Genomic DNA, 54,456 nt, shown 5'->3' with positions numbered 1-54,456 from the left:
CTGTGCCGCTGCATGGGCCGGTTCCGTAGCGGATCAGGTCGAGGTCGAGGACCCCTATGTACGGGGGGTGCCACCAGGCCAGCCCAACTCTGCCAGCTTTTTGCGTCTCACAAACCATGGCAGTGTAGACAGCGCTTTGGTTGGGGCGAGGAGTCCGGTGGCCAAGGTGGTTGAGCTGCATACTCACACCATGGAGGGCGGCATGATGCGGATGCGGCCGGTGGAGAAGATTGATCTGCCGGCGGGCAAGCAGGTTGCGCTGCAGCCGGGTGGTCTGCATGTGATGTTGATCGGTCTGAAGCAGAAGCTGGTTCCTGGTGAGCGGATTCCGCTGACCTTGCTGTTCGCCGACGGTTCAGAGAAAGCTCTGGAGGCGCCGGTGCGCAAGCTGCAGATGCGTATGATGCAGAATAAAAAGATGTCGCACTGATCCGACGCTGGCGCTGATCGAGTGAGCGTGCACCTGATTGGGGAAATCGGGTTACACTCCCCGGTCAGCGTTTCAAGCCGTCGGAGCAAGCATGCCAGAATCCCCTTTTTCCTCTTTCGATCACTTCTCCGGAGCGTTTGTCGAAGGGCTGCGCGGCGTGCTGCAGCAGCCTGGTCTGGGCGCCTATATTCTGGTCCACGCCAATGCAGTCTTCGATGAGGCGATCTTAACTACCCTGGAGGCGCCGCTACGGCAGCGCTTTGAGATCCTGGCTGCGGAGTGCCGGGAGGCGCTGGGTAATGGCCGGGAGATCAATGGAGCGGCGGACGACCTGTTGGTCTTCCTCAAGCTGATGGCGATCGGTTTCGATGGGGTGCAGCTCAACCGCTTCCGTCGTGAAGGCCCTTGGGCGCTGCAGTTCAACCATCTGCGTTCGTTCCGTCCGGCACGGATGGCGACTGCGCAGGTCAGTGGCATCCACAAGTCGTTCAATCCCGCGGGGTTTCACTTCAATAAACCTTTCCTGCGGCGCGAGGTGTTTTGGGCTGGGTCTCTGCATGGCCTGGAAGTGGAGCTGCTCTACAATAAGTTTCCGTTTGTGCCGATGCACGGTCTGCTGGTGCCTGAGCGGCTTGATCGTGAACCGCAATTTCTCTCCCACCCTTATCATATCTACATCTGGCGACTGACCGAGGCGCTGGCCGAGACGCTATCCGGCGTCGGCTTTGGTTACAATAGCTATGGTGCCTATGCCTCGGTCAACCACCTGCATTTCCAGATGTTTCTGCAGCAGGCGGCGATGCCCATAGCCGATCCCCGCTGGGTACATAATGGTGGGCCAGAACCCTATCCGCTGGAGTGTCAGTTGTTCAGCTGCCCCGAGCAGGCCTGGGAGTGGCTGAATCAGCAGCATCTGGAGGAGACTAGCTACAATCTGCTCTACCAGCCTGGATGCATGTATGCGGTGGCGCGTAGAAAACAGGGCAGCTACCAGCATTCCCCCTGGACTGCAGGATTTGGCTGGTCCGAGGTCGTCGGTGTTATCACGACCTTTAATCAGGTCGACTTTGAAACGCTCGAGATGGAGACGGTGCTCAGCGAGATGAAGCGGTTGCGCCTGGGGTGAGCGTGGGCCTGGGGTCAGCTACCGTCCAGCCAGTCGATCAGGTAGTAGAGCCGGACACCCTCGGACGAGCGGGATGGGCCGATCACGTGCGCGGGGTGGCGGTGTTGCTCAGGTGCTGCAGCTTCCAATGCCGCCTTCGCGCTCTCCTTTATTTCAACACAGTTTTCCGGGAAACGACTGCGCCGGCGGCTGGGAGTGAATACGATAGCGTAGCAGGTTTTGCTGATTCGGTTGTCAAATGGTGGGTGCTGCATGCTCTTTCCAGGATTTTTCGTTCAAATTACTGCCTGATCAGGTAATTAACAAGCGCGCAGGAAGCTCGGCTGAGTCATTTTGACCTGTATTAGAGGGTTCTGGTATAGTTCCGCAGCTTTTTTGGGGTTATCAGGTAGAACCGGATGAGGGTGCGGCGTGCTGTCGCAGACGGTTGGCGCCTGTTAGACAGTGAACAATCCAGGCAAGAACATAGCAGGATCGAACATGAACAAATGGCTAGTAACTGCTTCCATCGCACTCGCTGTTGCAGCAGGTGGAGCTCAGGCGGCCGGTGACGCAGCCGCAGGTCAGACTAAATCGGCAACCTGTGCGGCCTGCCATGGTCCCGATGGCAACAGCCTTAATCCGCAGTGGCCGAAGCTGGCGGGGCAGCATGCGAAGTACATTGAGCGGCAGATTGCCGACTTCAAATCCGGGGCCCGCAAAGATCCTGTGATGACCGCCCAGGCGGCTCTTATCCAAGAGCAGGATATTCCTAACTTGGCGGCCTATTTCTCCTCACAGAAACGCAACGCGGGTACTGCGGCGGCGGACAAGGTCGCGTTGGGTGAGAAGATCTACCGCGCCGGCAACGCAGCCACCGGCGTTTCGGCCTGCATGGCCTGTCACGGTCCGTCGGGTTCAGGCAATCCGCAAGCCAACTTTCCTTCCCTGGCCGGCCAGCATGCGCCCTATGTGGAGAAGGCCCTCAAGGATTTCCGTTCGGGTGGACGCACCAACGATACCGGCAAAATGATGCAGGGGGTGGCCAATCGCATGAGTGATGAAGAGATTGCAGCAGTTGCTCAGTATGTGCAGGGCCTGTCCCGCTAGTTAGTGACTCAGGTCTCGCATCAGAAAGGCGGCTTTGGGCCGCCTTTTTTGATGGTGGAAATCTGTGGGAGAGAGCTCAAGGGATGCTGAATAGTTGCCGTAATATCGCTGCAGGTACACAATGCCAATATTCTGGCAGGGAAACAGGGTTGCGCTAATGCGATATCAGGCAGATCAGTTTGGCAAGGAGCAGGGCGGTAAAGATCGTCTCCGGCTCCTCAGCTACAATATTCAGGCTGGGGTAGATACCAGCAGCTACCGCGAGTATGTGACCAAGAGTTGGAAACACATCCTGCCCCATCAGGAACGGCAGAATAATCTGGATTGCATCGCCGGGGTCATCAAGGATTTCGACCTGGTCGGCCTGCAGGAGGTCGATTCGGGCAGCCTTCGTAGCGGCTTTATCGATCAGACTGAATACCTTGCCAGTCAGGCCGACTTTCCCTACTGGCACAAACAGGTCAATCGGCGCATCGGTAAACTAGCTCAGCACAGTAATGGAGTGCTCAGTCGCCTGATGCCTTCGGCGATTGCCGAGCACCAGCTGCCGGGGCTGCCGGGACGGGGCGCATTGCTGATCGAGTTTCAGACCAGTGAGCAGCCCCTGGCCATTTGCATTCTCCATCTGGCGCTGGGCAAGCGCGCGCGGATGCGTCAGCTTGCCTATGTGAGCGAGGTCATCTCCCACTATTCTCATCTGGTGTTGATGGGGGACTTCAACTGCGGTTGTGGCTCCCGCGAATTCACCTATCTGATGGAATCCACCGGTCTGCAGGGATCCTCCTGCAACCTGCACACCTTTCCGAGCTGGCGTCCCAAGCGCAAGCTCGACCATATCCTGGCGTCCCCCAGCCTGCGTGTCGCCAGGACCGAGGTGCTTCACTACACCCACTCCGATCATCTGCCGATCATGCTGGAGATCGAACTGCCTGATAATGTGGATCTGGCACGAGCCGCCTGACAGCACCATTTTTTGCTTTTCCGGCAGGGGCTGGATAACCTTCAGCAGAATGCTACAAAGCTTGGGAACTCTTTTCACAGAAGAATAAGATGGACGTTGATAAGGATTTGAAAAAGGCCTACGAGGAGCTGCTCAAGAAAACCGAGCAGGAGTCAGATAGACGCCTCGAGGCAGAGTCGCTGTTGACTCGAACTATCGTTCGGCTGTGCCTGGCCTGCTCCGGCCTCGATCCAAATCTGGATCCATACCTTAAATCGATCCGGGAGTCGCTGCGTAATGGCGTCAACCCCGACTTGCTCAAGGAACTGAATGAGCTTTCAGATACCTTGATACGTCTTGGTTCGCCGGATGAGGCACCGCCTGCTGTTGTCTGGCATAAACTCACCTCCCGTTTGCGCCTCTCCGAAGCGGATGCCAGCGAGGCGGAAAAGATCTTCGGTCAGTTGCAGGCTGATCCCCAGGCGGCCGGGGAGCAGGAGTTGGACCGTCTTGCCCTGCTGCTGAGCCACGCGATTGGCGGCGATGGGAAGCAGAATAGCTTTTTTGACCGGCTGATCAAGAGCAAGCGTAGCAGTGAGTCGTCTCCTGGCGAGTTGCCAAACCACCTGTTGCGGGAACTGCTTGCTGCCGGCAGCTGGCCTGGGCACTGGAGTACAGAGATCTCTCGCTTTCAGGCGCGGCTCAATGATGATTCGGCAGAGGATGAGTGGATCAGTGTACTCAGGGAGCTGCTTGATCTCACTTCCACATCCTATAGCGACGCCCAGGTTGAGATCCATGAGGCAGAGGAATTTCTGGCGAACCTGACCCGGCGGCTGCACGACCTGGAGACCCACTTCCGCGAGGCTCATGCGATCCGTGAAGAGGTGATCAGCAGCGGGAGGAATCTGAATGTTGAGGTGAACGCCCAGGTCAGTGGCCTGCAGGCATCGATCGCCAAGGCAACTGATTTGGGATATCTGAAGCGTGAGCTGGAGTCCCACCTGTCGGGTATTCAGCAGACCATCGACACCTTCCTCGAGGAGGAGGAGCAGCGCTTCTCCTCCTCTGAAGAGCGCGAACGTATGTTGCGGGAGCGGATGCGGGAGCTTGAGCAGGAGTCGGAGGATCTCCATTTTCGCATGGTCGAGGCGCACCATCTCGCCCTGCTCGATACGGTTACCGAACTGCCGAATCGGCTCGCCTACGAGGAACGGCTGGCACAGGAGGCGGCACGCTTCAATCGATTCGATGCGCCGTTGGCCCTGATGGTCTGGGATGTGGATGACTTCAAGTTGATCAATGATCGTTTTGGCCACCAGGCGGGTGACAAAACACTGCACATTATCGCGCAGAATTTAAAAAAACGGCTGCGCGAAACCGATTTCATCGCCCGCTATGGCGGCGAGGAATTTGTCAGCCTGCTGTGTGGCAGCGATGAGGAGCAGGCGCTAGGGGTGGCCGAGGAGATGCGTCTGGCGGTGGAGAAGAGTGGTTTCCACTCCGGTAGCCGCTCGGTGACAGTCACCATCTCCTGTGGCATCAGTGGCTTTATCAAAGGCGACTCGCCGGAGGCTGTTTTTGCGAGGGCAGATAAGGCGCTGTATGAGGCAAAACGCGCCGGTAAAAATCGCTGTGTAGTTGCTGATTCTGGTTTTGGCACTTAATCCTGAATAAAGAAGTGGTGCCAGGGTGCGCCGCTCGCCTCAGCCAGTGTGTTGAGTAGACTGGCTGAGGGCTGTGCCTCCTGCGGGAAGATGTTCTCCACATAGAGAAACAGCTGGCCTGAGCCCGCCGTTTGGCGCCATTGGTAGTGAGCAGGATTTTGGCTGTGAGCGCAGTGGGGGCAGGTCGCCTGGTAGTCTTGAGGTTGCTTCTGCCACTCTTCCATTATTCTCTCCCATCCCTGGATGCGCCGCCGGCATTTGCCACAGCGAGGAGGGTTGGTGTTGCGGCCCTGCAGGAAGATTGGTTGGTCCATTGGCAGGATCTGCAGATGACAGAAAGAGCGGTCGTCATCGGTGGGCTCCAGCTCGATATGGGGTGAGCAGCCCATGAAGCTGACCAGTTGCAAGAATCGTTCGCCCAGCAGGAAGCGCCGCTGATCCAGTTGTTCGCCACAGAAGTCGATCTGTCGTAGGCACCCTGTTATGCCGTCGAGAGTTGGCAGGGTGAAAAACGGGTCTTGCGGGGTCAGAACCAACCGCCCGGTGTGCATCGCCATCTGAGTTACTTTTTTACCGGTGTTGGGCGATAGAGCGGCACGGCAGTGATGCTGTTTTTCGGCGAACCATCCACCAGCTTATCGCTGTAGGTGAGGTAGATCAGGGTGTTGCGGCTGGCGTCGTAGAAGCGCACTACCTGCATCGTCTTGAAGAGGATCGAGGTGCGTTTCTTGAACACCTCCTCTCCATCACGCTGGCCGTTGTAGATATCCTCAGCAAGCTGCACCGGCCCGGTCTGGCGGCAGGCGATGGAGGCATCAGAGGTATCCTCTGCCAGGCCCACAGCGCCGCTCATGCCGCCGGTTTTGGCGCGGCTCAGATAACAGGTCACTCCGGCCACTCCTGGGTCATCGAAGGCCTCGATCACTATCTTGTCGTTGGGTCCGAGCATACGGAACTTGGTGCTGACCTTGGCGATGGTCTCTGCCTGTGTGCTAGCCGCCAACACCATCAAGCCGGCTAATGTCGCGTATTTTATCAATTTCATCATCTGCTGGGTTTGTTACCTTTGAGAGGGCCTTATACGATGAGGGCATAGCTTCAGTTGTTCAAGGGGGGGAGGCTTCATGCTGAAGAATAAGCAGTCCAGTCGGGCATTCATTGCCTTTGTTGTAACTTGGGCATTTGCCATTCTGACGGTGACCGGGATTGTGCTCTATGTGGTGCCCCAGGGGCGTATCGCCTATTGGATCCACTGGTCATTTCTGGGGCTGGGCAAGGAGCAGTGGGGAGATCTGCATATGATCTTTGGTGGTCTCTTTATCGCCACAGGGATCTACCACCTCTATTTCAACTGGAAGCCCTTCAAAAAGTACCTGGCTGACCGGGTGAAAGGGCATCTGCAGATCAAGCGGGAACTGGTTGGTTCGCTGCTACTCTCGTTGGTGATCATTATGATGTCGATCTATGCGCTGCCGCCGGTCAATTGGGTATTCGGTCTCAATGATTGGCTGAAGGCGGCCTGGGTCAAGTCACCTGAGATGGAGCCGCCCTTCGGTCATGCGGAAGAGGTCTCCCTGGGCGGTATCTCGAAGCGTATGCGGATCGATCTGCCGGTAGCGATGCAGGCATTACAGAAAGCCGGTATCCGCTTTGAGGGGGCGCGGCAGTCGCTGGAGAAGATCGCTCTGGCCAATGACACTACGCCGATGGCAGTTTATGAAGTGATCCGGCCACATATGGAGAGGCCAGAAAAATTGCAGCTAGGGGAATTGTCGCTTGAAGAACTTGAAGCGCATTTTGCTGGCACTGGTCTGGGACGAAAATCGCTGGCTGAGGTTTGTCAGGAGGTTGGTGTCGAGACCACTGTTGCCATTCAACGTCTTGCCGAGCAGGGTATAGATACCAGTCTGCAGATGAGCCTGCGGGAACTTGCCGGGCGTCATGGCAATTCCCCGGTTGGTTTGGTCAAGATTATCCTCAAGAGTGAATGAGATGATGGGGCGGCAAGCTTTCCGACTCGCCTTAACGATAGGTCTGGCCAATCGAGATTGATCATTGTTCAGGGTGGCAGACGGTTTCGTTCCCGTCAGGGGATGGCGCTGGATCTCGTCACTCCAATTGACGTGGCTGGGCCATGTGAGACCCAATCGTAGTGGCATATCCAGGGAGACCTGTGCAGGTAAGCAGCGAAGTGATACCGCCAAGTGCCGAGGCGGCAGCGTGTAATTTGCCGCGGGTGGGGGGCTATTTTTACGCAAAAGCAGACGCCCCGATGAAAGTGGATCGAGTCACCAAGATGCGAGGCAGCAGCCCCTTTTTCGGTATGTCTGTCGATAAGGAGCCTCTGATCAAGTCATGAGCTCGTATCCTGTGCCCAGAATATCCAGCTTCTGCGTTGCAAATCTTCGCAATAGCCAGCTATTACGTGCGATTTGCGTCTTGAATCTGAAAATTCTGAATCACAATCTACTTCGTCCAGACTTAATCAGAGGCCCCCTAATCTGCGCTGCTGCTATCAGAAGCAGCCCCTTCCCACCGGCATCGGCAGTCCTGCATAGCGACAGACCGATCTAGCGCCCTCTGGAAAGAGCCCGTTGATATATTTTTTGCTCCAGCGGCAGTCGTTTTTGTCTTTGCAGAGATTGCGCGCGAGCACCGGCATCTCCGGTGCAATCTCGAACTCTGCATAAAAACGGTGCAGGAAATCGATGAGGATCCAGTGATCCTCTTCCAAGGTGACACCATCACGTTGCGCGAGGGTCTCTGCAATGAGTGGTGACCAGTCGTTGTGGTCGAGCAGATAACCGTCTTTGTCGGTTGCGATGACATGGCCATCGATAGTCAGCACTGAGGGGTTGCGGAGCCCGGATAAGGCTTGCTGCCGCTCCATTTCCTCCAAACGCATTTCACACCTCCAACAAGGTGTCAGATCAAACTGTGTGCGATTTGTCTTTGTTATACCAACAAAAATAGCAGGGATTTTGGCTGGTGCTCGGGTCTGCTGATCCTGGATAGATGAGGCTCGTCGACAATCAAAGCGCGCTGGCGTCCTGATCGGAGCCTGACGGCGACTCATAGAGCTCGATAGGCAGCCCGTCCGGATCGCTAAAGAAACAGAATCGCCGGCCGGTATACTCATCGACCCGCAGTGGCTCGACCTGAACTCCCCGGGCCTGCAGGCTCGCGATGGCGTTGCCGATCTGTTCCACTGCAAAGGCGAGATGCCTGAGCCCCCGCGCCTCCGGATAACTTGGTCGCAGAGGCGCGTCGGGAAAGGAGAATAGCTCGATCTGCACGCCGTCCGGTGCGCGCAGATCGAGCTTGTAGGAATCACGCGCCGCCCGGTAGTGCTCGTCGATCACCGACAGCCCCAGCGTCTCGGTATAGAAGGTTTTGGATCGTGCATAGTCCGAGCCGATGATGGCGATATGGTGAATGCCTTTTATCTTCATAATGCTTCCTGCCAGTCTGGATCTGCAGCAGTCTACTCGGTAGGGCAGTTCGCTGTCAGTGCCTGGCACAGCCTCCTGATCCTATGAACTATTTTTGTTGGACGCTGCCGGTGGAAAGATCAAGCTCTCTTACCGGAGTGAGCGGCGTTGCATGTGTGAATCTGCGGGGTGCTTCTTCCTCCGCCTTGCTGGTGCTCGTCAGAGATGAAAAAACAACCTATAAGTTGCAATATCGGCACACTGTGGGGTGTGGAGGAAATATGGACTTGCCATTGATCGAGACGCTCAGGCGTAAAACGATAACACTGCTGACGACATTCCTGCTGTTGGTGTTGTTGGGATGGAACTGGTCGTTGGGTGCAGTGGAAGCGGAGAGTCTACTCACGCCTGCCGAGTTGATTGCAGCGCTGCGCGAGGGCGGCATGGTCCTCTACATGCGGCATGCAGCGACTGACCACAGCCAGTTCGACCAGAGCCACAATCGGGCAATGTTGCAGGATTGCCGCATGCAGCGGAATCTCTCCGCCGAGGGGCGTCAGCAGGCGGAACGGATTGGTCAGGCGATTCGCACACTGGGGATCCGCATCGATGAGGTGTTTAGCAGCCCCTACTGTCGGTGCAGGGATACTGCTCAGCTGGCATTTGGCGATCACCATGTGATGCAGGCGCTGCACTTTGCGATCGGGATGCGGCAGAGCGAAAGGGCACAGATGAGCGAGATCCTGCGCCGGCAGCTGGGCCAAGCTCCGCGCTCGGGGAGCAACCGGGTGCTGGTCTCCCACACCGCCAATCTGAAGGAGGCGACCGGGCTATGGCCTATGTTAGAGGGGGTGGTGATGGTGTTCCGCCCCCAACAAGGGCAGTCTTATCAGTTTCTTGGGCAGATCAATCCCGATGACTGGCCTGAATAAAATGCCAGACCGGACCTGATCCATGCGTCTCCTCTCCCGCCTTCCACTGCGCAGCAAGTTTCTGGTGGCGCCCTTGATTGGGTTGCTGCTGATGCTCGGGCTGGCGCTGATCTTCCTGAATGCCATCTTCGAGCAGGAGGTACTGTTTGAGCACCTGAACGGTGAGGATCTGCCGATCCTGAATAGGGTGAGCCAGCTCTCGAGCCGGGTCAGCAACAATTATGTGAGGTTGCTGAAGGTGATGGGCGCAGCCGGTCAGGAGCTTGATGAAGAGGGAGTCTATGAACGGGGTACACCCCTGTTGGATGAGCTGAATGAGATCGAAGAGGAACTGAATTCATTGCCCTCTGACTACCCGCTGGACGATCTGGAGCAGGCGAAGTACCGGGTCCTATTGGATGCCTTTGGCGTCTATCGCAACGACGTGATCACGGCGGTGGAGATGGGTACGGTTAATCTGGAGATGGCCGGCTTTCACATCAGGGGGGTGGCTCGCCACTATCTGGCGATCAATCAGTTGTTTCAGGAGCTACAGCGGATCTTTCAGGAGGATATTAAGCGGGAGATCGGCAAGCAGTGGGAGCACTCCAAGCAGCAACTGATCAACTACTCCATGTTGCTGATCATCACTGTGGCCGGCATGATCGTTTCCGGACTACTGTTGGCGCGGCTCATGTCGGCTGATGTGCAACGCATGATCAAGGCGATGGTGGAGTTGGCCAAGGGCAACACCGGGGTGCAGGTTCCCGCCTCGGTGATGGCTTCCCGTGAGCTGAAGGCGATGGGACAGGCACTGATTGTATTCCGCGATTCACTGATCAAGCTGGCGGACTCCCAGGAGCGTTACCAGCAGCTTGCCCAGCACGATACACTGACCGGTCTGCCCAACCGCCTGCTATTCCATGATCGACTCAACCATGCGCTAAATCGCGCCAACCGTAGCAAGATCGGTCTGGCGCTGCTGTTTCTCGATCTGGACCGATTCAAGCAGATCAATGACGCCTTCGGCCACCCGATGGGGGATCGCCTGCTGGCGCTGGTAGCGAAGGATCTGCTCGAGGCGTTGCGCGAAGAGGATACCATTGCGCGCCTGGGTGGGGATGAGTTCGTGGTAATCCTTGAGGGGGTGCATGGGCGTGACCATGTGATCAACGTGGCCGAAAAGCTACTCGCTGTGATCGGCAGGGAGCGCAGTCTCGACTCGCTGCAGATGCATATCGGCGTCAGCATTGGTATCAGCCTCTACCCGGAGGATGGCGAGGATGTCACCACCTTAGTGCGCAATGCAGATGCTGCGATGTACCAGGCCAAGGCCAAAGGACGCAATGGCTATGCCTTCTACACGCCAATGCTGACCGAGGTGTTGGAGGCATCATTCGAACTGGAACGGGCCATGCGTCAAGCGGTGGAGCAGGAGCAGTTCCTGCTCCTCTATCAGCCACAGGTGGATGTCGAGAGTGGGGATATTGTCGGTGTAGAGGTGTTGCTGCGTTGGCAGCATCCGGAGTTGGGTTTGATGCTTCCAGAGCAATTTATCTCTCTGGCGGAGGAGAGCGGGTTGATCCTGCCGCTCGGTCGATGGCTGGTGCGGCAGGCATTGCAACAGGCGTCTCAATGGCAGCTAGACGGCCTGAGGCCGGTGCGTCTCTCCATCAACATCAGCAACCATCAGCTAGCTGATGTGCAGTTTGCCAGTGAGTTAGGTGAACTGCTGGGGCAGTTCGGACTCGATCCCGGTTTAATTGAACTGGAGGTGACCGAGAACAGCTGTGCCGAGAACCTTGAGATACTGATTGAACACCTGGAGAGCATCAAGGCGCTGGGGGTGCAGATCGCCATCGACGACTTTGGTACCGGCTACTCCTCTCTCAGCTATCTGAAACAGTTTCCGGTCGACACCCTGAAGGTCGACCGTACCTTCATTCATGATCTGATTGGCAGCATGGAAAATCAGGCGATCGTGCGGGCGATGATTGTGCTAGGCAGGAGCCTGGGTCTGCAGGTAATCTCCGAGGGTGTGGAGCAGTCGGCTGAGCTGGCGTGGCTGCGGGCCGAGGGCTGCGACACTTATCAGGGGTTTCTGCACAGCCAGCCGATGTCGGCCGAGGCCTTTGCGCAGCTGATCATGCCCTGAACAGAAAAAAGCCACCCCGGATGGGATGGCTTTTTTGATATGGCGCGCCCGAAGGGATTCGAACCCCTGGCCTCTGCCTCCGGAGGGCAGCGCTCTATCCAGCTGAGCTACGGGCGCATGACGATCCTGTCTGCGAAAGACGGCGTAGTTTACCGCCCAGCAAAGGGCGCGTCTATCCGAGGATTCGATCTTTGCCCATCTACCTGTATAATCTCGTGATTTTCTAATGGATGGTCGGCCCAGCGGGCTGTTCGCGATATTTAACGAGGGGGTTTCCAGTGATGAGTAGGGCTGCTTTGAAGATGGGTAGGTTGGTGATGGCGGGTGCTCTGGGCGTGACGCTGTGCGCGAGTGCCTGGGCCGAAGAGCGTGCCGATGTGCGTGTTCGCATCAGCCCGGTAGGCAAGGTGGCTGTTGAGGGGCAGGCGGCTCCTGCTGCTCCTGCGCCAGCTGCAGCAGCGGCGCCGAAGCCCGCTGCTAATGCCGCGCCGGCAGCGGCAGCACCAGCCGCTGCTGGATCTGCCGGCGCCGCACTCTATGCGGCGAAGGGATGTGCCGGCTGTCATGGGGCGGATGCCAAAAAGACCGTAATGCCGGTCTACCCCACGCTGGCGGGACAGAGCGTTGCCTATCTGGTCGCGCAGATGAAAGACATCAAGACGGGTGCCCGCCACAACGGCCAAGCGGCGGTCATGAAGGGCGTGATTGCCGGTGTCTCAGATGCGGAGATGCAGACCATTGCCGAGTGGTTGAGCGGGCTGTAGGTCTTCTCTGCACCGCCGCTTGAACAACAGGCCGCCGCTGGGCGGCCTGTTGCGTTGTGGGTGATCAGGAGAGCATCGCCCTCAGGTTCGCTAAGTGAGCGCTGCCGCGCTCCTGTTTCTGTTCCGGTGAGAGGCTGCTCTTGCCCCCCTCCCAGCTGAGATCCTCCTCCGGCAGCTCCTGCAGAAAACGGCTCGGTTCGCAACGGACCAGCTCGCCGTAGCGTTTGCGTTTGGCGGCGTAGGTCATGGTCAGGCTGCGCTGGGCGCGGGTGATGCCGACGTAGGCGAGGCGGCGCTCCTCCTCGATATTCTCCTCCTCGATGCTGCTGCGATGGGGCAGCAGCTCCTCCTCCATGCCGACCAGGAAGACATGGGGGAACTCCAGCCCCTTGGCGGCGTGCAGGGTCATCAGGTGCACCTGGTCGTTGTCACCGGCCTCCTCGTTCTGCCGCTCCAGCACATCCATCAGGGTCAGATGGCTGACCATCTCGGCCAGGCTCTTCTCCTGTTCATCCTTGGCCAGCGCGCCGAGCCAGTCGCACAGATCGTTGACGTTCTCCATGCGCCGCTCAGCGATGGCGTCGCTGCTGGCATTCTCGCGCAACCAGCTGTCGTAGTCGATGTCGCGCACCAGGGCTTGGGCGATCTGCTTGGGTGGCTCCGACTCGGCGCGTCGGGCGAAGCTGCTGATCCACTCGGCAAAGCCGCGCAGCCGAGTCAGGGCGCGTTCGCCCAGCTGTTCACCCAACCCCAGCTCGTCACAGGCGCTGAACAGGCCGATCTCGCGCCGCTGGGCGTAGGCGCCGAGCTTCTCCAGGGTGGCGGGGCCGATCTCGCGGCGTGGGGTATTGATCACGCGCAGGAAGGCGGCGTCATCGTCGGGATTCGCCAGCAGCCGCAGGTAGGCCATTACGTCCTTGATCTCGGTGCGTGAGAAGAAGGAGGTGCCGCCGCTGAGGAAATAGGGGATCTTGTGGATGCGCAGGGCCTTTTCGAACAGCCGCGCCTGATGGTTGCCGCGGTAGAGGATGGCGTAGTCGCCGTGGCTGGTCTTCTTCTGGAAGCGGTGGTGGAGGATCTCGCTCACCACCCGCTCCGCCTCATGCTCCTCGTTGCGGCACTCGATCACCCGCAGCTCCTCGCCAGGGCCGAGTTCACTCCACAGACGCTTGTCGAAGACGTGGGGGTTGTTGCTGATCAGCTGGTTGGCGGCCCTTAGAATGCGCCCGCTGGAGCGGTAGTTCTGCTCCAGCTTGATCAGCCGCAGGCCGGGAAAGTCCTGCTGTAGCCGCACCAAATTTTCCGGGCGGGCGCCGCGCCAGGCGTAGATCGACTGGTCGTCGTCGCCCACCACGGTAAAGCTGGCGCGCAGCCCGACCAGCTGCTTGACCAGCTCGTACTGCGCTAGGTTGGTGTCCTGGTATTCGTCCACCAGCAGGTGGCGGATGCGGTTTTGCCAAGCTTCGAGTGCCTCGGGGTGATCGCGGAACAGCTGCACCGGCAGCAGGATCAGGTCGTCGAAGTCGACCGCGTTGTAGGCCTTCAGATGGCGCTGGTACTCGGCGTAGATGATGGCGTTGCGGGTGTCCAGGTCGTCTTCCGCCTGGGCCAGCGCCTGTTCGGGCTCGATCAGGTCGTTTTTCCACTCGGAGATGCGCCACAGCGTGCTGGAGACGATGCTGTCGTCACCGCTGCCGTGGCGCTTCATCAGCTCTTTCAGCAGGGTGGCGCCATCCTGGTCGTCGAAGATCGAGAAGCCCGATTTATAGCCGAGCCGCTTCAGCTCGCGACGCAGAATGTTCAGCCCGAGGGTGTGAAAGGTGGAGATGCTCAGACCCCTGCCGCGCTTGCCGCTGAGCTGCTTGGCGACTCGCGCTTTCATCTCCCGCGCCGCCTTGTTGGTGAAGGTGACGGCGGTGATGTGGCGGGCATCGATGCCGCACTTCTCTACCAGATAGGTGATCTTGGTGGTGATGACCCGGGTCTTGCCGCTGCCGGCACCGGCCAGCACCAGTAGCGGGCCGTCGATGTAGCGCACCGCCTCGGCCTGTCGTGGGTTGAGATCAGCCATCGCTGAAGAGGTCGCGTTTGTGGTGGAACAGGGTGGAGATGTCCTCTTCGCCGTGGCCCTCGTTGAGCAGCGAACGATAGTCGGCCAGGGTCATCTCCACTATCGGCAGCTCAACTCCCAACTGCGCCGCCATCTGACGGATGATCTCCAGATCTTTGTTGTGCAGGGCCAGCTTGAAGCCGGGGGTGAAGCTGTTGTTCACCATGGTTTTGCCGCGATGGTCGAGGAACCAGTTGCCGGCGGCGCCGCCGCCGACCACCTCGATCACCTTGTGCATATCGAGTCCCTGTTGCTGGCCGAAGGCGAGAGCCTCGGTGACTGCCTGATTGATGCCGGCGACCATGATCTGGTTGACTGCCTTGGTGGCCTGACCGCTGCCCACTGGACCCATGTGAGTGACGCTGTTGGTGATGGCGGTGAGGGTCGGGCGCAGCCGGTCGAGGGTGGCGGCGTCGCCGCCCACCATCATCGCCAGGGTGCCGTTTATTGCCCCCTCGGAGCCGCCGGAGACCGGTGCGTCGAGGAACAGTGCGCCGCGGTCGGTAACCCGTCTGGCTGCCTCGCGGGCGGTCTCGCTGTTTACGGTGGAGGTGTCGAGCACCACCTTGCCCAGTGCCAGGCCGGATAGTAGCTGATCGACCACCTGTAGCAGGTCGTTGTCGGCGGAGACGCTGGTGATGATCAGTTCGCAGCCGGCAGCGAGGCTGGTCGGGTCATCAAACAGTGTGCAGTTGTGTTCGTCGGCAAATGCTTCGGCGCGGCTGCGGGTGCGGTTCCAGGCGCCGGCCAGGGCGCCGCTGCGCTGTAGGTTGGCGGCCATGCCCTGGCCCATGGTGCCGAGGCCGATGACGCCGGTTTTGATCAGGTTGGAGTCAGTCACGATGCTTCTGCTCGGGTGTGCGGAGCGGGCAGATTACGCAGCCGCCTGTGCCAATGCAACCAAACTGGTCGCGTTTCGGGCTTCGTGTGTGTGGGCAGGCTTGCTATGATGCGAGGCCCACCAAATCGGGCCTTCGAGGCAGATAGAGGATATGAGTATTCAGCAAAAAGATCGGCGTTCGCGCCCTCGTCCTGGCAAGGAGCCGCAGCTCACCCGTGAGTCCTGGCGGGTGTTCCAGATTATGGCGGAGTTTGTCGAGGGATTTGAGCAGCTGGCGCAGATTCGCCCCTCGATCAGCTTTTTCGGTTCGGCACGCACTCCCAGGGATCACCCCCACTATGGGCTGGCAGAGGAGATCGCCCGGCTCTGCTCCGATAGTGGTTTCTCCGTGGTCAGCGGTGGTGGTCCCGGCATCATGGAGGCGGCCAACAAGGGGGCTTATGAGGGCAAGTCGCCGAGTATCGGGCTGAATATCCAGCTGCCCAAGGAGCAGTCGGGCAATCCTTATCAGGATATCTCATTGCAGTTCCGCCACTTTTTCTCGCGCAAGGTGATGTTTGTTAAATACGCCTCCGCCTATGTGGTGCTGCCGGGGGGGTTTGGCACCCTTGATGAGCTGGCGGAGATTCTCACCCTGGTGCAGACTGGTAAAACACGCGAGATTCCGATCATCCTGGTGGATGGTCAGTTTTGGAGCGGACTGTTGGACTGGTTTCGCCACAGCCTGTGCGAGGCGGGAACCATCGATCCGGAGGATCTGGATCTGCTGCAGGTCTGTAATGAGCCACAGGAGGTGGTGGATGCAATCTTCTCCCACTACGAACATCGTGGTTTTGAACCTTCTGCGGCGGAGCAGGAGATGTTGCTGGAGCTCTGATAAGGGATTTCAAGGAGAGTGGAATGAGTAGAAAAAGCTATTTTCTGTTGTCATTGAGCGGTCTGTTGTTGACGCCGGCATTTGCCGAAGAGCCGGCGGCTGTGCCTGTGCCGCCACAGATCCCCTCGGCGGTGCTCGATGGCGAGGCGCTGGAGCCAGAGATCACTATCCTCAAGCGTGAGGATAGAACGATCCACGAGTATCGAATCAACGGCCAACTCTACATGGTGAAGGTGGTGCCCCAGGCGGGCGCACCCTACTACATGGTCGACCGGGATGGTGATGGGGAGTTCGACTCCCGTCACCGTGAGCCGGGGGATGTCGCTGTGCCCCAGTGGGTGATTTTTCGCTGGTAGGTGTGGTGTTGCGATGATCTGTGGGGTGGCGGGCGATGTTTGAGCGGCTGGCGCGGTTGGCCGATGCCTTTGATGCGCTCAATGAGTGGCTTGGCCAGGCAGTCTCCTGGCTAAGCTTGCTGATGGTGTTGGTGACCTTTCTGGTGGTGGTGCTGCGCTATGCCTTCGATCTAGGCTGGATCGCGATGCAGGAGTCGATCACCTATATGCATGCGGCGCTGTTTTTGGTCGGTGCTGCCTATACCCTGAAGCACAAAGGGCATGTGCGGGTGGATGTTTTCTTCGGTCGCTTCTCGGCGCGAGCCAAGGCCTGGGTCGATCTGCTCGGCAGCCTGCTGTTGCTGCTGCCGGTCTGTCTCTTTATCTTCTCTGTCAGCTGGGACTATGTGGCGCAATCCTGGTCGCTGTATGAGGGCTCCCGGGAGGCGGGTGGTTTGGATGGGGTCTATCTGCTGAAGAGCCTGATCCTGGTAATGGCAGCACTGCTGGTGCTGCAGGGGTTGTCGATCATGATCCGCTGCGGCCAGGTGCTGAGGAAGCTGCGGGCATGATGCCGGAGCTGTTGCCGCTGCTGCTGTTTCTTGCTGTTTGCTTGGTGCTGTTGCTGGGCTATCCGGTGGCCTTCTCGCTGGGCGGAACGGCGCTGGCGTTTGCCTGGATTGGTGGCTTTACTGGCTATTTTGATGGCGCCTTCCTGGAGGCCCTGCCGAATCGCCTCTACGGCATCATGACCAACGAGACGCTGATCGCGGTGCCGCTGTTTGTCTTCATGGGGGTGATGCTGGAACGCTCCCGGGTGGCAGAGAATCTGCTCGATACCATGGCGGCCCTGTTCGGCCCGCGGCGTGGCGGTCTGGGCATCTCGGTGACGCTGGTGGGGATGCTGCTCGCCGCCAGTACCGGCATTGTTGGCGCCACGGTGGTCACCATGGGGTTGTTGTCACTGCCCACTATGCTGCGGCGCAACTACGACCCGGCCCTCTCCAGCGGCGTGATCTGCGCCGCCGGCACTCTCGGCCAGATTATCCCCCCCTCGATCGTGCTGGTGCTACTCGGCGATGTGCTCTCTGCCGCCTATCAGCAGGCGCAGCTCGACATGGGCATCTTCTCGCCAGATACCGTCTCGGTGGGGGATCTGTTTGTCGGCGCGCTGATCCCGGGGCTGCTGCTGGTGGTGCTCTATCTGCTCTATATCGGTGGTGTTGCCGTGTTCAGACCCGCTGCGGTGCCGGCTCTTCCAGAAGAGGAACGGGAGCAGGAACTGGGGCGGCTCTGGCGGCGGGTGGTGAAGGTGCTGTTGCCACCGTTACTGCTGATCTTTGCGGTGCTGGGTTCGATCCTGGGAGGGTTGGCCACGCCCACTGAGGCGGCCTCAGTGGGGGCGGTCGGGGCGATGCTGCTGGCGCTGAGTCAGGGGCAGCTGAATCGTGAGACCTTGCGTGCGGTGATGCTCGGCACCACCCGAGTGACCAGCATGGTATTCCTGATCTTTATCGGCGCCTCGCTCTTCTCACTGGTTTTCAGAGGCTTCGGGGGCGATGAGGTGGTGACCGATTTCCTCACCGATTTGCCGGGCGGCGTGGTGGGGGCGGTGGCGTTGGTGATGCTGGTGATGTTCCTGCTCGGTTTCATCCTCGATTTTATCGAGATCACCTTCGTGGTGGTGCCGATCGTCGGGCCGATCCTGCTGGCGATGGGGCTCGATCCGGTCTGGCTCGGGGTGATGATCGCGATCAACCTGCAGACCTCTTTTCTCACCCCGCCGTTCGGTTTTGCGCTCTTCTATCTGCGCGGGGTGGCGCCGCCGGAAGTAAGTACCGGCGCGATCTATCGAGGCGTGGTGCCGTTTATCCTGATTCAGTTGTTGGTGCTCGGCCTGCTCGCTTTGTGGCCGGAGATGGCGACCTGGCTGCCGGGGGTGTTCTACGGCTAGCCAGGTGTTCTGGATGGGGTTCAGGCGAGGGCAATGCGGCCCGCGACCGGAGCGAAGGATTGCCCCATCTCGAGGGTTGCGGCGCGAACCAGCTGGGGTTGGGCGGCGCTGAACCGGATCCCCATGCCGGTGGTGTTGGCGTGCATCACTTGGGCGGCGATGCTCCACTGCTGCCCGTGGAAGCTGAAGCTGACTTCGATCTGCTCACCGATGGAGAGCTGTCTGGAGTCGAGCTCCAGCATCATTCCTTCAGTCGAGATGTTTCTGGCAACTCCATCTTTTTGAGAGCCCTCTCTGCTGGTGATCGTTGCGACGAAAGTGGTGGGGTGGCGCTGATTGGTCCGGTTGGATCGCTGCATTCCTTGTGTGCTCCTAGCTGGTCACTCGCCTGTGGATGTTACATGAAAATTACCTGGCAGATCATACGGCTAATTCCTGAGCGAAATATAGACGAAGTTTGTCGAGCCGTTGGCATTTTTTCGAATCTGATCCAATAGCGACTATTTGCTCAGTTCCTTGAGCATTTTTTGCAACGCTTGACCGCGATGGCTGAGGCTGTTTTTGACCTCGGCGGAGAGTTCCGCTGCGCTGCAGTTGTGCGTTGGCACAAAGAACACTGGATCGTAGCCAAAGCCGTTTTCGCCGCGGGGTTCGCTGAGAATGTACCCCTCCCATGTCCCTTGGCAGATAGTGGGGGTGGGATCGTTGGCGTGGCGCATGTAGACCATCAGGCATCGGAAGCGGGCGCTGCGCTGGGCCTCGGGTACCCCCTGCAGATCCTGCAGCAGCTTCTGCAGATTCTCCTGATCGCTGGCGCCGGCGCCAGCAAAACGAGCCGAGTAGATGCCGGGGGCTCCGTTGAGGGCATCCACCTCGATGCCACTGTCGTCGGCGATGGCGGGCAGCCCGCTCAGCTGCGCCGCGTGGCGTGCCTTGAGAATCGCGTTCTCGACAAAGCTCAGGCCGGTCTCTTCCGCCTCCGGGATGTCGAAGGCCTTTTGCGGCACCACCTGCAGATGTTGGCTGGTGAGTAGTTGGTTGATCTCACGGACTTTGCCGGCATTGTTGCTGGCGAGCACGATACGTGAATCGCTCGGTCTGTCGTTCATGGATTGTTCTCGAGATGGGGTGTCAGTCCTGGGAGAGGGCCTGTTGCTGTAACTGGATGAGTTGTTGGATGCCCTGGCTGGCCAGATCCAGCATGGCGTCGAGTTCCTGGCGTGAATAGGCGGCAGCTTCGGCAGTGCCCTGGACCTCAATGAAGCCACCCTGATCGTTCATTACCACGTTCATGTCGGTCTCGGCGCTGGAGTCTTCAGCATAGTCGAGGTCGAGGATTGGTGTGCCCTTATGGACGCCGACCGAGACTGAGGCCACTGGGCCGATCATCGGGTCGGTTTTGAGCAGATCCTGCTGCAAGATATGTTGCACTGCGTCGTGCAGGGCGATCCAGGCGCCGGTGATGGAGGCGGTGCGGGTGCCGCCATCAGCCTGGATCACATCGCAGTCGAGGGCGATGCTGCGCTCACCTAGCGCCTGCAGGTCGATGGCTGCGCGCAGCGAGCGCCCGATCAGGCGCTGGATCTCCATGGTGCGACCCCCTTGCTTGCCGCGGGATGCCTCACGCCCCATGCGGCTGTCGGTGGAGCGTGGCAGCATGCCGTATTCGGCAGTGACCCAGCCGCGCCCCTGGCCGCGCATCCAGCCGGGCACGCGCTCTTCCACGGAGGCGGTACAGATGACCTTGGTATCGCCAAACTCTACCAACACCGAGCCTTCGGCGTGTTTGGTGTAGTGGCGGGTGAAACGGATCGGGCGGAGTTGGTCGGGTTGACGGCCGGAGGGTCTCAAATGGGGTTCCTCATAGTTTGGATTTGTGCGTCGCCTCGATGACGGCGCCACGCAGGCTGTTGATCGCCTCCTCCAGCGCCTTATCGCTCGGCAGTTCGGGGGTGTCGGGCATGGGTGTGTTGTCACCAAGTGCCATGCTGAAGTCGGCGGGTTTGAGGTTTACCGGTGCGGTCCCCCAGCGCAGGCCGATAGCCGTAACGTTGTCGCTCTCCGGTTGGCTGTTGGCAGCGGCCCGGTTGCTGAGCATCTCGATCAGCTGGCTCAACGGCTGGCTGATATCGCTGAGCTGCTGCGCCATGACACGTTCCTGCAGGGCACCCCAGAAACCGTCACTGCAGAGCATTAGCACATCATCCCGTTGCAACTTAAAGGGGCCGCTGAATTCGGCGACCGGGCGGTTGGAGATGCCACCGAGACAGCGGGTGACATAGTTACGATAGCGGTGTGTCGCGGCCTGGGCGGCGGAGATTACACCCTGTTGACGCAACTGCTCGACGTAGGAGTGGTCGGCAGTGCGGTGGGCGATTACGCCCTCGCGCAGCAGGTAGATGCGGCTGTCGCCGGCGTGGGCCCAGTAGGCATTGCCATCCTGGATCAGGCAGAGCGTGGCGGTGGTGCGGGGTTCGATGGGCGGCTGCTGATCTCGGCCGAACTCGAGGATTGAGCGGTGCGCCATGTCCATCAGGCCGCTGAGGAAGACTCGAGGAGAAGAGATTGGTTTGCGGCTGGTCAAAAATGATTTGCGGCAGGTGTTCATCAGGACCTGCGCTGCCATTTCTCCTCGCGGATGTCCGCCCATGCCGTCGGCCAGCGCCAGCAGTACTGAGTCGGGGGATTCCATGATCAGGCAGCGGTCCTGGTTCAGCGATCGGTTGCCGATCAGAGTGCACTGGCCGGAATGATATTTCATGAAGAGACCCTCTTGCCCGCAGGCGCATGTGGCTGAGAGCTCCCCACCATCAGGCTCCTGTCGTTGTCATTGCCGCTTTGCTTGTGGTTGAGGGCAGAAAGCAGCTGACCGGCGTTTTGCGGGCGGTTTTCGTGATTGATCTCCATCGCCCAGTCGATGGCCTCCAGCATGTGGGCCGGATAGCGCTTGCGAAAGGCTCGGCTGGCGGGCTTGAGTTTATCTTTGGCATGGCGCTCGATGGCAGAGGGTGGGGCCTTGCCGTCGAGGCAGGCGCGCATGCTGGCGCCGATTGCATAGACGTCGCTCCAGGGGCCGACCTCGCCCGACTGGTAGTACTGCTCCACCGGGGAGAAACCGGTGGTGACGATGCGGCCGTTGCGCCCCCCTTCGCCCTGGATCTGATGTACTGCACCGAAGTCGAGCAGCAGCGGGCTGCCACCGGTGCGCAGATGGATGTTGCTTGGCTTGATGTCGAGATGCAGTAGGTTGCGGGAGTGGATCAGGTTGAGCGCGTCGAGAATCGGCGGGAATACCGTCATCATAAAACGGGTGCTAAGGCCACCGCTGCGTTTTTTGATGTAGCTGGCAAGGTTCTTGCCGCGCTCATGATCCATCACCAGATAGCCGGTATTGTTGGCAAGGAAAAAACCACGCACCTGTACGATATTGGGGTGGCGCAGCGACGCCAGCACCTTGACCTCTTGATGAAACAGCCGGCGGCTGCGGTGGAAGTTCTCGGTGTGCTTTTTCGGATTGATTACATCAACCCGCTTGCCCTCGCCACGGCAGGCCAGCTTCTTTGGTAGAAACTCCTTGATGATCACTTCGTCCTGGGTGTCCTCATCCTCGGCTAGATAGATCAGGCTGAAGCCGCCACTTGCGACCACTTTCATGATCACAAAGCTGTCTATGACAGTACCGGGTTCAAGGCTGTCGCGTGTCTGCTCCATCACTGCTGATTCTCAATCGAGGGAAGCCCGATTATACGGCCACGGCGGCAAAAATGGAGGCTGCAACTGTGCGCTTATCACATTATAATACAAAGAAAGATCGCAGGGAATTAAATTCCTCGTGAAATGGTATGCGAATCCGGACGGTTTTGCTCTACCGGCACTGGCAGTGTTCGCCCTGGTTTTGTGTGACCAAGGGGTAGAGGTGGCGCTTAACTCGATGACCCAACCTGATATGAGGAGTGAATCTGATGGTCAGCAGCATGACTGCCTTTGCCCGGCAAGAGTATCGCGGTGAGCTGGGGGTGATGAGTTGGGAGATCCGCTCGGTCAACCACCGCTATCTTGAGATGCATCTGCGCCTGCCGGAAGAGCTGCGCGTCCTTGAGAGCGGAGTGCGCGAGCGGATCGCCGCCAAACTGGGGCGTGGCAAGCTCGACTGCAGCCTGAAGTTTGTGCCGGGCCAGACTGCAGCGGCGGATCTGCAGGTCAACTCTCGGCTGGTCTCCCAGCTGCTGGCGGCTGGTGATGAGATCGCCTCGGTGATGGGGGGGGCCGCGACGATCCAGGTGATGGATCTGTTACGTTGGCCTGGGGTGCTGGAGGAACAGGAGCGTGACTTTGCACCGATCGCTCAGCAGGCGATGGAGTTGTTGGAGCAGACCCTTGATTCACTGCAGCAGGCCCGCCAGCGTGAAGGCGCGCGTCTGGCGGAGATCGTGATGCAGCGTCGCCATGCGATGCAGGATCAGGTGGCTCAGGTGCGCGAACTGATGCCGAAGGTGCTGCAGAGCGTGCGACAGAAGATTCGTCAGCGTCTCGAAGAAGTGATGGCGGAACTGGACGAGGCCCGCCTGGAGCAGGAGATGGCGCTGCTCGCCCAGCGCCTCGATGTGGATGAGGAGATGGACCGACTCGATACCCATCTGCAGGAGCTGGAGCGGATCATCAGTGAGGTGTCTGAGCCGGTGGGGCGGCGTCTCGATTTTCTGATGCAGGAGCTGAACCGCGAGGCCAATACCCTCACTTCCAAATCCAACGATGTTGAGGTGACCCGCATCGCGGTGGAGATGAAGGTCCTGATCGAACAGATGCGTGAGCAGATCCAGAATATCGAGTAAGTATTGGTCTCAGTCGAAAGCAGGCACAGGAGGAGTCGCCATGATCTTCAGGCTTAGGGCCATTTTCAGCGCGCTGCTGGTGAGTGTGCTGTTGCTAGCCTGCGCCACCTCACCAACCGGACGCAACCAGCTGCTGATCATCTCCGAGGAGCAGGCGATTGCATCCTCCCGACTGGCCTACCAGGAGATGCTCGAGCCCTATGCGAAGGAGGGCAAGCTCGACAACGATCCGCAGCTGAAGGCGCGGGTGGAGTGGATCGCTGAACGCTTGATCGCCCAGGCGATCCGCATGCGTCCTGAGACCAGTTCCTGGGAGTGGAGCATCAAGATCATTGACGACCCAGAGACGGTCAATGCCTGGGCCATGGCCGGAGGCAAGATGGCGCTCTATACGGGGCTGGTGGAGCAGGTCAAGCCGACCGATGACGAATTGGCTCAGGTGCTGGGTCACGAAATCAGCCACGCACTGGCAAAACACTCGGCAGAGAAGATGTCGATGGCGATGATGACTCGCCTCGGCGTGATCGCGGTTGGCGCCGCTTCCGACCGACCGGCGTTGACCATGGCTGGGGCGGCACTGGCGGCCAAGCTGGCGCTGGAGCTGCCCAACAGTCGCACCGCCGAGAGCGAGGCGGATCGCATCGGCATCGAGCTGGCGGCAAAGGCGGGCTATGATCCCCGTGCCGCCGTCTCCCTCTGGCAAAAGATGGCGAAGGTGGGCGGCGACAACCCGCCGGAGTTTCTCAGTACCCACCCTGCACCGCAGAGTCGGCAGCAGACCCTGAGCGATCTGGCGCAGGAGATGATGCCCTACTATCGGGACAAGTCGCCGCGCCCGATCTATCCCTTAAAGCCCTGACCCCACCGATCATCACGGAATCCACTATGTCGACAGGTACCCTCTATATCCTCTCCGCTCCCTCTGGTGCGGGCAAAACCAGTCTGTTGAAGGCATTGCGCGAGCGTGATCCCGCACTTGCCGTATCGGTCTCCCATACCACTCGGTCGATGCGCCCGGGCGAAACTGACGGGGTCGATTACCATTTTGTCGACCATCAGAGTTTCCTGCACATGGTGGAGACCGGCGCCTTCATCGAGCATGCGGAGGTCTTCGGCAACTTCTACGGTACTGCCGAGGCGTCGGTGCGCAGGCAGCTCGAGCAGGGCCAGGATCTGGTGCTGGAGATCGACTGGCAGGGTGCGCGTCAGGTGCGGCAGCGCTTTCCCGAGGCGCTATCGATCTTCATTCTGCCGCCTGATCCGCAGGCGCTACGGGAGCGACTCGATGGCCGGGGCCAGGACAGTGCAGAGGTGATCGAGAGTCGCATGCGCGAGGCGGTGAGCGAGATGAGCCACTACGATGAGTTCGACTACCTGGTGATCAATGACGACTTCGATGTTGCGCTTGGCGAACTGGCCAGCATTGTCGATGCCCAGCGGTTGCGCATGTCGTCCCAGCAGACGCGGGAAGCGGAGCGTATTCAGGCGCTGCTGTCGGCCTGAGCTGGTGCTGTGCATGGGATAATCCGCGTGAACCAGATGGCTTCTCTGGCTCGATTTTTTCTTATTATCCAGGCAATTGAATGGATGCAGGGCGGCCCGTGGCCACCGCCGGTAATAGATTGAAATCAAGGATGATGTCGAGCGCAGCCCGACCTACACATGCCATGTTTAATGTCGGGTTAATAACCTGAATGAAAGGTTAATACGGAACTGGATGGTGTCTGGCCATGAGTTATAAGGTTCGCATCGAACCCAGCGGCCACGAATTTACAGCGGAGTCCTGCGAATCACTGTTGCATGCTGGCTTGCGCGCCGGCCTGAATCTGGAGTGCCGCTGTGCTAACGGCAGCTGTGGCCACTGCATGGTGCGTATCCTCCAGGGCGATTTCGAGTTGATCAGACAGCCCGACTTCCGTCTGACACCCCGTCAGCGAGCAGAGCGGCAGGTTTTACCCTGCTGTGTGCTGGTGCGCTCTGACATGGTTATCGAAGCCCGCGAATCCCGTGACGCTGCCGGGATGCCACGGCAGCGCCTGACTGCTCGAGTGGCGAGGGTGGACGCGTTGAGCGAGCGGGTGCGTCAACTGCATCTGCGAACCCCGCGCTCCCAGACCCTGCAGTTCCTCGCCGGCCAGCGGGTGACGCTGCATCTGGAGGGTGTGGGGCGACAGGAGTTGCATCTCGCCTCCTGCCCCTGTGATGGCATGAATCTCAAGTTCCATATTCCTGAAAATCCACGTCAGGCATTTTCCCGCGCGCTGTTTGCCGGCTTGGGTAAGGGGAAAAGGGTTGAAGTGGAGGGGCCGGAGGGTGAGTTTCTGCTCGATGAGGCAAGTCGCCGGCCGCTGATCTTCATCGCCTGGGAAACCGGTTTTGCGGCAGTGGAGAGTCTCATCGAACACGCCATCGCACTGCAGATGTCGCAACCAATGCGGCTCTATTGGCTCGCCTCGGTGGAGAGCGGCCATTATCTCACAAACTACTGTCGTTCATGGCAGGATGCGCTGGATGAGTTCCACTATCAGAAGCTGGATGTTGCGCCTGACGCCTTGGCCCGGCAGCTTGAGACAATCATCGCGCAGCAGTCTGAAGCTGCGGCGTGTGACTACTATCTGATTCTGCCTGAAGAGCAGTCTGCCTCAGTGATCAAGGTGTTGCAGGAGGCCGGCCTGGAGGCCTGCTCGCGGTTGGAGTGGTTGGCAGAGGATTGATGAGCCAATCGCCAGCGAGATCCTGTTGCATCGGCTGGTGTTTGTGGATTGGCTGCGCTGCACGTTAAAATGAGAGCCTTTTTTCGATGGTAAGGGCACATGGGCGGCAAACTGCATATCAAAACCTTCGGCTGTCAGATGAATGAATACGACTCCGCGCGCATGGCGGACGGGCTGCGCGAGGCGGAAGGGTTGGAGCTGACTGAGGTTGCGGAACAGGCCGATGTGCTGCTGCTCAACACCTGCTCGATCCGCGAGAAGGCACAGGAGAAGGTCTTTTCCCAGCTCGGTCGCTGGCGCCCTTGGAAGGAAAAAAACCCCAATCTGATCATCGGCGTCGGCGGTTGTGTGGCGAGCCAGGAGGGCGATGCAATTCGCCAGCGCGCACCCTACGTGGACCTGGTATTCGGCCCGCAAACCCTGCACCGCTTGCCGGAGATGATCCGCGAGGTGCGTGCCCAGCACCATCCGGTGGTGGATGTCTCCTTCCCCGAGATCGAGAAGTTTGACCGTCTGCCCGAGCCCCGTGCCGAGGGCCCCACCGCCTTCGTCTCAATCATGGAGGGCTGCTCCAAATACTGCACCTACTGTGTGGTGCCCTTCACCCGCGGCGAAGAGATCAGCCGCCCCTTTGACGATGTGATTGCCGAAGTGGTGGGCTTGGCTGCCCAGGGGGTGCGAGAGGTCAACCTGCTGGGGCAGAACGTCAACGCCTATCGCGGTGAGATGTACGACGGCGAGACTGCCGATCTGGCGCTGCTGATCGAATATGTGGCGGCTATCGACGGTATCGAGCGCATTCGCTTCACCACCTCTCATCCGCTGGAGTTCTCCGACAGCCTGATCGAGGCCTATGGTCGGGTACCGGAGCTGGTCAGCTTTGTCCATCTGCCGGTGCAGTCGGGCTCCGACCGGGTGCTGGCGATGATGAAGCGCGGCCACATGGCGATCGAATACAAGGCGAAGATCCGCAAGCTGCGCGAGGTGCGCCCCGACATCACCATCTCCTCCGACTTTATCGTCGGCTTTCCCGGCGAGACCGAGCAGGACTTCAATGACACCCTGAAGCTGATCGAGGCGATCGGCTTCGACCACTCCTACAGCTTCATCTACAGCCGCCGACCCGGCACCCCCGCCGCCGACCTGCCCGATGATGTGCCGCTCGAGATCAAGCAGCAGCGTCTGGAACGGCTGCAGCAGCTGATCAACAGCCAGGCCCAGCGCATCAGCCGCCAGATGGTTGGCAGCGTGCAGCGCATCTTGGTGGAGCGGCTCTCGAAGAAGAGCCCTAACCAGCTGGCCGGTCGCACCGAGAACAACCGGGTGGTCAACTTCGACGGCCCGGCTGAGCTGATCGGCGAGTTCGTGGAGGTCCGTATCACCGAGGCGCTGCCCAACTCGTTGCGGGGCGAACGCCTGCAGAGCCTCCCCGGTCAGGCCGCCAGCGGCTGAACCTGACCACCCATCATTCCATCAGGAAATACCTTGTCAGAACACCCTGAATCCCTCGATCTGCTGCTGGAGCCCGAGGACAATGAGCGGCTGGCGAATCTCTGCGGCCTGCTTGATGAACACTTGCGGCTGATCGAGCGCCGTCTGGGTATTGAGATCAACAACCGCGGCGCCAGTTTTCGCTTGATCGGCGAACCGGCGGCGATCCGTGCCGGTGAGCAGGTGCTGCGCGACCTCTATCGCACCTCGGCGGGGGAGCTGCTCGATCCGCATCGGCTGCATCTGTTTCTGCAGGACTCGGCCATCGACGTCCTGCTGGAACAGGTGCCGCGCAGCGAACTGCCGGCGTCAGTGATCAAGACCCGCCGCGGCATGGTGCGTGCTCGCGGGCCGAATCAGCAGGAGTACCTGCACAAGGTTCTGAGTTACGACATTAGCTTCGGCATCGGTCCGGCGGGCACCGGCAAGACCTATCTGGCGGTGGCCTGTGCGGTGGAGGCGCTGCAGAAGGATCAGGTGCGGCGCATCCTGCTGGTGCGTCCGGCGGTGGAGGCGGGCGAGCGGCTTGGCTTTCTGCCCGGTGATCTGGCGCAGAAGATCGACCCCTACCTGCGGCCGCTCTACGATGCGCTCTACGAGATGCTCGGTTTCGAGAAGGTCAACAAGCTGGTAGAACGCAACGTGATCGAGGTGGCGCCGCTCGCCTACATGCGCGGTCGCACCCTCAACGACGCCTTTATCATCCTCGACGAGGCGCAGAACACCACACCAGAGCAGATGAAGATGTTCCTCACCCGCATCGGTTTTGGTTCCAGAGCGGTGATCACTGGTGATGTGACCCAGGTCGATCTGCCGCGCGGGCAGAAGTCGGGCCTGCGCCAGGCCATCGAGGTGCTGGGGCAGGTGGAGGGGATCGGTTTTACCTTCTTCAACGCCAAGGATGTGGTGCGCCACACCCTAGTACAGCGGGTGGTGCGCGCCTACGATGACTTTGATCAGCGTTGCGAGGAGAATCGCGGCGGTGATTGATTCGGCGCAGGATGGATCGCGCCTGACACTGGAGCTGCAGCGGGTCAGCGAGACGCCGTCGCTGCCGTCACAAGCCCAGCTGCATGCGTGGGCGCTGGCGGCGCTGAGCGAACAGAGCGGGCCGGTCGAACTGGTGATCCGTATCGTCGATGAGGCGGAGAGTCAGGCACTGAATCGCGACTATCGCGGCAAGGACCGCCCCACCAATGTGCTCTCCTTTCCCTTCGAGACTCCCCCCGAGCTGCCAGCCGAAGCGGCTGGCAATCTGTTGGGGGATCTGGTGATCTGCGCCCCGGTGGTGGCCCGTGAAGCGGCAGCGCAGGGTAAATCACCGATTTCCCACTGGATTCACATGGTGGTGCATGGGGTCTTGCATCTGCAGGGCCTCGACCATCAGAATGATGCCGAGGCTGGGATAATGGAGGCTCTTGAGCGGAAGATCCTCGCAAGCCTTGGGGTTGCCGACCCCTACCAGATTGAAAAGGAAACATGAGCAGCAAAGATCGACCGATGTTCGGTTCGTTCCAGGCTTGGCTGAAGCGTATTAGCCAGCGTTTTAGGAGCGAACCGGAAGATAAGGCGCAGCTTGTTGAACTGCTACAGGAGTCGAACAAGCGCCGGCTGTTGGATCACGACACCCTCTCGATGATCGAGGGGGCAATGCAGGTCTCTGAGATGCGGGTTCGCGACATCATGGTGCCGCGGGCCGAGATGGTGGTGTTGCGCCGCGATGACACCCTGGAGGAGATCCTGCCGGTGGCGGTGGAGTCGGCCCACTCCCGTTTTCCGGTGATCGGCGACGATAAGGGCGAGGTGGTGGGTATCCTGCTCGCCAAGGATCTGCTTGCTTGGTGTCAGAGTGCGGACCAACGCCGCTTCCAGATCCGAGACCTGTTGCGCTCGGCGGTATTCGTGCCGGAGAGCAAGCGTCTCAATGTGCTGCTGCAGGAGTTCCGTGCCAGTCGCAACCACATGGCGATTGTCATCGACGAGTACGGCGCCGCCGCGGGGCTGGTGACCATCGAGGATGTGCTGGAGCAGATCGTTGGCGAGATCGAGGACGAGCATGACTACGACGAGGGCGGCAATATTTTTCGTCGCAGCAACCAAGAGTACATGGTCAAGGCTCGCACCGAGATCGGCGAGTTCAACGACTGCTTCGACTCCAATCTGCAAGATGACGAATTCGATACTGTCGGTGGGCTGGTGGTTAACGCCTTCGGCCATCTGCCAAAAAAAGATGAGTCGGTGGATATCGGCCGCTTCCGTTTCCGGGTGATGCGCGCCGACAGCCGCCGTCTGCACCTGCTCAGTCTGACCCTGCTGCAGAGTGCCGCCCCTCCCCAGGAAGAGTAGTCCCATGTTGCATGATGCGCGTACCGCGCTGCTGCGCAGGGGGAGGCTGCTGGCCTTGCTGGCGGGGGCGCTCACCACCCTGGGGTTTGCACCATTCAATCTATGGCCGCTGGCGATTGCCGGACCAGCCCTGCTGTTCTGGCTCTGGCTGCATGCCGGCCGCGATAGTGGCTTCCGCCTGGGGCTGCTCTACGGTCTTGGGCTGATGGGCAGCGGTGTCACCTGGCTGCATGTCAGCCTAGCCCAGTTTGGCGATGTGGGCTGGTTTCTGCCGCTGTTGGTTACGGGGTTGTTTGTTTTGGTGATGGCCCTCTACTACGGCCTGCTGGGCTGGTTGGTGAGCCGTATCCCGGTCGCTAAACGGCTGCGCCTTAGCCTGCTGTTCCCCGCCGCCTGGGTGTTGATCGAGTGGCTGCGCGGCTGGTTCCTCAGCGGCTTCCCCTGGTTGCAGCTGGGCTATGCTCAGATCGATTCACCGTTGGCCGGGCTGGGGCCGCTGTTTGGCAGCCTTGGCGTCAGCTGGGCGGCGGCCTTCAGCGCCGGCCTGCTGGTGTTGATCCTGATCACAACGGCGCGGCGTACCCGACTCAAGGCGCTGGCGATGCTGGGAGTGCTCTGGGTGGCAGCCTGGGGCGTCAGCCAGATCGAGTGGAGCCACCCCGAGGGCGAGCCGATCCGGGTGGCGTTGGTGCAGGGTAACATCCCCCAGGCTGAGAAGTGGAAGCTGGGGCAACTGGCACCGACCCTGATCCACTACGCCAAGGAGACCCGCCGCCACCTGGATGCGGATCTGATCCTCTGGCCGGAGACCGCGGTGCCGGCGTTTCAGTTCCAGGTGGAGGAGCCTTTTCTACAGGGCATGCATCGGCTGCTGCAGGAGCAGGGTCACAATCTGGTGTTCGGTGTGGTGCAGATGGACCCGGAGAGCAAGGCCTACTATAACGCGATGGTGAGCCTGGGCAGTGAGCGAGCCCACTACCACAAGCGTCATCTGGTGCCGTTTACTGAGTATCTGCCGCTCAAGGATTGGCTCGGCTCGCTGGTCGATTTCCTGACCATCCCGATGTCGGACTTTGCCCATGGCAGCTCGGCTCAGCCGCTGATGCAGGTGGGGGAGCACCAGGTCGGTATGTCGATCTGCTACGAGGATGCCTTCGGCAGTGAGATGATCGAGGCGCTGCCGCAGGCGGCCTATCTGATCAACGCCTCCAATGACGCATGGTTCGGTGACTCGCTGGCGCCCCATCAGCACCTGCAGATCGCCCGTATGCGCGCCCTGGAAACTGGCCGCTATCTGCTGCGCGCGACCAATACCGGCATCTCTGCGGTGATCGGGCCGAAAGGGGGATTGATCGGGGTCTCGCCACTGCTGCAGCGGCATGTGCTGCGCAGCGAGATCCGCGCCATGCAGGGGCTGACCCCCTATGCCAGGATTGGCAACTGGGGCATAGTTATTCTGATGCTGTTTGCCCTGATGGTCGCCTACCCCTGCAACTATTGGCGGGGCGCCTGAGTTTGTAGCTGCTCGGCTGTGGCCTGTTCGAGCTGCTGGCGCTCCTGCTCATATTTGATCACCTCGCGCAGCTGGAACAGCACCTCATCCTGGTCGCTCCAAGGGGCGGCTGCCGGGGCGGTGGCGGGTGGCGACTCGCCGTATGCGGCCAGCAGCGCCAAAAGCAGGAGGGCGAGGCAGACCGGGGATGGGCTGAAACAGTTCATGTTGTGACTCCGCCTTAGCCAGGAGAGAGAGATGCTTAAACTATTGGATGATTCAGTTATCGCTGGGTTGATCGAAAGCTCCCGCAACGCGTCCCGTCGGCGCTCTCACCACTGTTTTCATGCCGACCACAGCGAAACGGTGCAGCGCATGGCGATGGCGGCTCAGCCCGGCACCTACTACCGGCCTCATCGCCACCTGGCCCCGTCAACCTGGGAGTTCCTGATTATACTGCAGGGGTGCTGTGGCCACCTCACCTTCGATGAGAGTGGCGCGGTGCTGAGTCGTACCGAGCTGAGCGCTGCTGGGCCGGTGCGCGGTCTCGAAGTGGCGGCGGGAGTCTGGCATGCCTTGGTCGCGTTGGCCCCGGACACCCTGCTGTTCGAGTTCAAACAGGGGCCGTTCAAGCCGATCGCTGAGGCTGATTTCGCCAGCTGGGCGCCAGCCGAGGGGGAGGCGGCTGCGGTGCAGTTCGAGGCTTGGTTCCGGCAGGCTGGGGTGGGAGAGCGTCCGCCCAGGCGGGCTGACTAGTGGTAAGATCCCGCGTTTTGCAACCGTGAACCATCGATGAAGTCACTGCTGAACTATTTTGTCGATCTCTGCCTGCTGCGTGCCGCGCCGCAGGATCTGCCTGTCTCCTCAGTGTTGCTGGCGTTGACCGCACTGCTGAATGTGCTGGTTGGGGTGCTGATGATCGTCGACTCCTCCCGTCAGCTGGGCATGGCCGTGCTGGAGAGCCTGTTCGAGGCGGGGTTGATGCTGCTCAGCCTGCAGCTGGCGCTGCGCCTCACCGGCCTGCAGCCACGATTTCTGCAGACGGCCAGCGCATTGATGGGCAGTGGTTTGTTGATGGGCCTGCTGGCGCTGCCACTGCTGAGCTGGAATCAGGCGTCGGGTGGTTCAGAGGTGGGGCTGTTGTTGCTGGTGCTGGTGATCTGGAGCATGGTGGTGTTGGGTCATATCATCCGTCACGCCTTTAACCTCAGCCTCAACCTGGGGATCGCCTTCGGCTTTATCTATACCTTGTCGGCCTGGTCGATCACCTCCACGCTCTTCCCAGTGGTGAACTGATGCATCTACACATTCTTGGTATCTGCGGTACCTTCATGGGCGGTATCGCGCTGCTGGCGCGGGCCCTGGGGCACCGGGTCACCGGCTCCGACGCTAACGTCTATCCGCCCATGAGCACCCAGCTGGAGGTGGCCGGTATCACCCTGATGGAGGGCTATGCGCCGCAGCATCTGCAGCCTGAGCCGGATGTCGTGGTAGTGGGTAACGCCATGTCGCGGGGCAATCCGGCGGTGGAGTACATGCTGGAGCGGGGGCTGCGCTACACCTCCGGTCCCCAGTGGTTGGCGGAGAATGTGTTACAAGGGCGCTGGGTGCTGGCGGTGGCGGGCACCCACGGCAAGACCAGTACCGCCAGCCTGCTCGCCTGGCTGCTGGAGTATGCCAATCTGGAACCGGGCTATCTGATCGGCGGGGTGCCGGAGAATTTTGGCCGCTCGGCGCGGCTCGGTAAGGCACCTTTTTTTGTGGTGGAGGCGGACGAGTATGACACCGCCTTCTTCGACAAGCGCTCCAAGTTCGTCCACTACCGGCCGCGCACCCTGGTCCTCAACAACCTGGAGTTCGACCACGCCGACATCTTCGACGACCTGGCGCAGATCCAGCGCCAGTTCCATCACCTGCTGCGCACCGTGCCAGGCAATGGCCTGGTGATCACCCCGGCCCAGGACGCCAATCTGGCCGCCGTGCTCGAGCAGGGTTGCTGGACCCCGCTCGAGTCGTTCGATGCGGAGCGGGAGGCGACCTGGCAAGCGGCATCCGCCAGCGCCGACGGCAGCCGCTTCGAGCTGATCTGTGAGGGCAAACCGGCCGGGCGGGTCGAGTGGGGGTTGCTCGGGCGTCACAACATCAACAATGCCCTGGCGGCGATCGCCGCGGCGCGCCATGCCGGGGTGCCGGTGGCGGTCTCGATTGAGGCGCTACGGGAGTTTTGTAACGTCAAACGGCGCCTGGAGCTGATCGGTGAGGTGGGCGGGGTGCGCGTCTACGATGACTTTGCCCACCACCCCACGGCCATCCGCACCACCCTGGAGGGGCTGCGCGGACGGGTCGGCTCGCAACGCATCATCGCGGTGCTGGAGCCGCGCTCCAACACCATGCGCCGCGGTGTGCATGCGGGTGAGCTGGCCGGGGCGCTGCAGGTGGCTGATTGGGTACTCTTCTTTCGCCCTGCTGAACTGGCCTGGGATGCGGCGGCGGCACTCCAGCCACTGGGGGATCGTGTCGCTCTGTTTGACAGCAGCGAGGCGATCATTGAAGCGTTGGCCGAGACCGCCCAGCCCGGCGATCATCTGCTGATCATGAGCAACGGTGGCTTTGAGGGGCTGCACCGGCGGCTGCTGGAGCGCCTCGGGCGGGGCTAAAATGCTCCAACAGGCCGCAGCAGGTTCCGGTAGGTCCGACTTTAGTCGGACTGTTCGGCTGACAGGGGTTGTTCCCAACAATCCTTCTGCATTTCCTCCATCCATGGAGGTCAAGCCGAACCTACGGGCTGTTATTGATCCGCCACTTGCAACCAATTGAAATCACGGATGATGTCGGGCACGGCCTGACCTATACATGAGCCAGATTAAATTGCCGGGTTAATAGCATCAGACGAGACAAAAGAGTTGCCGGACCACACCATGCATGATTCTAAGCCCATCGCCCTCGGTATCACCGGCGCCTCGGGCAGCGCCTACGCTCTACGCTTGCTGGAGTGCCTGATCGCGGCGGGGCGACCAGTCTATCTGATGATCTCCCAGGCCGGGCAGATCGTGTTGAATATGGAGTCCGGGCTGCAGCTGCCTTCGCAGCCGGCAGAGGTGGCGCGTATTCTAGCGGAACGTTTTCAGGCTGCGCCCGGGCAACTGCAGGTGTTTGGCCGTCAGCAGTGGATGGCGCCAGTGGCGAGTGGTTCCAATCCGCCTGAGGCGATGGTGATCTGTCCCTGTACCACCGGTGCGCTCTCCGCGGTGGCCTGCGGCGCCAGTAACGACCTGATGGAGCGAGCCGCGGATGTGATGCTGAAGGAGCGGCGCAAGCTGATCCTGGTGGTGCGTGAGACCCCGCTTTCCGATATCCACCTGGAGAACATGCTCAAGCTGTCGCGCATGGGGGCGCTGATCATGCCGGCCAGTCCCGGTTTCTATCAGGATCCAGAGTCGCTGGAGGATATCGTCGACTTCATGGTGGCGCGGATCCTCGACCAGCTCGGAGTGGAGCAGCGTCTAATGCCGCGCTGGGGGGAGCCGCTTTGACAGCCGGTTATGGGCTCACTGTGGTGCGGTTGCGCCCCTCCCGCTTGGAACGGTAGAGCGCCTGGTCGACCCGTTTGATCAAGGCGCGCGCATCGTCATCAGGGTGCAGCATGCTGGCGCCGAAGCTGGCGGTGATCCGGCCCACTTGCGGGAATTGGTGCTGCGCGATCGCCTTGCGCAGGTCTTCGGCAACCGTCTCCACCACCGCGAGATCGGCCAGCGGGGTGATGATCATGAACTCCTCGCCGCCCCAGCGGGCCAGCACGTCGCTCTTGCGGATGCGCTTCTGCACCACCGCGACAGCCTCCTGCAGCACCCGGTCGCCGACGTCGTGGCCGTGGTTGTCATTGATGCGTTTGAAGTGGTCGATGTCGAACATGATCAGCCCCAGCGCGCTCTGCTGCTGCTTGGCCCATTCGATCTGCTCCACCAGTTCGTCGTCGAACTTCATCCGGTTGAAGACCTGGGTCAGGCGGTCGGTGGCGGCGAGCTGGGTGAGCTGCTGCTCCATCTCCACATGGTGGGTGATGTCGCGATGGGACTCGATGATCTGTACCACCCGTTCTCCTGTGTCGTCGAAGATCGGTGTGGCCGAGACCTCGGCGTAGATGACCTTGCCGTGACTGTCGAAATGTTTGTGGATGACCCGTGCCGGAGCTTTGGTCTTACGGATCAGCTCGATCGGGCAGGGGTCATGCTCGCCACTGCAGGGGACCTCGCGCTTGTGGGAGAGACGGTGGCAGGTCATCTCCGCATCGATGCTGGCGCCGCCGCAATAGGTCTGGCGCGCGGCGCTGTTGGCTATCTCCAGCCGATAGGTGTCGATGTTGATCACCAGAGTGGGGTCGGCGATGGTGTCCACTACGTTCTGAATGTAGTGGTGGGAGCGCTGCAGCTTTTCCTCCGCCTGCTTGAGGGGAGAGATGTCGGAGATATAGGCGTAAAAGTGGGTGATGTGACCTGCGCTGTCGCGGATCACGGAGGTGGTGTCCTGGATCCACAGGCGCCGGCCATCGGCGCTGACCAGCTGATAGGGTTTGCGCTCGAACCAGGAGCGACTGTCTGTTTGAGCTGCTTCGTTCTCTTGGATGAGTTGTTGCAGGTAGCTGGGGGCGACGATGCTGGAGAGGGAGAGTTCTCCACTCTGGAACTCTTCTGCGGTATAGCCTAACAGAGGTTCAACGTTGCTCGAGATGTAGTCGATGGGCCAGCCGAATTCGTTGCGCCAGTGGATGACGACGGTGGGGCCACCGATAAACAGGTCGCGCTCGTCGGCGATCTCCTGGTTGAGGTGCTGGATCTGCAGCTCCGAGAGTCTGCGTTTTTCTCGGTTGAAGGTGAGGAATATCAGGACCGCGCCCAGTATCAGAAAAAACAGCCCAAGCAGGGGATATTGATGCGCCATCTCCTGGTCGATCTGGGTCTCGAGCAGCGATTCAGGAATCTGCAGTATCAGTACAAACTCGCAGTTTTGGCAGCCGCTGGAGAGGCTTGACTGGCTGTTGGGGAGACGCATGCGGAGATGGACAAATCGGCCCTCTGCGGTGCGGCTGCTGGCGATGCCGCGCTGTGTGATCTGCGACCAGATGAGAGGATGATCCTGTGCAAAACCGACTTGGGGTGAGTCGGGGAACATGAAGTTCCACTCCTGCAATTTGTTCGGGCTGAGCAGATACCGACCTTCACTGTTGAGCAGATAGGTTCTGCCCGGGTAGTCGCGGGTCAGGGCCAGAAAATCGTTGAGCAGATGGCGTCCCAGATAGTTGAGGATGACGATACCCCGTTTATTGCTCTGGGCGTCGCTCACCGGACTGGCCAGCCGCAGCATCGGCTTTAGCGGCAACTCCACCTCCCCGTGTTCCACATTGAGATCGAAAGGTGAGGTGTAGATGGCGCCGCTCGGCAGGCCGATTGTCTCGGTGAAGTAGTAGCGATGGGCCTTGGACTGCAGCTGGTCGGTGGGCACAATCGTTGGCTGCCCCTGGTTGGCGTTGACCCGTACCCGCTCCATCCCTTCAGCATCGAGAAAGCGCACTTGGTCGTAGCGACGTTTGTACTTGCTGAAGGCCTTGAATGCGATGCTGGTTCGGGCGATCGCCTGATCGCTCGGTTGCGGCTGGGTCAGCCCGTTCTGGCGGGCCTGGTCGGTCAGGTAGAGCAGGTCGGAGCGGACCTCCTTAAGATCGGTCTGCAACTGTTGGTTCAGCTGTCGCAGCAGCGTCACCGACTGGTCGTACAGTTTTTGCTCGACCCTCTCCTGCACCTGCGCCCGCAACCCCCAATGGATCAAGCTGGCCAGCAGCATCAGGCCGAGCAGGATTAATAGCAGATGATGGGTAAGACGGTGGTTCGGTTGCATCGCTGAGTTGGGCGTCACGCTTAGCTGTTGTGTGAGAGGATGGACACCTCACGAAAAACCACCACCGCACCCGTTATTTTCTTCTCCTCGATGATCGGGGTGCAGGTGTACTCGGCGTGGAAGCTGCCGCCATCCTTGCGCCAGAACAGCGCATCGCTGCTGCGGTGTGTCACGCCATTGCGCAACACACGGGCGATCGGGCATTCACCTTCGGGGAAGGGCTCGCCGTTGGCCCGAGTGTGGTGCCACATGGCGTGGCTGTTACGCCCGAGCATCTCATCCACCTCATAGCCCAGCAGTCGGGCCGCCATCGGGTTGACGAAACTGTGGTTGGCCTGCAGATCGAGGCCGAGAATGCCGTCACCGGCCAATTCCAGGATCAGTTCCTGCTGCTTCTGGCTGAGCCGGTTTTCCTCCTGCAGTTGTTTTATCGGGTCAATGTTGTCGATGGCTACCACCAGATATTTGATCTGCCCGCTGATATCGCGCACACAGGAGATGTTTAGCCGGGCCCAAAATGCAGTTTGGTCGGCCCGTTTAAGACGCAGCTCAACCGCGCCCTGTCTGGTGTCGCCGCGACGAATCTCGTTGAGATATCTCAGTCCCGTCGAAAGATCATCGGCAAGCAGCAGCTCCTTCAGATTGAGAGAGTGTAGCTCTCTGGCACTGTAGCCAGTCATCTCGCAGAACTTTTGATTCTGTTTCAGGAAGGCGCCGTTGAGTGTGAGGTGTGCGATGCCCACCGCGGCCTGCTCAAAGGTCACACGTAACTGCTCTTCATTCTGCATCAGGTTTCGCTGGTTGGCTTTGAGGGTGCGGTTGAGACGGGCGATACGCCATATCAGGAGGAGTAGAAAGGTGATGATGCCGAACAGGCCAAGCAGCCAGCCCCCGTAGGCCTGAATGATGGCGCGCAAGCCGATCTGATCGGCTTGATCGTAGGGTGCAATGCTGAGTCGTTTGAGCAGATCGTGCACCGATTGATAGTTCTCTGGGATGGTCCAGCCGGTAATGTGTGCGTTGCGGGCGGCGAGGTGCTCCGGTGGCAGTTCCAGCAGCGCAATGGCGATCTGTCGTGCCAGATCGTCAGAGGTTTGCGGCAGTTTGGCAAACGGCCACTCTGGATAGAGCGGGGTGCTGATGAGCAGTGGGAAATTGGGGTGACGTTGGGGGTTGATGACCCGCAGCATGCTGATCTCGAGTTTGCCCTCCTTGGCCATTCGCTCGAGGGTGTCCGAGCGCACCACGCCGACCTCGGCGTTGCCTTCCAGCACCGCCTGGGCCACTGCGTCGTGGGTGTTGTAAAACGCCACTGGACCCAGTTCTCCCCGTTTCAGACCGGTGTTCAATATGGTGTCCAGGGCCATGATCCAGCCCCCCAGTGAGGTGGCGTGAACTGCAGCGATGCGCTTCTTCTTCAGATCGCTCAGGCCACGGATCGAATGGTTCTCCCGATGGGTGAAGATGACGCTGCCAAATTGGGAGTTGTCGGCCTCGGTGGTGAGGCGATTGGTCAGGGTGAGGATGCGGCGCACGCCAAACTTGATCGACAGATCAACAAAGATGCCAGAGTTGACGATGACGAAGTCCACCAGATCGTTTTTCACCAGGATCGGAATGTCGTCGAACAGCATCGGCACGATGCGGAACCGGTACCTGGGTAGTCGCTGGTTAAGATAGTCGGCGGTGGCATCCCACTTGGCATGGGTCTTGGCCTGGCCGCGCTTCGCCAACACGCCGATGCGTACCTCTGGCCTGATTTCTGTATTGCCGGCGGCCTGGATGGGCGATGCTGTGGCGATCAGAAGGAGCAGACCCAACAGTGGTAGCAAAAGGTGGTAGAGGGGGATGCTGGGGGGCTTGCGTTTCATACTTCCTGACGCTGGTTTGGCGTTGGCTTTGCGAAGGGGCGGCCAACCTGCCCGGTCGCCCAGCCTGGCCTGAAATTAAGTATAGATTCAACTATCCGAGGTTGTCGGCATGGCTTGGCTGTAGTTGAACCCATTGCTTGGTGTTATTGCGATGGAGTCCGGTGGGTGTTCGGTAGTATCAATCGCAGCAGTGCCTCGTTGCGATGGGATTCGAGCGCTTTGATGGGGCCGAGATCCTGCTCTAAGATCCTGAGCGGGTTGAGGAAATCGCTATCGGTCTGCGGCAGGCTAAGCAGCCCTGCCAGATCGGGCCGGATCTGCTGCGAAACGTTGCCGATCCAGAGCGGCCGGTCGTCCGGCGCGACCCGAAAATGGCTCGACCAGAGCCGCAGCACCAGTCGTCCGCCCTCTGGCAGCGGCCTCTCCCAGCTGATCGACTCGTGCCGGCCATCGTGCACCTGGGGCAGCAGCGGCAGCTGCTGCAGTGGTAGCGAGGGGGAGAGCAGCTGCAGCGCATTGCCCCAGTCTAACCTTGTGGCTGGTCGCCAGCCCTGTGCCTGCAGCTGATCCAGCAGCTGCGCCGGATCGCCGATCAGCTGCAGATTGAGCGGGTGGTCCAATCGGGCACGGATATCATGGCGTTGCCGGGGGATTAGGCTGCCATCATCGGCCAGCCACTCAGCTTGGCTGATCACCTCAGTGGCTGGTAGCGGCTGGTAGCGCTGCAGTTTTTCAGAGTGGTTCTGCCAGCTGTCGATGGCGAAGAGCGTGCTCAGTGCCAGAGCGGAGGCGAACATGAAGCGGTTGGCATGGGTCTCCGCCGCCAAATGGCGGTGGTAGGCAAGCCCCAGTGCCGAGATCCAGGCCAGCCCGAGCAGCAGACTACCGATTATGTCGCTCAGCCAGTGCACACCCAGATAGAGTCGTGACAGCGCCACTGCGAAGACCAGTAGCGTCACCAGGCTGTAGGGGATCCAGCGCCACTCCCGGTAGAGGGTGCGCGCAATCATCACCGCGAAGAAGCCGTAGAGGGTCAGGCTGCGCAGCACATGGGCGCTGGGGAAGGCCCAAGGGCTGAGCCCCTCGATGCGCGGCTCGGGGCGCGGTACACGCAGGCCATATTTCAGCAGCATCGGCATCAGCAATCCGAAGCCTAGCGCCGCCCCCCAGTAGCCGAGTGCCCGCCAGTTGCCCTGCAATGCCAGTAGCGCAGCCACCGCCAGGGCAAAACCCAGTATCAGCGGCAGGTCGCCGAGGCGGGTGAGGTAGACCATCAGGCTGTCGGCCCAGGGGGTGCGCAGGCTCTGCAGGGCGCTGTGGATGGCGAGGTCAGGCCCGTCGAATAGGCCGCCGCTAGTGATCAGCCCGGAGAGCAGCAGAAACAGCAGTGTGCTCAGCAACAGCAGGCTGGCCAGTATCGCCAGCCCCCGTGACTCAGGGTGATCCGGATCGCCCAGAGCGGCGGCGATCTCAGCGAAACCGCGATGGGCACGTCCCCACTGCAGGAGTGCCTGAACGATACGGCTGGTGTGGGGTTGCAGCAGGCGGAAGATTCCCCGCGAGACGATGAGAACGATCCACAGCGCGGCGGCGAAGATCAGCAGCCAGGCCACCAGGCGGAAGGCGACCTCTGAGGCCAGCTCCAGCGAGGCGCCGAACACGATGCCCGGCAGCAGATAGGCAGGGGCCCAGACCAGTGCCGAGAGCAGATTGGCGATGAGGAAGCGCCAGGGGGGCATCTTCAGCATCCCCGCCACCAGTGGGATTACTGCCCGCACTGGGCCGAAAAAGCGCCCGAAGGCGACGCTCTTGCCGCCATATCGCTCGAAAAAATGCACCCCCTGCTGCAGCGACCGGGGGTGGCGGCGGAAGGGCCAGAGCTGGTAGAGGTGCGTCTGGTAGCGGTGCCCCAGCCAGAAGCTCAGGCTATCCCCGGCTACTGCGCCGGCCACTGCCCAGCCGAACACCGGCCAGAAGGTCAGCGCACCGTTGGCGATCAGCGCGCCGAAGCCGAACATCAATACCACCCCCGGCACTAGCAGACCGAGAATCGCCACCGATTCGGCAAACGCCACCAGGAACACCAGCCAGCCGGCCCAGAGGCTGTGCTGGGCGACCCAATCGATAACCAGCTGGAGATACTCACCCATGGCGAGGGATTATAGCCAGAGCCTGTGTAGGGTGCGGTGAGGAACGAAGCGCATCGATCGAGGGGCTGGATTGCCGAACGCAACCGATGCGGTTCACAGGCTCACCACACCCACGGCGGTCAGGCGATCTCGGTGAAAGCCTCTGCGGCGGCCTCGATGGTGTTTTGGATATCCTCGTCGGAGTGGGCGGCGGAGACAAAGCCTGCTTCATAAGAGGAGGGGGCGAGGTAGATGCCGCGCTTCAGCATGGCGTGGTAGAAGGCCTTGAAGCGCTCCTGATCGCAGGCGGTGGCGCCAGCGAAGTCGCTGACCTTGTCGGCATCGGTGAAGAACAGACCGAACATGCCGCCGACATGGTTCTCCGCCAGCGGGATACCGGCAAAATGGGCCTGAGCCATGATGCCGTTGACCAGGGTCTCGACCTTGGCGGAGAGGGCGTCGAAGAAGCCGGGCTCGGCGATCAGCTCCAGAGTTTTCAGCCCGGCGGTCATGGCCACCGGGTTGCCGGAGAGGGTGCCGGCCTGGTAAACCGGACCGAGGGGGGCAATCTGCTCCATGATCTCACGCTTGCCGCCGAAGGCGCCCACCGGCATGCCGCCGCCGATTACCTTGCCTAGTGTGGTCAGGTCGGGGCTGATGCCGTAGAGGCCTTGCACGCCACCCAGTGCCACGCGAAAGCCAGTCATTACCTCGTCGAAGATCAGCACAGTGCCGTGCTGGTCGCAGAGTTCGCGCAGGGTCTCGAGGAAGCCAGGCTGCGGCGGGATGCAGTTCATGTTGCCGGCCACCGGCTCGACGATGATGCAGGCGATCTCGTCGCCGATTAGCTCGAAGGTCTCTTTGACCTGTTCGCTGTCATTGTAGCTGAGGGTCAGCGTGTGCTCGGCTAAGGCCGCGGGCACGCCGGGTGAGCTGGGCTCGCCCAGGGTCAGCATGCCGGAACCGGCCTTCACCAGCAGCGAGTCGGAGTGACCGTGGTAGCAGCCCTCGAATTTGATGATCTTGTCGCGGCCGGTGTAACCGCGGGCGAGGCGGATTGCCGACATGGTCGCCTCGGTGCCGGAGCTGACCATGCGCACCATGTCCATGCTCGGCACTAGCTCGCAGACCTTGTCGGCCATGCGGGTCTCCAGCTCGGTGGGGGCGCCGAAGCTCAGTCCCTTGCTGATGATGGCGGCGACGGCCTCGATCACCTCGTGGTGGGCGTGGCCGAGGATCATCGGCCCCCAGGAGCCCACATAGTCGATGTAGCGTTTGCCCTCCGGGTCGAAGATATAGGGGCCGGCGGCGCAGTCGATAAATACCGGGTCACCCCCCACGCCACGAAACGCCCGCACCGGCGAGTTGACGCCGCCGGGGATGTGTTGCTGGGCCTGGGCAAAGAGGTCGTGGGAGCTGCTCATGTGGGTGAATCCTCCGCTTGGAATAGGGATTGAAAGGCCTGGCAGGCGGTTTTGATGTCGGGCTGGCCGAAGATGGCGTGGATCACTGCCAGCATGTCGGCGCCTGCATCTATTAATGGCCGGCCATTCTCCGGCGTAATGCCGCCGATGGCAACCAGCGGCAGGTCGATCTCGTGGCGTGCCTGGCGCAGCAGCAGTGGCTCGGCCTGCACCGCTCCGGGTTTTGTCTGTGAGGGGAAGAAGCGGCCGAAGGCGACATAATCGGCCCCGGCTGCGCTGGCCTGTTGCGCCAGCTGTAGCTGGTTGTAGCAGGAGACGCCGATGATGGCGCACTCACCGAGTTGGGCGCGGGCCTGCTCGATGTCGGCATCGTTACGGCCCAGATGTACGCCGTCGGCGTCGCTGGCCAGGGCCAGCGCCACATCATCATTGATTAGTAACAGGGCGTTGTGTCGGTGGCAGCAGCCGGCTAGGGTCTGTGCCTCGGCCAGGCGGCGCACCGGATCATCGCCCTTGTCGCGATATTGGATCACCCGGGCGCCGCCCTGCAGGGCCTGTTCGACCTGTTGTGGCAGTGGCAGTTCGCCCCCCAGCTTGGGATCGGTGATGGCATAAAGACCGCGCAATCGATCGTCCCTAGTCATGCTTGAAACCTCTTTCCAGTCGATAGAGCCGGTTGGGCAGGGATTGGCAGCGGCCGCTACGGAAGCCCTGGGCCAAGCTTTGCCAGGTGAACGTGAGAGCAGCGTTGACCGCATCTTCCAGCGACTTCCCCTGCGCCAGCCCGGCGGCGACAGCGGCGGCCAGGGTACAGCCGGAGCCGTGATATTCGCCGGGCAGCCGCTGCCAATTGGAGCGCTGGCGGCGACCGTCGGCGAGGTAGAGAGTGTTGATCACCTGCTCATCGGCCTCGTGGGTGCCGGTGATCAGCACTCCCTGGCTGCCTTGCTGCAACAGCTGCGTTGCACACTGCTCCAGTGTCTGCGGGCCGTCGGCGAGACGTCGCGCCTCCGGGCTGTTGGGGGTGATCAGGGTGGTCAGCGGCAGCAGCCGCTGGCGGATCGTTTCCAGCAGCAGCTGTCCCGCGAGCGGAGTGCCACCGCCGGCGGCCAGTACCGGGTCGAGCACCAGCGGGATCTGTGGGTGGGATTCGAGCAGCCCGGCCAGCGCCTCGGTGATCTCGACGCTGCCGATCAGGCCGATCTTGATCGCCCTAACCCGGCAGTCCGCCAGTACCGCCTCGACCTGGGCGAGCACCTGTTGGGCGGGCAGCGGGGCTAGCGCCTGCACGTTGCAGCTGTCCTGAAAGGTGATGCAGGTGATCGCGCTGGTGCAGTGGCAGCCGTTGGCAGCGACCGCTTCGATGTCGGCCTGGATGCCGGCACCTCCGCCGGGGTCGTGGCCGCCAATCGCTAGTATCACTGGGATTTTGGGAGGGAGAGTGTGCATCGGCGGATTGTATACTGGAATCTTCGCCGAGTGGCCGTTTGGCTGGTCAGCGGGGTACTGCCTGCTACACTGCCTAATTACTAAAACCGTTTTATCAGGCAGGGGGCTTACCTGTCCTGTTGAAGTTCTAGCGGAGTTGGCCTGGGCAGAAGTCTGGCTTTGGGCCACTGAGAGGGAGGGAATTCTATGAGTCCACAACATAGAGAGCTGGCTAATGTCGCGCGTGACTACTGCGAGATGGTCGAGACCGTGGAGTATATCGATGAGCAGTGGATTGAGCTGGTGGCGGCGCTGTTGCCTCGGCTGCATGCCGCGGTCTCGGCGCTGGGGACTGTCGGTCTGGTGAGTAAACGCCATACTCGGGTCGACCTGGATGCCCGTTTTGAGTTCTACAGCAAGTTGCGCAGTCTGTTGGGTGAAAAAGACAGCTATTGGCTGGAGTTCGATGTGGCCGAAGATGGCCAGTCGAAGAGCGGCAGTTTGGCGGATGACCTGACCGATATCTACTGCGAGCTCAAGGAGGGGCTCAACCTGATGGAGGGCGAACCGTCACAGGCTCTGGAGGGGCTGCGCGTCGGTTACCATCTCCACTGGGGGCGGCATCTGATCAATGCGCAACGCCATCTGTACGAGCTGCGCTCAAGCTATCAGATCGACCTCTGAGTTGGCTCTGAGCGGGAGTGCCGGATAGGACTCTAACGCGCCATAACCCGCCGGCTTGCTGGGTTTTGGATGATTTGCCGAGCGATCCTTGCTAGACTCCCCGACCTTTATCGAATTTTTTAGGAGATCCGGCATGAGTATGAATACCCTGACAGAGAGTGACCTGACTCTGACCGCGATTGCCCAGGAGAAGATGGGCGAGCTGTTTCAGCAGGTTGAGGACAATATCGAAGGCGTCCGGGTATTTGCCACCCCAGGCGGCTGCAGCGGTGTCAGTTTCGGTATGACCTTCAGCGATGCCATCAACGACAACGACGGCGTGCTGGCATGCGAAGGCTTCAAGGTCATCGTGGACGACGGTACCATGCAGTATCTGCGCGGCGTGGAGATCGACTTCGTTGATCGTGGTGACGGCAATCAGAGCTTCGTCTTCAATAACATGCAGCCGGTGGGCGGCAGTGGTTGTGGCTCCTGCGGCTCTTCTCAAGGTGGTGGGTGCGGCTGATTGGGTTAGCACTCGGTTGTCGGAAAAGCCTGCATGGCATTTGCCCTGCAGGTTTTTTTATGCCTAAAGAAAAGTTGGGGTGACGGATTGCATGGGCTGAAGTCGCCCCCTATGCTTGCCGAGCGTTGAATCAGGAGCGAATGGCAATGAGTGGCAAGTTGATCGATCTGGTGGTGATAGGCGGCGGCATTAGTGGTCTGGGGATGGCTCATTTTGCCCGCAACCGGGGCTTGCAGGCGCTGGTGCTGGAGGCCTCGAGGCAGCCGGGTGGCTGTCTGCGCAGCCACTGTTTTGAGCGGCCCGAAGGTGCAGTGTGGGCAGAGTTGGGCGCGCATACTTGCTACAACAGCTACGGCAATCTGCTGCAGATGCTGGAGCAGTCAGGACAGTTGCAGAGTCTGCAGGCGAAGCAGAAACAACCCTATCGGCTCTGGGTTGGCAACGCCATCAAGTCGATCGCCTCGCAGTTCAACTGGTTGGAGCTTTCTGCTGTGCCGCTACGGCTCCTGTTGTCGAAGAAGGCGGGGCGCAGTGTGCGGGACTATTTTGGCGGCATCATCGGGCGGCATAACTACCAGCGTTTTCTCGGCCCAGCGTTGGATGCGGTGGCCTGTCAGCCGGCGGATGATATTCCTGCCGAGAGTCTGTTCCGCAAGAAATCCAGGCGCAAGGAGATCCTGCGCAGCTATACCGGGCCCCGCGGGGTGCAGAGTTTTATCGATGGCATAGTTGCCGCGGGTCTGGATCTGCGTTGTGACCAGCCGGTGGTGCGGATCGAACAGAGTGCAGAGGGGTTTCAGGTCGAGACAGCTGATGGCTCGCGTTTCGCTGCCCGCAAACTGGCGCTGGCGATCGCCCCGGATCAGGCGGCCAAACTGTTACGGCAGTTGCGGCCTGAGCTGGCCGAACAGATTGGAGCGGTGCAGATGGCAGAGGTCGAGTCACTGGCGGTGCTGCTGAAGGCGGAGAGCCTGAGTCTGGAGCCGGTGGCCGGTATCATCGGGCGGGATGGGGATTTCTATTCGGCGGTCTCCCGGGATCCGGTCCCCGATCCCAATTATCGTGCCTTCACCTTTCACTTCCACCCCGGAGTGCTCGATGATGAGGGGAAGGTGCAGCAGATCTGCCAGGTGTTGGGGGTCGAGCGGGCTGCGCTGCTCGATCAGGTCGCCCATCAAAATCGTTTACCGGCGCTGAGGTTGGGGCATGCCGGGATCATCGAGACGGTGGACCGTCTGTTGGCGGGTGATTCGTTGGCGCTTACCGGCAACTGGTTTGCTGGGGTTTCGATTGAGGACAGTCTACAGCGTTCGGCTGCCGAGGCGGCGCGGTTGCTAGGTTGAGCAATTTGTTTCGGCTCAGCCCGATCGATCCCCCTTTTCGCCGGCATCGTGGTAGAGCTGTTGCAGGATATCCTTCCGACGGCGTGGCTCTACGTCCCTTCCCTTTCGGCGGAACAGCTCGCCTAGCCGATGTATGAGCTTTTTCAGGGTCCGCCAGATCTTCGGTAGCAGCCAGGCGACGAGCAGGATAAAGAGTGCCAGCAGGACGAGGAAGGTCAGCGGATAATGGAGTGCGGTCCAGAGGCCGCCGATCACCACTAGATCCTCTGCAATCGATGCGGCCCAGTTGGTGACGGGTTCTGGTGAGGTGTTGATCAGTACCCGGGAGCTGGCCTTGGTCAGGTGGCTGCCGGCCGCCAGGGTGCCGCCGGCAAGCGCTGCAGCCAGTTGTGCCGCTTCCGACACCTCGAAGCCGCTGGCGGCCCCGGCGGCCAGGATGGCGCCGGCGGGGATGCGCACAAAGGTGTGCAGCACGTCCCAACCGGTATCGACGCCGGGGGTCTTGTCGGCAAAGAACTCGATGCAGTACATGATGCCTGCTACCCCCATCACCAGCGGGTCAGACAGCACCTCCAGCCCTGGTGGCAGTATTATGTCTCCGGTTGCCCCCAGATAACCTAGCATAAAGACTGCGGCGTAGAGATTGATGCCCGCGGCCCAGCCGGCGCCGAGTGTTAATGCCAGTATCTCGATGGTTTCCATTTAGATGATCCGTGTCGTATCGCCCATCTCTTTACTATGGGGGATGGTGGCGGTCTTTCCAACGCCACTGGGGAAATGCCCGGCCAAACTGGTTGCACACTTCCGATTTTTTTCTCCTCTCCGTATGATGGCGAGCTCTGTAATAATCGTAGAGAGGGCGCAGGTGGCTATGATCAAGGTGGGTATCGTTGGGGGGACGGGCTATACCGGAGTGGAGCTGCTGCGCCTGCTGGTGAATCATTCGGCAGTCCAGGTGGTGGTGATTACCTCTCGTTCCGAGGCCGGGCGTCCGGTGGCAGATCTGTTTCCCAATCTGCGCGGGCATCTAGATCTAGCCTTCACCGAACCCGATCCGGCGCTACTTGCGAGCTGCGATCTGGTGTTCTTCGCCACCCCCAATGGCATCGCCATGCAGCAGGTACCTGAGCTGCTGGAGGCCGGTGTCCGGGTGATCGATCTGGCCGCCGATTTCCGGATCAGCGACCAGGCGCTCTGGGAAAAGTGGTACGGCATGCAGCACGCTTGTCCTGAACGGCTCGCCGAGGCGGTCTATGGTCTGCCCGAGGTGAACCGTGAAGCTGTGAAGCAGGCACGCTTGGTGGCTAATCCCGGCTGTTATCCTACTGCGGTGGGATTGGGCTTCCTGCCTCTGGTGGAGCAGGGGCTGATCGAGCTGGATCATCTGGTTGCTGACACCAAGTCGGGTGTTAGCGGCGCGGGTCGTGGCGCCAGTGTCGCCGCCCTGATGGGCGAGACCGGTGAGAGCTTCAAGGCCTATGCGATCCCTGGGCATCGTCATCAGCCGGAGATTCGCCAGACCCTGATGCGGGCGTCGGGGGGCGATGTGGGGTTGACCTTTGTGCCTCATCTGGTACCGATGATCCGGGGCATCGAGGCGACGCTTTATGCCCGGCTGAAGGATGTCTCGGTGGATCTGCAGGCGCTTTTCGAAAAACGCTACGCCGACGAGCCGTTTGTCGATGTGATGCCGGCGGGATCACACCCTGAGACCCGCAGCGTACGTGGGGTGAACCACTGCCGGATCGCGGTGCATCGGCCGTTGGATGGTGATGTGGTGGTGATCTCCACGGTGATCGATAATCTGGTCAAGGGAGCTGCGGGTCAGGCGGTACAAAATATGAATCTGATGTTTGGGTTGGCAGAGGATGCGGGTCTTGAGCAAGTCGCGTTGCTGCCGTGAGGGGCTATGAAAGCTAAAGAGAGATTCAGTTCACCGAAGATCGTCGCAAACAAAACGTCGATCGGACGAACCTGGGGGGTGTTGCTAGTGCTGATGTTGCTTGCTGCCGCCGGCTGGGGCGGTTATCAGTTGGGCGGTGAGCGGCTCTCGTCAGAGACGCTTCAGACACATGCTGAGATGCAGCAGCAGCTGGCCGTGGTTGAGGCGGAGCGCAATGATTTGCGCCGCCAGCTGACCATGGCGGAGCAGGCGGCACAGGTTGACAAGAAAGCGTTGGCGTCGGTCAAAGCGGAGATCGAGGCGTTGCAGGATGAGCGATTGAAGATGGAGGAGGAGCTGGTCTTCCTGCGTGGCATCGTCTCCACCAGCAAGAAAAAAGAGGGGCTCAAGGTGCAGGGCTTTAAGCTTGAGCCGGGGCTGGAGGCTGGGCAATTTAATTACAAGTTTACGGTTAGCCAGGTGCTGAAGAATGGTCAGGTCGCCAAAGGGCGGATTCTGATCAGCGTTGAGGGGGTGCAGGATGGCAAGGTAGCCACCTACAACCTGGATGCACTCGCGGACAAAAGTAGTGCGAGCATCAAGATGCGTTTTCGCTACTTTCAGAATATAGAGGGTGTGTTGCGCCTGCCCGAGGGTTTCGAGCCGGCCCGGCTGATCATCGAGGTGAAACCCAGCGGTAAGCGGCTGGCGCCAGTCAGTGAGAGTTATCCCTGGTCGCCAGTTTCCTGAGATAGAAATAGATATTCCGAGGTACGGTAATGAGAAGACCACGATTTCGAGCCCCCAAGATAGCCACAGTAATCGGTAAAGGCACCCACATCCTGGGTGACGTGACCTTTAGTGGCGGTCTCCACATTGACGGCACCATCAAGGGCAATGTCACCTCGGAAGGGGGTGAGAAGGCGGCCCTGACAGTGAGTGAATCTGGCACCATTGAGGGGGATGTGCGGGTCACCAACCTGATGCTGAATGGCAGGGTGATCGGTGATGTGTTTGCCAGCAATCGGGTGGAACTGGCGCCCAAGGCGCGGGTGACCGGCACGGTCTGCTATGATCTGTTGGAGATGTCGATGGGTGCGGAGGTGAATGGCCAACTGGTGCATTCGCAGGACGCAGAGCCGCGCCGGCTTGGCTATGATGAGCCTGCGGTCGATCAGGATGAACTGTCGGGAGATGAGTTGTCGGCGAGTTCCTGAGAAGGCCTGCAGATCCCAAATACTTGATTGAAATCCTTGGTTAAAGCATACTTCCGTCATTGTCTCACGTGCCGGTGCTCCGGCTAAGCGAATGGTAGGTTATCGAAGATGGGTACCGTAGAAGCAAGCAATGAATCTCTTTTGGTCTTTACTTCGGCCGCTGCCGCCAAGGTCTCTGAGCTGATCAAAGAGGAGGGCAACCCGGATCTGATGTTGCGCATCTATATCCAGGGTGGAGGCTGTTCCGGTTTTCAGTACGGCTTCAGCTTCGATGAGAATGAAGGCGAGGGGGATGCTAAGGTGGTAACCGACGGGGTGACCTTGCTGATTGATCCGATGAGCATGCAGTACCTGGGCGGGGCCGAGGTGGATTACACTGAGGGGCTGCAGGGCTCCCAGTTTGTGATTCGCAACCCCAACGCCAGCACCACTTGTGGCTGCGGTTCTTCCTTCTCTGTTTGAGCCTGGATTCAGGCTGCAAAATGGGCGCTTCGGCGCCCTTTTTTGTGCTTGAAATCTGTCGGATCAGGCAGGGTAGATGCCGCCCAGGATCACCGGCTGACTCGCGCCAGTGACGCTTGGGAGGTTGCCGGGCAGCTGTTTCAGGGTGCGCTGGGCGAGCCAGGCAAAGGCGGTGGCCTCGATCCAGTCCGGATCCACGCCGACATCGGCGGTACTGGTGACCTTCATGCGGCCTGCGTGGGCACGCAACCGGGAGAGCAGAAAACGGTTGTGCACACCGCCGCCGCACACCAACATCTCATTGGCTTGGGGGCAGTGACGCGTCACCGCTTGCGTCACGCTGACTGCTGTGAGCTCGACTAGGGTGCTCTGTACTGTTTCCACTGATAGCTCATGTGCTTGCGGATGAGCTTCCAGCCATGTCAGATTGAAATGGTCTGTGCCAGTGCTTTTCGGCAGATCGCGTTGAAAATAGGGCTCCTGCAAGAGTTGGTTCAACAGTTTTTGGTCGACTCTGCCGCTGGCTGCCAGGGCGCCGTCCTGGTCATAGCACTTCCCAAGCTGATGTTCGATCCACTGGTCGAGCAGCACGTTGGCTGGGCCGGTATCGAAGCCCACAATCGTGGCCGCAGGGTCGGCGGGTAGCCAGGTGATGTTGGCGATGCCGCCGAGGTTGAGGATTACCCTGTTGCGTTGGTGGCTTCGCAGCACCACTTCATGAAAGGCGGGGACCAGCGGGGCCCCCTCGCCACCTGCCGCCATGTCGCGGCGGCGAAAATCTGCCACCGTAGTGATGCCGGTGCCCTGGCTGATGGTGTTAGGGTCGCCGATCTGCAGGGTAAACGGCACAGTGAAGCCGGGGCGGTGGCGGATGGTCTGGCCATGGCTGCCAATTGCGGTGATCGATTCGGTCGGGCAGTTGCTCACCTCGAGCAGGGCATTCACCGCTTCGGCAAAACAGCGACCGACGCGAATGTCGAGCTGGCCCATCCGGTCGATCTCATTCTCGCCCGGGGTGGTCAGCGCGGCCAGTTCTGTCCGCAGTTTGTCAGGATAGGGGTGGCTGTGGCTGGCGCGTAGACTTGGGGCCGCGCCGGCCAGGTCGACCAGCACGGCGTCGATGCCATCCATGCTGGTGCCCGACATCAGGCCGATATAGAGCGCCTCAGTTGGCATCCGCGAGCATTGTGCGGCTGAGAGTCTCCAGCTGAGCCAGGAGATCCAGGCTCTTCATTTCGAAATCGGCGCGGTACTTTTTTGCGATCGGCTGGGCGGCGGGGAGTTTGACGGTCAGCGGGTTGCGGTGGACGCCGTTGACACGAAATTCGTAGTGCAGGTGTGGCCCGGTGGCGAGCCCGCTCTTGCCCACATAGCCGATGATCTGCCCCTGTTTTACCCGGCTGCCACTCTTCGCCTTTTTATTGTAGCGGGAGAGATGAGCATAGAGCGTGGTGTAGCGTTGCCCGTGCTGGATGATGACGGTGCGGCCATAACCACCCTTGCGGCCGCGGTGGATGATTTTGCCGTCGCCGGCGGCCTTGATTGGAGTGCCGATCTTGGCGGAGTAGTCGACGCCGCGATGCGGGCGTTTTTTACCGAGTACCGGATGCCAGCGGGCCCTGGTGAAGCGGGAGGAGATGCGGCGGAAATCCACCGGTGCGCGCAGGAAGGCCTTGCGCATGCTGCGCCCCTCCGGGGTGAAGTAGTCGGAGTGGCCGCTCTCGTCGGTATAACGCAGGGCGCGATAACGGCGCCCCTGATTGACGAACTCGGCGGCGAGGATGGCGCCGTCGCGCAGTTTGTCGCCGTTCAGGAACTCCTCCTCCCAGATCACGCTGAAGTGGTCGCCACTGCGGATCTCCAGAGCGAAATCGATGTCCCAGCCGAAGATATTGGCCAGCTCCATGATCACTGATTCCGGCAGTCCTGCCTGTTTGGCGCTCAGATAGAGTGAGTCCTGGATGGTGGCGCTGCGATGGGTGGTGCGGCGCTCCACCTGTTTGGTATCTGTGCGGGCGCTGAAGCTGTCACCTTCAATTTCGATAATCAGGCTGTTGATGCGGTCGTGATCGAGGATCAGCGAGCGGAATGCGTTGCTGCTGTCGCGGCCGATTCGCAGGGTCTCTCCCGGCTTGATGTGGGTGAGTTGCTTGGCGGTTTTTGATGAGTTGACGATACGGTGCAGCAGGGTCGGACTGAGCGCCTGTTCGGAAAAGATGCTTGAGAGGGTATCGCCGGAACGGATGGTGTGGTTGCTCCAGCTGAGACTCTCCCGATCCAGTGCAGGTGCTTGAGTGACGATGCTCTTGGTACGGGTGGTTGTGCTGGGCTGTGCGGCGGGTTGCTCGCTCCGCCTGGGCTTGGCGGTGGGAGGTGGTGCTGGCAGGGTGGTCGAGCTGCTTTCATCCCCCAGGTCGGGCAGCTTAAGCGGCAGAGTGATCTGCCTGCTGGGTTTCTTCTGGATATTGCTGTCGGGCTGTGGTGCGCTGGGCGCTGGCGCTGGCGCTGGCGCTGGCTGGCCCCCGCTAACTTGCCAGAGTAGAAGGCCGACGCCTGCGGCAATCAGGATTGCGCCGCCAACAAGCAGTCGCAGAAGCGGAGATCGGCGAGAGCGCCGGCTTTCCAAGCGGAAATTTTTGAAATCGCGCATAGGCCTGAATTGAGGCGTGATGAGATGGATAATTTGGGAAAAATACAAGAAAGCATCGGGCCGGGGCAAGTGAGGTTGTTGGGCACGGTTCGCTAAACTTATATTTTGGGAATCATTTTAGTAGAGTTGGCGGCCAATTATTTGACTTTCTAGGTGGGCTTGATGGCGGATATAGATGCGGCGCTGGAAACTATTTTGCGGGGTACCGATGAGGTGCTGCCGGAAGATCTGCTGGTTGAAAAGCTGAAGAGGGGTAAGCCACTGCGAGTGAAGGCGGGATTTGATCCGACGGCGCCGGATCTGCATATCGGGCACACGGTATTGGTGAATAAGCTGCGCCAGTTTCAGGAGCTGGGTCATGAGGTGTTGTTCCTGGTTGGCGATTTCACTGCGATGATCGGCGATCCGACAGGTAAGAGCGCGACCCGGCCTGCCCTGACTCGGGAGCAGGTGCTGGAGAATGCTCAGACCTACGAGCACCAGATCTTCAAGATCCTTGATCCGGAGCGGACGACGATTGTCTTTAACTCCTCCTGGATGGGGGAGATGCGGGCCGCTGACCTGATCCAGCTGGCCGGCAAGTATAATGTCGCGCGGATGCTGGAGCGGGATGATTTCAGTAAGCGTTACAGTTCCGGGCAATCGATCGCGATCCACGAGTTTCTCTATCCATTAGTACAGGGTTATGACTCTGTGGCGCTGAAGGCCGATGTAGAGCTCGGTGGTACTGACCAGAAGTTCAATCTGCTGGTGGGGCGGGAGTTGCAGCGGCAATACGGTCAGGAGCAGCAGGTGATTCTGACCATGCCAATCCTCGAGGGGCTGGACGGGGTGCAGAAGATGTCCAAGTCGCTTGGCAACTACATCGGCATCACCGATGCGCCGGAGGATATGTTCGGCAAGATCATGTCGATCTCTGATGATCTGATGTGGCGCTATCTGGAATTGCTGAGCTTCAGGCCGATGTCAGAGATAGAATCATGGCGGCTAGAGATTGAACAGGGCCTCAATCCCAGGGATGTAAAGATTCTATTGGCAAAAGAGCTGGTCGGTCGCTTTCATGATGAGGCGGCGGCGGAGGCGGCGCACCAAACGTTTGTTTCGCGTTTCCAAAAGGGGCAGATTCCGGATGAAATGCCGGAGTTTGAGCTGTCGGCTGGTGAGGGCCTGCCGATCGCCAATCTGCTCAGAGATGTCGGCCTGGTGAAGAGTACCTCGGAGGCGATGCGCATGATCAAGCAGGGCGCAGTAAAGATCGACGGAGAGAAGATTGGCGATACCAAGTTGCGCCTTGAGTCGGGCGAAGGGTTTGTCTGCCAGGTAGGCAAGCGTCGGTTTGCGCGTGTAACGCTGGTTTGATGGTGAGGTTTGAGGCTTGAAGGGGAGGGGGTGCAATTAGATGGCATAAGGTCTTGACGGGGAGGAAGATGGCCGTATAATGCGCGGCTCTTTACGGGGCGAACG

56 protein-coding genes and 1 tRNA gene (1 of these 57 running past the window's edge) are annotated in these 54,456 nt (G+C 60.3%); 34 read left to right on the top strand and 23 right to left on the bottom strand.

Annotated features, from left to right (window positions below):
* Nucleotides 1–430 carry the 3' portion of a copper chaperone PCu(A)C gene (locus L0Y14_RS14935; RefSeq protein WP_039959729.1) on the top strand. 44 nt of this gene lie to the left of the window's left edge, so 430 of the gene's 474 nt are visible here — the last part of the coding sequence; its start codon lies beyond the left edge, outside the window; its stop codon occupies nt 428–430.
* A 91-nt stretch (nt 431–521) separates the two neighbouring features.
* Nucleotides 522–1,556 carry a GDP-D-glucose phosphorylase 1 family protein gene (locus tag L0Y14_RS14930; protein ID WP_006475111.1) on the top strand — a complete coding sequence of 345 codons (1,035 nt, stop codon included), beginning with the start codon at nt 522–524 and terminating at the stop codon, nt 1,554–1,556.
* 14 nt (nt 1,557–1,570) lie between these two features.
* Here L0Y14_RS14930 and L0Y14_RS14925 read toward each other — a convergent pair whose 3' ends face one another.
* On the bottom strand, nt 1,571–1,810 hold the full coding sequence (locus tag L0Y14_RS14925) for a hypothetical protein (protein WP_006475110.1): 240 nt from the start codon (nt 1,808–1,810) through the stop codon (nt 1,571–1,573).
* A gap of 226 nt (nt 1,811–2,036) precedes the next feature.
* On the opposite strand from L0Y14_RS14925, the gene L0Y14_RS14920 reads away from it, so the two are divergent.
* The 3 genes from L0Y14_RS14920 to L0Y14_RS14910 all read left to right on the top strand — a co-directional run bounded on the left by L0Y14_RS14920 (nt 2,037) and on the right by L0Y14_RS14910 (nt 5,252).
* On the top strand, nt 2,037–2,645 hold the full coding sequence (locus L0Y14_RS14920) for a c-type cytochrome (RefSeq protein WP_006475109.1): 609 nt from the start codon (nt 2,037–2,039) through the stop codon (nt 2,643–2,645).
* 157 nt (nt 2,646–2,802) lie between these two features.
* On the top strand, nt 2,803–3,606 hold the full coding sequence (locus L0Y14_RS14915; protein WP_006475108.1) for an endonuclease/exonuclease/phosphatase family protein: 804 nt from the start codon (nt 2,803–2,805) through the stop codon (nt 3,604–3,606).
* A gap of 89 nt (nt 3,607–3,695) precedes the next feature.
* Nucleotides 3,696–5,252, top strand: coding sequence for a GGDEF domain-containing protein (locus tag L0Y14_RS14910; protein WP_005959970.1), 1,557 nt, complete (start codon nt 3,696–3,698; stop codon nt 5,250–5,252).
* Here L0Y14_RS14910 and L0Y14_RS14905 read toward each other — a convergent pair.
* Both L0Y14_RS14905 and L0Y14_RS14900 read right to left on the bottom strand, forming a co-directional pair.
* Nucleotides 5,249–5,809: a hypothetical protein gene (locus L0Y14_RS14905; RefSeq protein ID WP_005959969.1), complete on the bottom strand. Its 561-nt coding sequence runs from the start codon at nt 5,807–5,809 to the stop codon at nt 5,249–5,251. The genes L0Y14_RS14910 and L0Y14_RS14905 overlap by 4 nt on opposite strands.
* Nucleotides 5,810–5,814: 5 nt before the next feature.
* Complete coding sequence (locus tag L0Y14_RS14900) at nt 5,815–6,300, bottom strand: CreA family protein (RefSeq protein ID WP_005959968.1); 486 nt, start codon at nt 6,298–6,300, stop codon at nt 5,815–5,817.
* Between the two features lie 76 nt (nt 6,301–6,376).
* Here L0Y14_RS14900 and L0Y14_RS14895 point away from each other — a divergent pair, with 76 nt between their 5' ends.
* Complete coding sequence (locus L0Y14_RS14895; protein WP_005959967.1) at nt 6,377–7,243, top strand: DUF4405 domain-containing protein; 867 nt, start codon at nt 6,377–6,379, stop codon at nt 7,241–7,243.
* A gap of 524 nt (nt 7,244–7,767) precedes the next feature.
* Here the strand turns inward: L0Y14_RS14895 and L0Y14_RS14890 are convergent.
* The gene (locus L0Y14_RS14890) at nt 7,768–8,157 is read right to left on the bottom strand and encodes a TusE/DsrC/DsvC family sulfur relay protein (protein WP_006475103.1); all 390 of its coding nucleotides are present in this window, start codon (nt 8,155–8,157) and stop codon (nt 7,768–7,770) included.
* 127 nt (nt 8,158–8,284) lie between these two features.
* Nucleotides 8,285–8,704 carry an SMU1112c/YaeR family gloxylase I-like metalloprotein gene (gloA2, locus tag L0Y14_RS14885; protein WP_006475102.1) on the bottom strand — a complete coding sequence of 140 codons (420 nt, stop codon included), beginning with the start codon at nt 8,702–8,704 and terminating at the stop codon, nt 8,285–8,287.
* A 260-nt stretch (nt 8,705–8,964) separates the two neighbouring features.
* Between gloA2 and L0Y14_RS14880 the strand changes: the two genes are divergently transcribed.
* Together L0Y14_RS14880 and L0Y14_RS14875 are read left to right on the top strand one after the other, a co-directional pair.
* A complete protein-coding gene (locus L0Y14_RS14880; RefSeq protein WP_240991670.1) occupies nt 8,965–9,615 on the top strand; it encodes a histidine phosphatase family protein in 651 nt (216 codons plus the stop codon).
* Between the two features lie 22 nt (nt 9,616–9,637).
* Nucleotides 9,638–11,749 carry a putative bifunctional diguanylate cyclase/phosphodiesterase gene (locus L0Y14_RS14875; protein ID WP_005959964.1) on the top strand — a complete coding sequence of 704 codons (2,112 nt, stop codon included), beginning with the start codon at nt 9,638–9,640 and terminating at the stop codon, nt 11,747–11,749.
* Nucleotides 11,750–11,789: 40 nt separating this feature from the next.
* Here L0Y14_RS14875 and L0Y14_RS14870 read toward each other — a convergent pair.
* Nucleotides 11,790–11,866, bottom strand: a tRNA-Arg gene (locus tag L0Y14_RS14870).
* 164 nt (nt 11,867–12,030) lie between these two features.
* On the opposite strand from L0Y14_RS14870, the gene L0Y14_RS16500 reads away from it, so the two are divergent.
* A complete protein-coding gene (locus L0Y14_RS16500) occupies nt 12,031–12,513 on the top strand; it encodes a c-type cytochrome (protein WP_305790612.1) in 483 nt (160 codons plus the stop codon).
* A 64-nt stretch (nt 12,514–12,577) separates the two neighbouring features.
* Here L0Y14_RS16500 and rep read toward each other — a convergent pair whose 3' ends face one another.
* Both rep and L0Y14_RS14855 read right to left on the bottom strand, forming a co-directional pair.
* Nucleotides 12,578–14,584: a DNA helicase Rep gene (rep, locus tag L0Y14_RS14860; RefSeq protein ID WP_005959962.1), complete on the bottom strand. Its 2,007-nt coding sequence runs from the start codon at nt 14,582–14,584 to the stop codon at nt 12,578–12,580.
* Entirely contained in the window at nt 14,577–15,464 is an 888-nt protein-coding gene (locus L0Y14_RS14855) for an NAD(P)-dependent oxidoreductase (RefSeq protein ID WP_005959961.1), read from the bottom strand. Before L0Y14_RS14855 ends, rep begins: the two co-directional genes overlap by 8 nt.
* A gap of 157 nt (nt 15,465–15,621) precedes the next feature.
* Here L0Y14_RS14855 and L0Y14_RS14850 point away from each other — a divergent pair, with 157 nt between their 5' ends.
* From L0Y14_RS14850 to L0Y14_RS14835, 4 genes are read left to right on the top strand one after another with little or no spacing between them, the layout of a single operon-like run.
* Nucleotides 15,622–16,341 (top strand): LOG family protein, encoded by a 720-nt coding sequence (locus L0Y14_RS14850; RefSeq protein ID WP_370443649.1) that lies wholly within the window; start codon nt 15,622–15,624, stop codon nt 16,339–16,341.
* 23 nt (nt 16,342–16,364) lie between these two features.
* Nucleotides 16,365–16,697, top strand: coding sequence for a DUF2782 domain-containing protein (locus tag L0Y14_RS14845; protein ID WP_005959959.1), 333 nt, complete (start codon nt 16,365–16,367; stop codon nt 16,695–16,697).
* 35 nt (nt 16,698–16,732) lie between these two features.
* On the top strand, nt 16,733–17,248 hold the full coding sequence (locus L0Y14_RS14840) for a TRAP transporter small permease subunit (protein ID WP_006475097.1): 516 nt from the start codon (nt 16,733–16,735) through the stop codon (nt 17,246–17,248).
* The gene (locus L0Y14_RS14835; RefSeq protein WP_240991674.1) at nt 17,248–18,630 is read left to right on the top strand and encodes a TRAP transporter large permease; all 1,383 of its coding nucleotides are present in this window, start codon (nt 17,248–17,250) and stop codon (nt 18,628–18,630) included. The genes L0Y14_RS14840 and L0Y14_RS14835 overlap by 1 nt, the downstream gene beginning before the upstream one ends.
* 20 nt (nt 18,631–18,650) lie before the next feature.
* Here the strand turns inward: L0Y14_RS14835 and L0Y14_RS14830 are convergent, their stop codons facing one another.
* The 5 genes from L0Y14_RS14830 to L0Y14_RS14810 form a co-directional block, all read right to left on the bottom strand.
* Nucleotides 18,651–18,989 (bottom strand): PilZ domain-containing protein, encoded by a 339-nt coding sequence (locus L0Y14_RS14830; protein ID WP_005959956.1) that lies wholly within the window; start codon nt 18,987–18,989, stop codon nt 18,651–18,653.
* Between the two features lie 141 nt (nt 18,990–19,130).
* Entirely contained in the window at nt 19,131–19,739 is a 609-nt protein-coding gene (locus L0Y14_RS14825) for an XTP/dITP diphosphatase (RefSeq protein WP_005959955.1), read from the bottom strand.
* 22 nt (nt 19,740–19,761) lie between these two features.
* Nucleotides 19,762–20,481: a ribonuclease PH gene (rph, locus tag L0Y14_RS14820; protein ID WP_006475096.1), complete on the bottom strand. Its 720-nt coding sequence runs from the start codon at nt 20,479–20,481 to the stop codon at nt 19,762–19,764.
* 10 nt (nt 20,482–20,491) lie between these two features.
* Complete coding sequence (locus L0Y14_RS14815; RefSeq protein ID WP_005959953.1) at nt 20,492–21,391, bottom strand: PP2C family protein-serine/threonine phosphatase; 900 nt, start codon at nt 21,389–21,391, stop codon at nt 20,492–20,494.
* The gene (locus L0Y14_RS14810) at nt 21,388–22,341 is read right to left on the bottom strand and encodes a serine/threonine protein kinase (protein ID WP_006475095.1); all 954 of its coding nucleotides are present in this window, start codon (nt 22,339–22,341) and stop codon (nt 21,388–21,390) included. Before L0Y14_RS14810 ends, L0Y14_RS14815 begins: the two co-directional genes overlap by 4 nt.
* Before the next feature lie 251 nt (nt 22,342–22,592).
* Here L0Y14_RS14810 and L0Y14_RS14805 point away from each other — a divergent pair, with 251 nt between their 5' ends.
* The 9 genes from L0Y14_RS14805 (at nt 22,593) to lnt (ending at nt 31,526) form a co-directional block, all read left to right on the top strand.
* Nucleotides 22,593–23,462: a YicC/YloC family endoribonuclease gene (locus L0Y14_RS14805; RefSeq protein ID WP_006475094.1), complete on the top strand. Its 870-nt coding sequence runs from the start codon at nt 22,593–22,595 to the stop codon at nt 23,460–23,462.
* Between the two features lie 40 nt (nt 23,463–23,502).
* Nucleotides 23,503–24,321 carry a M48 family metallopeptidase gene (locus L0Y14_RS14800; protein WP_006475093.1) on the top strand — a complete coding sequence of 273 codons (819 nt, stop codon included), beginning with the start codon at nt 23,503–23,505 and terminating at the stop codon, nt 24,319–24,321.
* 26 nt (nt 24,322–24,347) lie between these two features.
* Nucleotides 24,348–24,965 (top strand): guanylate kinase, encoded by a 618-nt coding sequence (gene gmk, locus L0Y14_RS14795; protein WP_006475092.1) that lies wholly within the window; start codon nt 24,348–24,350, stop codon nt 24,963–24,965.
* A 227-nt stretch (nt 24,966–25,192) separates the two neighbouring features.
* Nucleotides 25,193–26,176, top strand: a complete 984-nt coding sequence (locus L0Y14_RS14790; protein WP_005961721.1) for a 2Fe-2S iron-sulfur cluster-binding protein — start codon at nt 25,193–25,195, stop codon at nt 26,174–26,176.
* Nucleotides 26,177–26,275: 99 nt separating this feature from the next.
* Nucleotides 26,276–27,628, top strand: coding sequence for a tRNA (N6-isopentenyl adenosine(37)-C2)-methylthiotransferase MiaB (miaB, locus tag L0Y14_RS14785; RefSeq protein ID WP_005961719.1), 1,353 nt, complete (start codon nt 26,276–26,278; stop codon nt 27,626–27,628).
* A 33-nt stretch (nt 27,629–27,661) separates the two neighbouring features.
* Complete coding sequence (locus tag L0Y14_RS14780; protein WP_005961717.1) at nt 27,662–28,657, top strand: PhoH family protein; 996 nt, start codon at nt 27,662–27,664, stop codon at nt 28,655–28,657.
* Nucleotides 28,650–29,150: an rRNA maturation RNase YbeY gene (gene ybeY, locus L0Y14_RS14775; RefSeq protein WP_006475089.1), complete on the top strand. Its 501-nt coding sequence runs from the start codon at nt 28,650–28,652 to the stop codon at nt 29,148–29,150. The genes L0Y14_RS14780 and ybeY overlap by 8 nt, the downstream gene beginning before the upstream one ends.
* Nucleotides 29,147–30,013, top strand: coding sequence for an HlyC/CorC family transporter (locus tag L0Y14_RS14770; RefSeq protein WP_005961713.1), 867 nt, complete (start codon nt 29,147–29,149; stop codon nt 30,011–30,013). The genes ybeY and L0Y14_RS14770 overlap by 4 nt, the downstream gene beginning before the upstream one ends.
* Nucleotides 30,014–30,017: 4 nt before the next feature.
* A complete protein-coding gene (lnt, locus tag L0Y14_RS14765) occupies nt 30,018–31,526 on the top strand; it encodes an apolipoprotein N-acyltransferase (RefSeq protein ID WP_006475087.1) in 1,509 nt (502 codons plus the stop codon).
* On the opposite strand, the gene L0Y14_RS14760 is transcribed toward lnt, so the two are convergent.
* Nucleotides 31,508–31,732 (bottom strand): hypothetical protein, encoded by a 225-nt coding sequence (locus L0Y14_RS14760; RefSeq protein ID WP_006475086.1) that lies wholly within the window; start codon nt 31,730–31,732, stop codon nt 31,508–31,510. The two genes, lnt and L0Y14_RS14760, sit on opposite strands and share 19 nt — an antisense overlap.
* 31 nt (nt 31,733–31,763) lie before the next feature.
* Between L0Y14_RS14760 and L0Y14_RS14755 the strand changes: the two genes are divergently transcribed.
* The 4 genes from L0Y14_RS14755 to L0Y14_RS14740 all read left to right on the top strand — a co-directional run bounded on the left by L0Y14_RS14755 (nt 31,764) and on the right by L0Y14_RS14740 (nt 35,038).
* Entirely contained in the window at nt 31,764–32,261 is a 498-nt protein-coding gene (locus tag L0Y14_RS14755; RefSeq protein ID WP_006475085.1) for a WbuC family cupin fold metalloprotein, read from the top strand.
* 36 nt (nt 32,262–32,297) lie between these two features.
* On the top strand, nt 32,298–32,801 hold the full coding sequence (locus tag L0Y14_RS14750) for a hypothetical protein (RefSeq protein WP_005961705.1): 504 nt from the start codon (nt 32,298–32,300) through the stop codon (nt 32,799–32,801).
* Nucleotides 32,801–34,162, top strand: a complete 1,362-nt coding sequence (gene mpl / locus L0Y14_RS14745) for a UDP-N-acetylmuramate:L-alanyl-gamma-D-glutamyl-meso-diaminopimelate ligase (RefSeq protein WP_006475084.1) — start codon at nt 32,801–32,803, stop codon at nt 34,160–34,162. The genes L0Y14_RS14750 and mpl overlap by 1 nt, the downstream gene beginning before the upstream one ends.
* A gap of 261 nt (nt 34,163–34,423) precedes the next feature.
* Entirely contained in the window at nt 34,424–35,038 is a 615-nt protein-coding gene (locus L0Y14_RS14740) for a flavin prenyltransferase UbiX (RefSeq protein ID WP_039960044.1), read from the top strand.
* 7 nt (nt 35,039–35,045) lie between these two features.
* On the opposite strand, the gene L0Y14_RS14735 is transcribed toward L0Y14_RS14740, so the two are convergent.
* From L0Y14_RS14735 to thiD, 6 genes are all read right to left on the bottom strand, one after another.
* Nucleotides 35,046–37,415 (bottom strand): sensor domain-containing diguanylate cyclase, encoded by a 2,370-nt coding sequence (locus L0Y14_RS14735; RefSeq protein WP_251859223.1) that lies wholly within the window; start codon nt 37,413–37,415, stop codon nt 35,046–35,048.
* 2 nt (nt 37,416–37,417) lie between these two features.
* Complete coding sequence (locus L0Y14_RS14730) at nt 37,418–39,268, bottom strand: PhnD/SsuA/transferrin family substrate-binding protein (RefSeq protein WP_006475080.1); 1,851 nt, start codon at nt 39,266–39,268, stop codon at nt 37,418–37,420.
* 143 nt (nt 39,269–39,411) lie between these two features.
* On the bottom strand, nt 39,412–41,418 hold the full coding sequence (locus L0Y14_RS14725) for a bifunctional DedA family/phosphatase PAP2 family protein (RefSeq protein ID WP_005961692.1): 2,007 nt from the start codon (nt 41,416–41,418) through the stop codon (nt 39,412–39,414).
* 119 nt (nt 41,419–41,537) lie between these two features.
* A complete protein-coding gene (gene hemL / locus L0Y14_RS14720; protein WP_005961690.1) occupies nt 41,538–42,821 on the bottom strand; it encodes a glutamate-1-semialdehyde 2,1-aminomutase in 1,284 nt (427 codons plus the stop codon).
* Nucleotides 42,818–43,465, bottom strand: a complete 648-nt coding sequence (thiE, locus tag L0Y14_RS14715; RefSeq protein WP_006475079.1) for a thiamine phosphate synthase — start codon at nt 43,463–43,465, stop codon at nt 42,818–42,820. Before thiE ends, hemL begins: the two co-directional genes overlap by 4 nt.
* Complete coding sequence (gene thiD, locus L0Y14_RS14710) at nt 43,458–44,243, bottom strand: bifunctional hydroxymethylpyrimidine kinase/phosphomethylpyrimidine kinase (protein ID WP_006475078.1); 786 nt, start codon at nt 44,241–44,243, stop codon at nt 43,458–43,460. The genes thiE and thiD overlap by 8 nt, the downstream gene beginning before the upstream one ends.
* 213 nt (nt 44,244–44,456) lie before the next feature.
* Between thiD and L0Y14_RS14705 the strand changes: the two genes are divergently transcribed.
* From L0Y14_RS14705 to L0Y14_RS14695, 3 genes are all read left to right on the top strand, one after another.
* Nucleotides 44,457–44,933 carry a DUF5063 domain-containing protein gene (locus L0Y14_RS14705; protein WP_006475077.1) on the top strand — a complete coding sequence of 159 codons (477 nt, stop codon included), beginning with the start codon at nt 44,457–44,459 and terminating at the stop codon, nt 44,931–44,933.
* Nucleotides 44,934–45,066: 133 nt separating this feature from the next.
* Nucleotides 45,067–45,438, top strand: coding sequence for a HesB/IscA family protein (locus L0Y14_RS14700; protein ID WP_006475076.1), 372 nt, complete (start codon nt 45,067–45,069; stop codon nt 45,436–45,438).
* A gap of 146 nt (nt 45,439–45,584) precedes the next feature.
* Nucleotides 45,585–46,781, top strand: coding sequence for a protoporphyrinogen/coproporphyrinogen oxidase (locus L0Y14_RS14695; RefSeq protein WP_006475075.1), 1,197 nt, complete (start codon nt 45,585–45,587; stop codon nt 46,779–46,781).
* Between the two features lie 15 nt (nt 46,782–46,796).
* On the opposite strand, the gene L0Y14_RS14690 is transcribed toward L0Y14_RS14695, so the two are convergent.
* A complete protein-coding gene (locus L0Y14_RS14690; protein ID WP_005961677.1) occupies nt 46,797–47,483 on the bottom strand; it encodes a DUF4126 domain-containing protein in 687 nt (228 codons plus the stop codon).
* A gap of 169 nt (nt 47,484–47,652) precedes the next feature.
* On the opposite strand from L0Y14_RS14690, the gene argC reads away from it, so the two are divergent.
* From argC to erpA, 4 genes are all read left to right on the top strand, one after another.
* A complete protein-coding gene (gene argC / locus L0Y14_RS14685; protein WP_039960038.1) occupies nt 47,653–48,684 on the top strand; it encodes an N-acetyl-gamma-glutamyl-phosphate reductase in 1,032 nt (343 codons plus the stop codon).
* Between the two features lie 6 nt (nt 48,685–48,690).
* The gene (locus tag L0Y14_RS14680) at nt 48,691–49,413 is read left to right on the top strand and encodes a DUF6776 family protein (protein WP_005961673.1); all 723 of its coding nucleotides are present in this window, start codon (nt 48,691–48,693) and stop codon (nt 49,411–49,413) included.
* A gap of 29 nt (nt 49,414–49,442) precedes the next feature.
* On the top strand, nt 49,443–49,880 hold the full coding sequence (locus L0Y14_RS14675; protein WP_005961671.1) for a bactofilin family protein: 438 nt from the start codon (nt 49,443–49,445) through the stop codon (nt 49,878–49,880).
* A gap of 108 nt (nt 49,881–49,988) precedes the next feature.
* Entirely contained in the window at nt 49,989–50,342 is a 354-nt protein-coding gene (erpA, locus tag L0Y14_RS14670; RefSeq protein WP_005961669.1) for an iron-sulfur cluster insertion protein ErpA, read from the top strand.
* A gap of 63 nt (nt 50,343–50,405) precedes the next feature.
* Here the strand turns inward: erpA and L0Y14_RS14665 are convergent, their stop codons facing one another.
* Nucleotides 50,406–51,518, bottom strand: a complete 1,113-nt coding sequence (locus L0Y14_RS14665; protein ID WP_005961667.1) for an anhydro-N-acetylmuramic acid kinase — start codon at nt 51,516–51,518, stop codon at nt 50,406–50,408.
* Complete coding sequence (locus tag L0Y14_RS14660) at nt 51,508–52,992, bottom strand: OapA family protein (protein WP_006475071.1); 1,485 nt, start codon at nt 52,990–52,992, stop codon at nt 51,508–51,510. Before L0Y14_RS14660 ends, L0Y14_RS14665 begins: the two co-directional genes overlap by 11 nt.
* A 162-nt stretch (nt 52,993–53,154) precedes the next feature.
* On the opposite strand from L0Y14_RS14660, the gene tyrS reads away from it, so the two are divergent.
* Complete coding sequence (tyrS, locus tag L0Y14_RS14655; protein WP_251859222.1) at nt 53,155–54,351, top strand: tyrosine--tRNA ligase; 1,197 nt, start codon at nt 53,155–53,157, stop codon at nt 54,349–54,351.
* Nucleotides 54,352–54,456: the final 105 nt, after the last annotated feature.

Source organism: Candidatus Endoriftia persephonae, assembly GCF_023733635.1.
Taxonomy (GTDB): Bacteria; Pseudomonadota; Gammaproteobacteria; order Chromatiales; family Chromatiaceae; genus Endoriftia; species Endoriftia persephonae.
The sequence above is the reverse complement of the archived record's forward strand: the minus strand, read 5'-3'. Positions and strand labels throughout refer to the sequence as shown.

Bases quoted from the DNA above. Each gene is read 5' to 3' on its own strand.
- L0Y14_RS14725 (WP_005961692.1), bottom strand. From the start codon at position 41,418: ATGGGTGAGTATCTCCAGCTGGTTATCGATTGGGTCGCCCAGCACAGC.
- mpl (WP_006475084.1), top strand. From the start codon at position 32,801: ATGCATCTACACATTCTTGGTATCTGCGGTACCTTCATGGGCGGTATC.
- L0Y14_RS14730 (WP_006475080.1), bottom strand. From the start codon at position 39,268: ATGAAACGCAAGCCCCCCAGCATCCCCCTCTACCACCTTTTGCTACCA.
- gmk (WP_006475092.1), top strand. From the start codon at position 24,348: ATGTCGACAGGTACCCTCTATATCCTCTCCGCTCCCTCTGGTGCGGGC.
- L0Y14_RS14695 (WP_006475075.1), top strand. From the start codon at position 45,585: ATGAGTGGCAAGTTGATCGATCTGGTGGTGATAGGCGGCGGCATTAGT.
- L0Y14_RS14905 (WP_005959969.1), bottom strand. From the start codon at position 5,809: ATGGCGATGCACACCGGGCGGTTGGTTCTGACCCCGCAAGACCCGTTT.
- L0Y14_RS14880 (WP_240991670.1), top strand. From the start codon at position 8,965: ATGGACTTGCCATTGATCGAGACGCTCAGGCGTAAAACGATAACACTG.
- L0Y14_RS14810 (WP_006475095.1), bottom strand. From the start codon at position 22,341: ATGGAGCAGACACGCGACAGCCTTGAACCCGGTACTGTCATAGACAGC.
- L0Y14_RS14875 (WP_005959964.1), top strand. From the start codon at position 9,638: ATGCGTCTCCTCTCCCGCCTTCCACTGCGCAGCAAGTTTCTGGTGGCG.
- L0Y14_RS14800 (WP_006475093.1), top strand. From the start codon at position 23,503: ATGATCTTCAGGCTTAGGGCCATTTTCAGCGCGCTGCTGGTGAGTGTG.
- L0Y14_RS14835 (WP_240991674.1), top strand. From the start codon at position 17,248: ATGCCGGAGCTGTTGCCGCTGCTGCTGTTTCTTGCTGTTTGCTTGGTG.
- tyrS (WP_251859222.1), top strand. From the start codon at position 53,155: ATGGCGGATATAGATGCGGCGCTGGAAACTATTTTGCGGGGTACCGAT.
- argC (WP_039960038.1), top strand. From the start codon at position 47,653: ATGATCAAGGTGGGTATCGTTGGGGGGACGGGCTATACCGGAGTGGAG.
- L0Y14_RS14840 (WP_006475097.1), top strand. From the start codon at position 16,733: ATGTTTGAGCGGCTGGCGCGGTTGGCCGATGCCTTTGATGCGCTCAAT.
- L0Y14_RS14750 (WP_005961705.1), top strand. From the start codon at position 32,298: ATGAAGTCACTGCTGAACTATTTTGTCGATCTCTGCCTGCTGCGTGCC.
- L0Y14_RS14665 (WP_005961667.1), bottom strand. From the start codon at position 51,518: ATGCCAACTGAGGCGCTCTATATCGGCCTGATGTCGGGCACCAGCATG.
- L0Y14_RS14770 (WP_005961713.1), top strand. From the start codon at position 29,147: ATGAGCAGCAAAGATCGACCGATGTTCGGTTCGTTCCAGGCTTGGCTG.
- L0Y14_RS14740 (WP_039960044.1), top strand. From the start codon at position 34,424: ATGCATGATTCTAAGCCCATCGCCCTCGGTATCACCGGCGCCTCGGGC.
- L0Y14_RS14755 (WP_006475085.1), top strand. From the start codon at position 31,764: ATGCTTAAACTATTGGATGATTCAGTTATCGCTGGGTTGATCGAAAGC.
- L0Y14_RS14845 (WP_005959959.1), top strand. From the start codon at position 16,365: ATGAGTAGAAAAAGCTATTTTCTGTTGTCATTGAGCGGTCTGTTGTTG.
- L0Y14_RS14790 (WP_005961721.1), top strand. From the start codon at position 25,193: ATGAGTTATAAGGTTCGCATCGAACCCAGCGGCCACGAATTTACAGCG.
- L0Y14_RS14830 (WP_005959956.1), bottom strand. From the start codon at position 18,989: ATGCAGCGATCCAACCGGACCAATCAGCGCCACCCCACCACTTTCGTC.
- L0Y14_RS14930 (WP_006475111.1), top strand. From the start codon at position 522: ATGCCAGAATCCCCTTTTTCCTCTTTCGATCACTTCTCCGGAGCGTTT.
- L0Y14_RS14815 (WP_005959953.1), bottom strand. From the start codon at position 21,391: ATGAAATATCATTCCGGCCAGTGCACTCTGATCGGCAACCGATCGCTG.
- lnt (WP_006475087.1), top strand. From the start codon at position 30,018: ATGTTGCATGATGCGCGTACCGCGCTGCTGCGCAGGGGGAGGCTGCTG.
- hemL (WP_005961690.1), bottom strand. From the start codon at position 42,821: ATGAGCAGCTCCCACGACCTCTTTGCCCAGGCCCAGCAACACATCCCC.
- erpA (WP_005961669.1), top strand. From the start codon at position 49,989: ATGGGTACCGTAGAAGCAAGCAATGAATCTCTTTTGGTCTTTACTTCG.
- rep (WP_005959962.1), bottom strand. From the start codon at position 14,584: ATGGCTGATCTCAACCCACGACAGGCCGAGGCGGTGCGCTACATCGAC.
- thiE (WP_006475079.1), bottom strand. From the start codon at position 43,465: ATGACTAGGGACGATCGATTGCGCGGTCTTTATGCCATCACCGATCCC.
- L0Y14_RS14760 (WP_006475086.1), bottom strand. From the start codon at position 31,732: ATGAACTGTTTCAGCCCATCCCCGGTCTGCCTCGCCCTCCTGCTTTTG.
- L0Y14_RS14915 (WP_006475108.1), top strand. From the start codon at position 2,803: ATGCGATATCAGGCAGATCAGTTTGGCAAGGAGCAGGGCGGTAAAGAT.
- L0Y14_RS14920 (WP_006475109.1), top strand. From the start codon at position 2,037: ATGAACAAATGGCTAGTAACTGCTTCCATCGCACTCGCTGTTGCAGCA.
- L0Y14_RS14700 (WP_006475076.1), top strand. From the start codon at position 45,067: ATGAGTATGAATACCCTGACAGAGAGTGACCTGACTCTGACCGCGATT.
- L0Y14_RS14680 (WP_005961673.1), top strand. From the start codon at position 48,691: ATGAAAGCTAAAGAGAGATTCAGTTCACCGAAGATCGTCGCAAACAAA.
- miaB (WP_005961719.1), top strand. From the start codon at position 26,276: ATGGGCGGCAAACTGCATATCAAAACCTTCGGCTGTCAGATGAATGAA.
- gloA2 (WP_006475102.1), bottom strand. From the start codon at position 8,704: ATGAAGATAAAAGGCATTCACCATATCGCCATCATCGGCTCGGACTAT.
- L0Y14_RS16500 (WP_305790612.1), top strand. From the start codon at position 12,031: ATGAGTAGGGCTGCTTTGAAGATGGGTAGGTTGGTGATGGCGGGTGCT.
- L0Y14_RS14910 (WP_005959970.1), top strand. From the start codon at position 3,696: ATGGACGTTGATAAGGATTTGAAAAAGGCCTACGAGGAGCTGCTCAAG.
- L0Y14_RS14925 (WP_006475110.1), bottom strand. From the start codon at position 1,810: ATGCAGCACCCACCATTTGACAACCGAATCAGCAAAACCTGCTACGCT.
- L0Y14_RS14825 (WP_005959955.1), bottom strand. From the start codon at position 19,739: ATGAACGACAGACCGAGCGATTCACGTATCGTGCTCGCCAGCAACAAT.
- L0Y14_RS14890 (WP_006475103.1), bottom strand. From the start codon at position 8,157: ATGCGTTTGGAGGAAATGGAGCGGCAGCAAGCCTTATCCGGGCTCCGC.
- L0Y14_RS14895 (WP_005959967.1), top strand. From the start codon at position 6,377: ATGCTGAAGAATAAGCAGTCCAGTCGGGCATTCATTGCCTTTGTTGTA.
- L0Y14_RS14690 (WP_005961677.1), bottom strand. From the start codon at position 47,483: ATGGAAACCATCGAGATACTGGCATTAACACTCGGCGCCGGCTGGGCC.
- L0Y14_RS14900 (WP_005959968.1), bottom strand. From the start codon at position 6,300: ATGATGAAATTGATAAAATACGCGACATTAGCCGGCTTGATGGTGTTG.
- L0Y14_RS14675 (WP_005961671.1), top strand. From the start codon at position 49,443: ATGAGAAGACCACGATTTCGAGCCCCCAAGATAGCCACAGTAATCGGT.
- L0Y14_RS14805 (WP_006475094.1), top strand. From the start codon at position 22,593: ATGGTCAGCAGCATGACTGCCTTTGCCCGGCAAGAGTATCGCGGTGAG.
- L0Y14_RS14660 (WP_006475071.1), bottom strand. From the start codon at position 52,992: ATGCGCGATTTCAAAAATTTCCGCTTGGAAAGCCGGCGCTCTCGCCGA.
- L0Y14_RS14705 (WP_006475077.1), top strand. From the start codon at position 44,457: ATGAGTCCACAACATAGAGAGCTGGCTAATGTCGCGCGTGACTACTGC.